Raw genomic sequence first — 57671 nt, 5'->3', positions numbered from 1 at the left:
AACTCTTTCATACTATTGGCGACTGCTTGTTTATCCACCTTGTCATCGTCTAGCAATTTTGATAAGTCTTTGCGTGATTTTGGTGAAAGACCTAACGAAATACCAATAGTGTTTAAATTTTTTTGCGCGTCACTGTAAATTTGTGTCATTGGATTACGTTTGAAACCTGTAAATTCTGCTTCAAGTGCTTCCCCAGTAACTGGATTAACAGGTGTATGATAAATCGCATTAACTTCGCCGTGTTTTTTGATATGTTCGTAGGCGTGTCGATAGATTTCATACTGCGTAACGTACTGTTCAACTAATTTTTCATCACTAACTAAAACGTCACCACGCTCATTTAAAACGCGCACTACTTTGCGCCAAGCAGCAGCCGCAATGCGTCCTAAATATTTAGGAGGAGTAGTCGGCAAACTACTGCTATGACTAGATTTGAACGGTTTAACCGCCAATTTAACCAACCCCTTATTTTTGCTGACCCCCCCCCTATAAAAAAATTTTAAAAAAACGACTTTTACATAAGAAGACGGCAATGTGTGCGCTTTTTTGGCTGATGACCATGGCGGGGGGCTTTTAGTTTTTCATGAAATAATTAATGGTATTAATATCTTTTATTTTTTTAACTGGTTTTAACTGGTTATTTTTACCAGTTCCATAATAAGATTGTTCCCATCTAGTTTTTAAAGCATGACAACTACGACATATAGTTGCCAGGTTATTTTCTTCTGCTTTTAGGAAGATATCTACTTCAACTGGAATGATGTGATCTACTGTTTTGCTATTAGGCGTCAACTGTCTACTAGCAAGACAGTACTGGCATAGGTACTTATCACGATCTAATATGCGTCGTCGCAAGGCAACCCACAATTTTGAACGATAAAATGCATACTGATTTCGCTTTACCTCATTACGATTGCGTTGTTCATGATTGTATTTATGATCGTATCCCTTACTCTTGTTATTCCATTTCTTTCTACTTTCGATGTAAGCAACTTCATATTCTTTGTGTCGCTCACAGTAATATGAATTGATTGGAATAACTGCATGGCAATTAGAATACCGACAGCGATGAACCTTAGGCATGGTCTATAATCCATCTAGTAGCAACAGTGGTGTTGTTGTCAGTCAGTAACCAGTTCCCAATCGCGTCTAAACTATTGCGGTCAATCACGCGATAGCCATTGATATCATCCATTAGCTTACCTAACAAGTTGAGGATACTGTAGTTAGGATTACCACTTACTAGCCTTTGCAGGTAGTTGCTTACTACTTGTGGAATGCTGTCTACATTGCTTAGTATGGTTACCATGATGCTTCATCTCCTTATCCAGCTTACAAATGATCTGATACTCTTGATAGCATGAGTAGATCACACCATCACGCTTATAACTAATGGTTCTCACTCCAATCAAAAAGGACAGCCGTTATGACTGTCCCTCGCTATTTCTTTGATGATACCAATATAACACCATGACTTACCGCTAAGTTACCGCTCTTTTTCCGCTTTTCTTCCGCTTTTTAATAATTAATCCATTTCATATTCGTTATTCTAGTTCTTCTCCTATGGTTATATTGATTATCAAGTTTCTCGGTATGAAGAGTTGTTGGAACAAAATAATCCATTATCCTATCTTTTCTAAACCCTAAAACAACAGATTCATTGGCTTTATTGTAAACAAAAACGATATCAAGCCTTAGCCTATTAGGCTTCATTTGAGACGTTTCAACCAGTACTTTAATATCCCTATCAAAAAATATTCTATGCAATAAATTATAATTCAAATTTCTTTTCCTGATATCTTCCCATAACGGACTTTTTTTAGCAGATTTCTTTGTAAATTTACCACAGTCAATATCTTTAATTATTCGAGTAGCACTTTTGTTTTTATTACGAACTTTTGACCATCCCATTAAATGTGGCAAGTTATTTACATCAAAATAAATCACTAGTTCACTCAATAAATTATAATTTGTTGTAATAACAACTTTTCTACCAGCAAATAAATGCCTATAATCATTAAGCATTTCTTTAAAATCAATTGAACTTTCGTCACTAATAATAATTCCTGATGGCAGTTGATCCATAATGGTCTACTTTCTTTAAATTATTTATGTAATAAGAAAAGCCGTTAGAAAATCCAACGGCTTTAATAGGTACGAGTCATATAAGTCTACAACCGGGACTAGTGATCAGATATAAGGCCTCTGTCAGGCAATATAGCGTACCCCAACTATATCCTACTTAAAAGCATTAGATAAGAAGATAAGAACAAGACGAATGACAAGCAATAATCAGTCCAGTTCTCAATTGCAATAATATCATTAATTATACAATAAATAAAGAAATTTACTATGATTTTGTTGTATTTTCACGCTCAGCAATTAACCGTTTAAGTTCTTCAAGGTCATCATAACTAGACAATTCTTTAATAAATACTCTGGCAGACGACCTATACCTAAGATACTTAGAACGTTCTTTATTCTTATTTTGCCATTTTTGATTGGCTTCAGTTCTTTTGGTTGCCATATAAATTTCCTCCTGATGCGATTAAAATCGAAGCCATTAAACAAACCAAAGTAATTGCGCTATCTTCTACTAACCATCCTACTAATAATATTGACAACGATAATATATATTTAAAAATATTCTTCATTGTGTTAATATCGACTGTACACGAAAGGTCGAGGTTTTCACCTCGTTGCCTTTCTATTTCTTGAAATCCTTGTAGATTCCCTTTATCAAAAGGTAGAACTGATAGGCTCCTGTTGATAAATATGCGAATCCTTCAAGGATTTTTATTATACAATCGATATTATTCACCTCCCTTCTATATATACTATATTACTACCGGTAGTAATATAAGTCAACCTTTTTTTACAATTAATTTATAATTATACGCTTGCATAATATAAGCGAACTCTAGCAGTGCTTGCGACTTAAGCTCGTTAAATCGCGTGTGTGAATAGCCTAGCTTGTCAGCTAGTTGCCAATTGCTAATGTTATCTACATAAATACCATATAAAATAACCTTGCTAGTATGCTTATATCCTCGCAGTGCTCGCATTACTTCACTTACTTTTTGTTGATTATCTATCATTCTAATAACTTTAGCTTCGTTTGCGTTACCATGCGTTGGATCGGTTGGCATATCGGTAATACTAGGTGACTTTAAACTAGCTGCATCCAAGCCTGCCGACATAACTAATTTCGGAAATGAAAAATTAAGCCACTTCTTCACATTGGTAATCGTTTTACGTTCATCAATCTCGTCAATTAGTTCCATAGTCCACCTCGCAAATGTGTTATAATAATTATACGAGAACACACATTCGCCTGCCATTCGGTGGGCTTTTTTTATACAATCATGTATAGCATAATTAATTACATTCACTGGAATTCTAAAAATAATACTGGAAGCAAATATCTTTCACCATTTAAATTGACCGTGCCCATTTTTTGAATGACTTTCAATATATCTCTCATCAGTCATCTTCAGCCACCACTCGCTTAGGGTGCNGCGTACACAATTCGTACACATTTAATTCAAACATATACAGCTTATTTCAGTAAAACATAGTATAAAATCAGCGATTAAGGAGAGTACACGAATTTAATTTCCTAATATACTAACCTTTACAGCATAAACGTGGCAAATAAATTTAATAATTACCAAATATTTACCAACAAAAATAATTAGTTTCTTCCATTACATATAGTTATTGAATCTTTTCCCAACTTACTGGCCAACGGATTCCGTTTTTGTATTTTCTATTTATTAAACTAGATTTGTTTATACATTACGTATATTAAAATATGAGGTTAAATAATGATAGTAAAATAATTTAAAACAGTTTATGTAATTATCAATAATGGTAAAGAATATATCGTTAAAAAGATCAATGTAAATTAGATTTAAGAACCGAATTAAGTACTGAACATTATTATTTTTAGAAAATTTTTTGATTTATATGTGCAAGATTGCTATTTGCAAAATTTTTTAATAAAATTAGAATTAAGCATAAATTAATTTAAGAGGAATATATTACGGAAGTTGAAAAGCCATTATTTTTTATTAGGGCGGATGATAAATGAAAAAATTTTAATGATTTTATAAATGGAAAATTTTATTTTTCAAATGCTAGAGTTTTTGAAGATGAAAGGAAATTACCAAAAGGTAAAGGAGACAAAATTGACGGTGCTGTTTTAGGTAATAATGGTGGAATTTACCTTCCTACATTTGCTGACAAATTTAAGATAATTAGTTTGACTAGGGTTTATGCTAAAGATATTAAATCATCCACAACTAATGAAGAAAAAATAAAAATAATATTTACTGATAAATTTAAAAATGATGTTTTTAATTCTGAACTCACTAGAGATAGAAATTTTTCTGTAATTAGCGATTCTAATATGGACAAATTAGTCTGTAAGATTAATAAGCACTTTAAAGATCAAGAAATTTATTTGCTTTTAAGGAATGTAACATATGATTCAGATAGGTTATACTTTCAAAGCCAAATGTTTATATCAGACAAAACTACAATTGACACAAATGAATACGTAGATTGGTTAACAACTAAAAGAGACGAATACAGCAGGCAACGTGAATCTCGCTTAATCTTATCAGGAGAAAATGTAATAAATAAAAACATAATAAATTATGGAGCATTTGTTCCAAGAGAATACTGGTTTAAACCGCTAGATTTTAATTAAATAATAAATTTTAGAAATTGTTAGTGGAATTATAAAGTAGAAAAGACCTAAGATACTACTCAAAAATATAATCGCTTTAAAGAGCTTAAATATGGTAAGAAAATTTGACGAGGTATTAATTTTTAAATAGACTAATAAGGATTAATTAATATGAAAAACAAAAAATATAACGGAAATACCCCACTTTTAATTGGTTCAATTATTGTTGGTGGTAGTGCAATTGCTTTAGGAGTTACATCAATTGTTGGAATAACCATGTGGTCAATCACTTATGGAAACCCAAAATTTAATAAAAATAATACAAAATAAAAAAAGCATGCGCTGCAAAGGATACTTTAAAGGTAAACAAGCAAGTAATCCAGTTTTTATTAACCGATATAAGACTATCCCCTACTTTTTCAGCTGTAAATAAGACGCTTAGAGAAACTTTAAATAAATTAAACATAATAGACGTGGTTTCCATTTTAATTCCTTGAGGCACACACATGTGGCTTATTTACTATCACAAGGCATTGATATTTACATTATTAGTAATAAGATTAGGACATTCTGACATTGGTATAACCACTCGAGTATATTCATATTTAATCGATGAATATACACAAAAATCAGATGATAAAATAGATCAGTCAATAAATAAATTAATACAAACAAAAAAGAACGATACTAAAATTAATTAGCACCGTTCTTTTTATATAATGTGCAAAATATGTGCAAAAACATTTGATGTATATTGACACTGTTTCCTATTATATCGGCATTTATATAATATATATAAATCCTATTTTAAGGAGAGTACAGGATTTGAACCTGCGCGCCGGTTATAAAGCCGGTTCGCCGGATTTCGAGTCCGGTGCATTACCACTCTGCCAACTCTCCATGAGACACTATTTAAATATACATTTAAATAGCTCTAAATGCAACTCTCATAATGAATTTCTCAATATTTCATCAAACTCAAAATATCGTATTGTTTTATGTTATCACGTCCGTGTAAATCGACTAATTCTACTAAAAATGCCATCCCAGCAACTACTCCACCAAGATCCTCGACAAGCCGGCTGGTTGCTGCAATCGTACCACCCGTTGCCAGCAAATCATCGGTTACTAGTACTCGTTGACCTGGCTTAATGGCATCCTCATGTAAATATAAGGACGACTGCCCATATTCTAATCCATAAGTGGCTGTAACCGTCTTCCCAGGTAATTTCCCCTTCTTCCGAGCAGGGGCAAACCCAATATTAAGGTCGTAAGCAACTGGACACCCAACGATAAATCCTCGAGCTTCTGGTCCGACCACTACGTCAACGTTTAACTTTTTAGCATAGTCTACAATTTGATTGGTCGCTTGATGGTAAGCTTCCCCATTTTCAAGGAGCGGTGAAATATCACGAAACAATACTCCAGGTTCCGGAAAATCAGGATAACTAGCAACGTAATCTTTTAAATTAAGTGACATGCAATGGTCCCCTTTCACGATTTGTATGCTTGCCGAATTAACTGCATTAACTGGCTTTGCTCCCTAATAATTAGTTCCTTTTCCAAGTCTATTTCCTGTAAGCGATGTTGATATGACGATGAAGTACTCAGAGTTTGATGCTTGGGTTGCGTAACCACTTGTAGATGCCCAGCTGAAATAGTGACAAAACCTAAGTCTGAAAAAACTTGGATCATGAAAATCAACAAATGACCATCAATTTTTAACCGCTGCGCTACCTGAGTCAAACTAGATCGTAATTCAATTTGTTGATGAGTTTCTAAGAACTTAAACAGTTTAGCATACTGCTGGCGAGTTGGCATCCCACCGTCAAGCAAATACCGTTTTTTATAAAAGTAAATGGTGATCTCATCGGCCTTCAGCTGCTGCAAAGCAGTTGTAAACGCGGCGCTGGTTGGCGGACAGTCAACGAAAAAAGCTTGATTCCATTTCGGAATTTCTGAAAGTTCAGTAGCTAATACCGCTTTCGACGTATCCGTAAAATATGGTTTTAATTGTTTTCTTAAATTTTCATCAAAAAAGATGTACAGTCCCGTCCTTGAAAACATTTCTGGAACTAGACGTTTAGTCCGTCGATCAAGGATGACGGGACCAACTGCATGAAAATCATCAACTAAAACTTGTAAGCGACGATGCCCGCGAAATTCATTTTCACCAAGCGTTCCAGCAATTTGACAACTCGTTGCCACTGTTGCTAATTCAACTGCCTGCGGTCCTCTGCCAAAGGAAATTGCATCAACTTGCCGATTTTTCCCAACTAACGTAAATTTCAAATGTTCCTGGTGTTGCCCCAACTGTTTTAATCCAGTTAAATTAATCGGATTAATTAAAAATCGTGGCTTAGGATTGTCAGTTCCAAATGGACTTAGTTGCTGTAATTCCTCTATCAGCTGGGGAGTTAAGTCATCCACCTTAACTGCATAATCTAAAGTTAAGGTTGGTTTACCAGCTAGTTTAGCTAATTGTTCTTTTCCAGCAGTTGCTAATGTATGCTGGAGGATTGGCAATTGACTTGGAGAGACTGTTAATCCTACTGCCATTGCATGCCCACCAAATGCCACTAACTGATCATGAATTGGTTCAATACTGCGGAAAAGATTGAAACCAGAAATGCTACGTCCCGAACCCTTGTAGTCAGCATCATCTGTTTTGGCTAGGACAATGGTTGGTTTATTGTATTTATCCTTCAGGCGACTCGCAACAATCCCCAATACTCCAGGCGCCCAATCTGATCCGGTAATTAGCAAAATTGCTTGATCTTGTTGACTTTGTGCCTGCTCATCGGCTTCACTAACAATGTCAGTCACCAGCTGTTTACGAGTTGCGTTCTTTTTCGTAGTCTCTTTTGCTAGTGCTTGTGCCACTGTTTCATCAGTCGTTGTCAACAAATCTACTCCGGGAGCAGCATCACCCATCCGACCAAGAGAATTTAAGGCTGGTGCCAGTTGAAACCCAATTGTTTCTTCATTAACCTGGTTTAATTTAACTTTGGCTTGCTGAACGAGTGCCTTTAAACCAGGTCGTTCGGTCAAATGAACAACATTTAAACCGAATTGCACTAAAGCTCGATTTTCACCAGTTAGTGATACTAAGTCAGCAATCGTCCCAATCGCTGCTAAATCTAATTTTTCCTGCGGAATTTCATCATTTAAGGCGGTCGCAACCTTAAAAGCAATGCCGGCTCCCGATAAGGATTTAAACTGATAGTCTGGACTTAGATCAGCATGAACGATTGCAAAAGCATCTGGAAGTTGCTCTGGCAACTCATGATGATCGGTAATAATGACATCACAACCACTTGCCTGGGCAGAAGCAACTTCTGCCTGTCCGCTCACTCCATTATCAACTGTTATTAAGAGCTTCGTGCCCCCAGCAATGAGCCGTTCGAAAACCGCTTGATTAGGTCCATAACCATCCTGCAGACGCTTGGGAATGTAATAATTAACTTGGGCGCCCATTTCCAACAGGGTTTCATATAAAATTGCAGTACTAGTTAGCCCATCCGCATCATAGTCTCCGTATACTGTAATCTGCTCGCCAGCTGCAATTGCCGTTTCAATCCGAGTAACCACTTTTTGCATATCATGTAAATCAAACGGATCCAATAAATCAGCAGTTGTCGGACTTAAATAATGCTTAACCTGATTAAGATTACGATATCCTCGCCGTATCAATAGTTGGGTAGCTAGTGAACTAAGCCCAGTTTCTTCCTTCAGTTGCTGGATCAGCAGATCATCACTTACTGAAGCAGCTAATTTCCATTCATACTTCTTATCCAGCACCAATCATTCCTCTTTCACCTATTTGTTTTTATTTTCTGATTCTTGGGGAGATTTTGCCCGAGCTTGCTTTTGGGTTTGGCTCAAGCTCTCAATTTGTTTTAACAGGTCAGCTTTCTCCTGCTTTAGTGCCTCAATCTCTTTTTGGGAACTTTTACTGTCACGGCTGGCTTTCCATGAGGTTACCGATGAGAATAAGAACACCAGCAGTGCCCCAATCAAAAGATTAGTTAAAACTACCAAAATCAGTGGCATTTTAACCGTAGCAAAGCCAAAGTTAATTGCCGTATCCTCCATGTTTAATAACACAAAAATTGCTAGTAGAAACACGATGATAATTCCACAAATTACAGCTACTTGTTTTTTCATGGTTGTTTCTCCTTTCGCTTTGGAAACGGAACATCAATTACATCAAAATCACGAACCACCTTGGTCTGAGAGAAACACTGACGGGCATCTTTTTGCAATTCCCGCGCCATCTTACTAGTATACCGCGCCGAAATATGTGTCAACAAGAGTTGATGAACCCCTGTCTGAGCAGCTGTTTGAGCTGCTTGGAGGTTGGTCGAATGATAATAATTTCTCGCCAGCTTGGATTCTCCCTTACCAAAGGTACTTTCATGAACTAGGATATCAGCGTTGGCTGCTAACGTAGCAATGGAAGCAGTCTTGCGTGTATCACCTAGGATAGTGACAATTCTACCCTTTTGTGGCGCACCAATAAAGTCCGCTCCATTAATTGTCCGTCCGTCTGCGAGCTTAACAGCTTTACCTTGTTTTAATTGTCCATACAATGGTCCTGAGGGAATCCCAGCTGCGTGAAGTTTATCAACCAACAGCTCGCCGGGATGATCATGTTCAATTACTCGATAACCCCAACATTCGATTTGATGATCCAAAAGATCTGCCATTACCGTAAATTTTTTCCCCTGATAGATCATCCCAGGCTGAGTTAGCTCTTTATAATTAATCTGATAGGCTAGTTTAGTTTGAGAGACCCGCAAAGAAGTTTGCACAAAGTCCTTAACCCCGACTGGTCCGTAGATAGTCACTGCATCGTGCCCACCTTGAAAAGAGCGACTAGACAGCAGGCCTGGCAAGCCAAAAATATGGTCGCCATGAAGGTGGGTGATAAAAATTTTATCAATCTTACGGGGCTTAATCGTTGACTCTAACATCTGCTGCTGGGTTCCCTCACCACAGTCAAACAACCAAATCTCATTAATTTCGTCGAGTAAGCGTAAGGCTACACTGGCAACATTGCGAAATTTACCAGGCATACCGGCTCCAGTACCAAAAAACTCTAATTGCATATTTTCTACCGTTCCTTTTAGGACGTTTTTTATTTCTAATCGTAAAGTTCCCTTATAATTGTAGCATAGTGAAGCAAATCCTGAACCAAAATCGGAGGAATCTCATGGAACTTGGTAATTTCAATTTAGCGACTGGTGATTTAAATCCTAACTTAAAATTATTTGTACATACCAAAACTGGGTTACAACCGGTTACAAACCTGTTGCTAATAAATCAACAACTTTGTCTAGCCAGCCATGCTTCTAACAAACCGCTTACGCTTGACCAATTCAATACTCGTACTAAAAAATTATCTCCAAAACTACCGTTAAAAACGGCCGCTCAACCACCCCAAATGCTGTTTGGTTTTCGTCGAGCAGCTAACCAAATAATTCTCGGATAAAAAAAGAACCCCCCGACGAGATTCTCCGTCCAAGGGTTCCATGAATTTGCTTTGATTGCTAATCGCTAATCAAGATCTAGTTTGATTCCCAGACCATCAGCGACACGTTGTCCATAAACTGGATCAGCTTTGTAAAATTGTTCCGTTTGTAATTTTTTGATGTTCTCATCATGAACAGAGCCCAAGTTAGTTACGATCGTCTTAATCAACCGGTCTTGCTCATCTGCACTCATCAAATTATATAAATCCCCTGCTTGGGAATAAAAATCTTGATCATATGCTTGATAATGATCTGCTTTACCAGCAACTTCGTAAGGTTGAATATGAGCAGCGTGATCCTCTTTAGGTCCATTCTTACTGTTTGGTTCATAGTTTACTGAACTGCCTTGACCACTGGACATAAAACCGTCACGTTCATAATTTTTAACTGGAACGACTGGACGATTTGAAGGCAATTTTTCAAAATTAGCTCCTAACCGATAGCGCTCAGCATCCTTATAACTGAATAATCGACCTTGTAACAATTTATCTGGAGATGCTTCGATTCCTGGAACAAAGTTTGCCGGTGAAAATGCGGCTTCTTCAATCTCATCAAAATAATTTTCAGGGTTTTCGTTTAAAGTAAACTCGCCAACCTCAATCAGTGGATAATCGTGATGTGAAACCACCTTAGTCACATCAAAAATATCTGATTTGTAGTGGAACCCTTCTTCGTAAGGAATAATTTGCACCATTACTTTCCAAGATGGATAATTTTCACTCTCAATGGCATCAAAAAGATCATTTTGCAAAAAGTCCGTATCTTCGCTGGCAATCTTTGCTGCCATCTCATCAGTCATGTTCTTAACACCCTGCTCACTAATGAAATGGTACTTAACCCAGCATGGTTCCCCATCAGCATTAACCCATTTAAAGGTATGACTACCATAACCGTTCATTTCGCGATAACTAGCAGGATTACCACGATCACCCATCAAGTAAGTTACTTGATGAACTGATTCTGGAGAATGGGACCAAAAATCAAATTGCATCTCATTGCTACGCCGATGAGTTTTGGGATCACGCTTTTGTGAATGAATGAAATCAGGAAATTTTAACGGGTCATTGACAAAGAAAATGGGCGTGTTATTGCCAACAATGTCATAGTTTCCTGCTTGCGTATAAAATTTAAGCGCAAAACCACGAACGTCTCGGATAGTATCAGGGTAACCTGCTTCACCAGCAACTTGTGAGAACCGCAATAACATCGGGGTTTCTTTGCCAACGCCGTTAAACAAGTCTGCTTTCGTGTACTTGCTCATATCATGGGTCAGTTTAAAGGTTCCCTTAGCTCCTGCTCCCTTAGCATGGACCACTCGTTCTGGAATACGTTCCCGATCGAAGTGGGCTAATTTTTCAAGTAATTCATAATCCTGCATCAAAACCGGACCGCGTTCCCCAGCAGTTAAGGAATGATTATTATCAGACCAAGGTTGGCCTTCTTGAGTACGTAATTTATCTGACATATTATGCCTCGCTTTCTGGTTGTTAGCCATCACAATAATTGTTAGAAATACCACTAACTATTTATCTACGATTAGTATACGAAACCACGAACTTAAAAACCAGTAAAAGACCGCGCTTTTTCGATAAATTAGATAATCTTTATTAATTAGTGTACGTAAACATAAAATCAAGAATTTTAACCTGATCTCCATCTTGCGCTCCAGCTTTTCGCAAGGCCTCGTCAACCCCCATACTTCTCAATTGACGCGCAAACCGCAGGGTACTTTGCGTGTGTTCAGTATTTGTCATTTGAACAAGCCGCTCAATTTTACGCCCAGATAGAATCCAATTGCCGTCTTCATCATGATTAATCACAAAGGATGGCTCTGTGTCAGCCGTAAACTGAGTTTCTGGTTCTGAAGTTTCTGGTTCCATTGCAAAAGTTGGGGCTGTTTTTAAGATTTCTGCCGTATCGCGAAGTAACTGTCGCACACCTGCATGGGTCACTGCCGAGATTGGATCAACTTTAACATCCCGATATTGCGAATCCGTTGCTAATTTCTGTTTAAATTCAGTCAGATGAGTAGTTGCATCAGGCAAATCCATCTTAGTAGGAACCACAATTTGAGGGCGTTGTAATAACGAACTATCAAAATCACTAAGTTCCTGGTTAATCTGTTGAAAATCAGCATAGGGATCACGTCCCTCGGTACCACTCATATCAACCAAATGTAAAATTACCCGCGTTCGTTGAATATGATGCAAAAATTCAAAACCGAGCCCGACTCCTTGAGAAGCTCCCGCAATTAATCCAGGCAGATCCGCAATCACAAAATCAGCACCATCATCAGTCCGCACGATTCCAAGATTAGGAACTAAGGTTGTAAAGTGATAACTGCCAATCTTAGGCTTTGCACTAGTAACAGCACTAAGGAGGGTTGACTTCCCTGCTGATGGGAAGCCCACCAAACCAACGTCTGCTAACAATCGAAGTTGTAATTTGACCGTTAATTCTTCGCCAGGTTCACCATTTTCAGCAATTTCTGGCGCCGAATTTTTAGCAGTCGCAAAATGAACATTCCCACGACCACCACGACCGCCTTTAACGATCACCTTAGTTTCTCCTGGTTGGGTTAAATCAGCTAGTGGTTGATCAGTAGAACTATCATAAATAGTTGTTCCTTCGGGGACTTTTACAACCAAATCCGGTGCACTAGCTCCCGTCATTTTTTTATTACCACCATTACCACCATTTTTGGCTTGAAACAATTTCTTATACTTAAAATCCATGAGCGTATTCATACCAGCGTCAACTTTAAAAACAACATTGCCACCTCGGCCGCCATCGCCGCCTGATGGGCCACCATTTGGAACGTATTTTTCTCGGCGAAAACCAACCATTCCATCGCCGCCCTTGCCGGCCTTTACATTAAATTTAACTTGATCTACAAACATGCTTTCTCCAATCTGCCTATGCTTTTCGCATTTTTGCCATCGGGGTTGTCTTAGCAAACGTATACTTAATGGTCTGCGCAACGGTCTTTGAAATTCCGAGTTGTTGTAACTCAACCACGCTGGCGTTCTCAATATTTTTCATGGAACCAAAATTCCTTAGAAGCTTATTTCGCGTCTTGGGACCGACGCCCTTGATGCTGTCTAACCTTGATGTCATTGAATTTTTACTATGAAGTTCATGATGAAATGAAATTGCAAAACGGTGTACCTCATCTTGCACCCGTTGAACCAGATAAAAGGCCTGGCTTTGCGGATTCAAGGCAACATGCTCATCTTGATCACCATACAGTAAGTCTGCCGTCCGGTGTTTGGAATTCTTTACCATTCCAGCCACAGGAATCTCCAAAGCCAACTCATTTTCTAAGACATCCTTAACCGCATTCATTTGAATCTCACCACCATCCATCAAAATCAGGTCTGGTAAGTCCGCATGTTCTTTTAACAATCTTGTATACCGTCTGCGAATGACTTCCTTCGTACTAGCGGTTTCATCAGCATGATCAACCGTGCGTAACTTATATTTGCGATACTTATTTTTATTCGGTTTTCCATTTTCAAACACCACCATGGCCGACACTAAATCAGCTCCATCAAGATGTGAATGATCAAACGCTTCAATCCGATTTAGTTGCGATAAATTCAAAGCCTGCTGTAACTCTGTCATCGCTCCAGTGGTCTTTTGTTGATTCAATTCTAATAACCGAAATTTTTCATCCAAAACATATTTAGCATTCTCCCGCGCCATCTGAAGCAGTGCCCGTTTTTGCCCCCGCTGCGGGACTCTTGTCGGAATCTTAGTTAACTGATAGATAATCTCAGGGTCAATTTCGCTTGGAACTAAAATTTCAACTGGTTTAAGCTGTTGTTTCTGATTGTAAAACTGAACAATGAAATTTGTAACCTCTTCTTCTGAAGTACTAACAATCGGAAAGAGTCGCTTAGTGCGTTTCATCAACCGCGCCTGCCGAATATAGAAAATTTGAATTGATAACCAGCCATGATCGGCATAAAAGTTAAAAATATCTCGTTGTGTATAATCATTTGAGATGATCTTTTGTTTTTCTACGGTTGCTTGAATATAACGCAATTGATCCCGAAGCTCAGCCGCCCGTTCATATTCTTGTTGCGCTGCTGCTGTCTCCATTCGTTGTTGCAAGAGTTGTTTTGCCTGAGTTACATTACCATTTAAAAATGATTTAATTTGCTTGATTTGCTGTTGATATGCTTGCTTAGGAACCGTTTTAAAACAACTACCAAGACATTGACCCATATGATAATACAGACAAGGACGTCCTTGATACCCATTGCAACGACGCAACGGATACATTTTTTGCAAAAATTTCAAAGTTTCATCTGCTGCATAGATATTAGGATAGGGTCCGTAATAGTAGGCCCCGTCATGGCGCTGAAAGCTAGTTACCAACATTTTAGGATTACGCTCATTAGTGATTTTAATATATGGATAGCCCCCGCTACCATTTTTCAGGCTCACATTATAATATGGTCGATACTTTTGGATGAGTGTAATTTCTAACAAAAAAGCTTCTTTGTCGTTTGCGGTAATGATAGTTTCATAATCAGCAATATTGTTAACTAATTTTTCTCGGCGACCAACTTGACGGCTTTTAAAATAGGATCGCACTCGATTTTTGAGATTTTTGGATTTACCAACGTAAATCACCTTCCCGTTTCGGTCTTTCATAATATAAACACCGGGTTTTTCCGGCAGCAATGTCAGTTTATCCTCAATGTACTTGGATGCCATCGACTTTCTCCTTTCACCCAGCCTATGTTTAAATTATAGTTAACCACAGCTGCTTTGTATATTAAATGACAGTCAAGTTGCTTTTTGGTATGATGAACGAAAGGAGTGATCTTATGGGACTGCATATTAATAAACAAAACGATCTCGACGAGATGCTAAACAAATTTGCCAAAATTAATCCTAAAAATAATCAGCGCACTGATTTTTTGAAACCCGCACCTAAATCATCAGAGATTGACGAACAAAAAAAGAAGCACCATTTATTTCATCACAAAAACAACCAATAAATTATAAAATCAGCTGCGTTGCAGCTGATTTTTTGTTTGGTCCGTAATCCAGTTCCAGATTTCCGGAGCCCCCTGTTTAGTTTTAGCTGAAAACATGACCAGCGACTGATCAGCGGTTAAGTGTAATTGCTGTTGCAAATCTTTTGCCTGAGCTTTGACCTTACTTTTAGCTAACTTGTCCATTTTAGTTGCCACGTACAAAGTCGGAATCTGATAGTAAGCTAACCAATCATGCATTTGCCGATCATAATCACTCAAAGCATGTCGACTGTCAATCAAGTTAACGACCCCCGCTAAGGTGGAACGTTGGGTTAGATAGGTTTCAATCATCTCTGCCCATTTTTCACGTGCTTGTTTTGAAACTTTGGCATAACCATAGCCGGGCACATCCACAAAGTATAATTTGTGATTTAATTCGTAAAAATTAAGGGTCTGGGTTTTACCCGGCTGCCCAGAAGTATGAGCGTAGTCTTTTCTTTCAATCAAGACATTCGTTAAAGATGATTTACCGACATTGGATCGACCTAAAAACCCGATTTCTGGGTAACCAGTCGTTGGATATTGAGCGGGCGAAACGGCACTCATCACTAGTTGTACATCGGTCACTTTCATAATTTACCTCCGCTAAAGCTAAGCATTATTTGGCAGGAGTTTTCAAGATGATCCGAGGTTCCTGCTGCTTGACGACAGTTGCTTTCGTAATGATAACTTCAGAAACATCATCTCGACTAGGAAGCGTGTACATAATGTCCCGCATCGCATTTTCAATAATCGAACGTAATCCCCGAGCTCCCGTTTGGCGGGCGATTGCCTCTTTAGCCATCGCTCGCAATGCATCTGGTTCGAAAGATAACTTAACCCCTTCCAGCGCAAACAGTTTTTGATACTGTTTGACCAGTGCATTTTTCGGTTCCGTTAAAATACGAACTAGATCAGCTTCCGTCAGAGTGTTCAGAATGGTCAAAATTGGTAGTCTTCCAATAAATTCAGGAATCAAGCCAAATTTCATCAAATCCTCTGGAATAACTGACTGCATTACGTTTTCATTCATTGCTTTAGTGACCGCATGTTTAGAATTAAACCCGATGGTTTGATCGCCTAAGCGGTGCTTCACAATCTCTTGAATCCCAGGAAACGCTCCTCCAACAATGAACAAAATATCTTTGGTATCAATTTTAATAAATTCTTGCTGTGGATTTTTCCGACCACCCTTTGGTGGAACATTGGCAACGGTCCCCTCCAAAATCTTAAGCAGCGACTGTTGCACTCCTTCACCGGATACGTCTCGGGTAATCGAAACATTTTCGCTCTTTTTGGCAATCTTATCAATTTCATCAATATAGATAATTCCATGTTCAGCGCGTTCCACATCGTAATCAGCATTCTGCAATAACTTAAGCAGAATATTTTCGACATCCTCCCCGACGTAGCCAGCTTCTGTCAATGTAGTTGCATCAGCAATTGCAAACGGGACATTGATAATTTTAGCTAGCGTTTGAGCGATGTAAGTTTTTCCTGATCCAGTTGAACCAATCATACAAATATTACTTTTTTGAATTTCAGTATCCGCTTCTAATTCCGGAAAATCAGGTGTAATGCGGTCCGTTGCATCCGATTCAGTCCGCAACAATTCTTTAATCCGCATATAGTGATTGTAGACAGCCACTGCAAGTGTTTTTTTCGCATCCGTCTGACCAATCACATAGTCATTAAGTTTCGTGACAATCTGTTGCGGGGTTAAAACATTGATTTCTTCCGATTGAGCTTGCGTTTTTTCGTCGTCAATGATCTGCTTACATAAATCAATGCATTCATTACAGATATAGACTCCTGGACCAGCAACAATTTTTTTAACCTGATCTTGCGTTTTCCCGCAAAACGAGCAGGCAATTTGTTTATCCGGATCACTATTGTCAAACATTTAAATTCTCCTTATCAGCTAATTTCATGCTACTGCTCCAACACGTTAGCATAAAAATTAGTTTTTTTCGCTAAAGAAGCCTTATTACAAAAAAGGGTCGCAACGATAAGCGTTGAGAGACCCTTTGATCCATATCTTAAAATTTATTTGCTGGCTTGGTCATTAGCCTCAGTTTTTTCTGGAGTAATTAGTTTAGCATTATCCACGATCAAATCAACTGCTTTTTGAATCGCCAAATCATGACTCAACATTTCATCAGAGAGTGCCCCACGAACTGCTGCTTCTTTCATGCCATATTGATCTGCCAAATTTTTAACTTCTTGATTAATTTCTTCATCAGAAGGTTTAATTGCTTCTGCTTTAACAATGGCTTCCAAAACCAAGCTGGTTTTAACTCGTTCGTCAGCATCTTTAGAAAACTGTTGCTTCAAATCATCACTACTTGTGTTAGTCATCTTGAAGTACATGTCAGCCGAAATGCCTTGTTGTTGTAAGCCGGCTAGATATTGATCCGTTTGACGTTGAATATCTTCATCTAACATCACTTGTGGAATATCCTTGACAGTTGCATTTTTAGTTGCTGCGGTCACGGCAGCGGCTTGGATTTCATCGTGTGCAGCTGATTCTTTTTGTTCCTTAAGCTCTTTTTTTAGTTTTTCTTTTAATTCGTCTAAAGTATCGACATCTTCGTCAACATCTTTGGCAAAATCATCGTCAAGCTGAGGAAGCTGTTTTTCTTTGACTTCATGTACTTTCGTTGCAAAGACAGCTGCTTTACCAGCTAAATCTTTTTGCTGGTAATCTTCAGGGAAAGTGACCTTAACATCGACGTCGTCACCAGCTTTTTTACCAATCAACTGATCTTCAAAACCAGGAATAAACGAACCAGAACCTAATTCAAGCGAATAGTTTGTGGCTTCACCGCCTTCAAAAGCCTTCCCATCAACAGTGCCTTTAAAATCAATGGTAACAGTATCACCCTTTTTAGCAGCTCCATCAATTAGAACTAACTCAGCTTGCGATTTGCGCATGCTATCAAGCTTTTCATCGATGTCCTTTTTGTATACCCGCGTATTTTGTTTTGGAACCTCGACTCCTTTATATTCTCCTAACTCAACCGCTGGTTTAACACTAACTACTGCTTTTAAAACCCAAGGTTTGCCCTTTTCCATTGATTCAACGTTGATTTCAGGTTGACCAACTGCTTCAATCCCAGCGTCAGCAACTGCTCCTGCGTATGAATCAGGCAAAAGAATGTTCAATGCATCTTGGTATAAGGTTTCTTCTCCGTATAACTGATTAAAAACTTGTCGAGAAACTTTCCCTTTACGGAAACCAGGAACCTTAATTGACTTTTTATTTTTATTAAAAGCTTTGTCAAGGCCTTCTTTAATCTTATCCAAATCAATTTTAAAAGTTAACTCACCTTTGTTGCCATCTTTTTTATTCCATTCTGCCATTTTAAATCCTCCAACATGAATGGGGAGTATTCCCATTCAAGTAATTAATATACATCCTTAATTCTACCGTACGGGCTCTTAAATGTAAACATTTTACCCATTTGCAACAAAAAAAGATTGAAGAGCAACCTCTTCAATCTTTTGAAAATTACTATTAGTCTTGGATTTCCGTAACTGTACCGGCACCAACGGTGTGACCACCTTCACGAATAGTAAACTTAGTACCTTTTTCGATGGCAACTGGTTTAGTTAATTCCACATGGAAAGTAACGTTATCACCAGGCATTACCATTTCAGTTCCTTTATCTAATTCAATTACACCAGTAACATCAGTGGTGTGGAAGTAGAATTGAGGACGGTAATTTGAGAAGAATGGAGTATGACGTCCACCTTCTTCTTTGGTCATGATATAAACTTCGGCACTGAATTTCTGGTGAGTCTGAACTGAACCAGGAGCAGCCAAAACTTGTCCACGAACAACTTGATCACGGTTAACACCACGAAGCAAAGCACCAATGTTGTCACCAGCTTCACCAACGTCAAGGGTCTTGCGGAACATTTCCAATCCAGTTACAGTCGTCTTCAATACATCAGGAACTAACCCAACAATTTCAACTTCATCGCCGACTTTTACAGTTCCACGATCGATTCGTCCAGAAGCAACCGTTCCCCGACCAGTAATCGTAAAGACATCTTCGATTGGCATCAAGAATGGCTTGTTTTCATCACGTTCTGGTGTTGGAATGTACTCATCAATGGTATCCATTAATTCCATGATCTGGTCTTCAGCTTCTTTGTCCCCTTGAAGAGCCTTCAAAGCTGATCCACGAATAACCGGAATATTGTCACCATCATAACCGTATTCGGATAAGAGGTCACGAACTTCCATTTCAACCAAGTCAATTAACTCTTCATCGTCAACCATGTCAGTTTTGTTTAAGAAGACCACGATGTAGTCAACTCCAACTTGCTTAGCTAGCAAAATGTGTTCACGGGTTTGAGGCATTGGACCATCAGTTGCAGCTACAACCAAAATGGCACCATCCATTTGGGCAGCACCGGTAATCATGTTTTTAACATAATCGGCATGTCCAGGAGCATCAATATGAGCATAGTGACGTTTTTCAGTCTCATACTCAACGTGAGCAGTATTGATTGTAATACCACGTTCTTTTTCTTCTGGTGCAGCATCAATATCAGCAAAATCTTCAGCTTTAGCCAAGCCCTTTTCTGATAAAACCTTCGTAATTGCTGCCGTTAAAGTAGTCTTCCCGTGGTCAATATGGCCAATCGTACCAATATTAACGTGGGGCTTAGTTCTTTCGTAATGTTCTTTTGCCATTATGAAACCCTCCTATTATTTTCGTAAGACTTTCTTTGGTTTGACGCCAAAGCATCCTTATAATTAATTATACTACATTATTATAAAAAATAAAGCCCGCCAAGTCCAAAGAATTCACTTGTTAATTATAGCTACTCGATAAATATTTGTAAACACAAAAGTCTTATTTTCCTAATTTACCAACGCTTGCAAAATTTGTTCGATTGGAAGTAACCAACGCCGAATTTCAGTAGCCACTGTCTGAATATCAAAATCTGGCTCCTGCATCTTCGTAAACACCGTGAACCATTGGGCGGGGTCATGGATGATTTGATCAACAAACGGAAACAAGAGTTGTAATACTGTTTGGATCATTTGTTGAAGTTGTTGAACTTCAATTGGATCTTTTTGACCAAACTGATCCTGTAGTTGTTGCTCAAGGATTTGTGCCACTACCGTTTCACTCACATCTTGCAGCTGGGCTGGAGTTGCCTGATAAAGTTTGTTATCCAAAAAGCGAAAGGAAACTGGATTGGTAACTTTTAACCGCATTAGATTATTTAACATTTGTGCACGCCAAACCGGGCTAACATCGGCATCTTGTAAATTAACCTCAACCCCCGCCCGATAAAGTTTTAGTGGCAAGCGTTCCGCCTGTTGTACAATTGCTTGTTGTTGTGGAATTTCTACAGCACCTAGATGTTTAAACTGGCGAGCCACCCGTTGGACGGTAGCATCTTTTGTCGCCCTTGTTTCAGCTGCGGCTAATTGTTCGTTTAATTTGATTTGCTCGGTATCTGTTACGTACTGCTTTAACAACTGCACGTCGAGCAACCGCTGAGCTTGTAGTAGCGTCTGAACCAACAAGCTCAATTGATGCTGACTAAAAAATGAAAAGTGATCATCCACAATTTGAGCAGCTTCATTAGGACGCTTAACCGCTAACAAACTTGATGTCAATCCGACTACGACCGGATCGGGCACCACTTCTAGCTCGTTATATAACTGCGAAAAGCCCACCACCGCTGCTGAATAGTTCTTTCGTCGATAATCAGTTTCTGCTTTTTTTAAAAGTTTAAGTTGAGAATCAGTCATTTGCTCCACCTTATTAAAAAAGAATCGGGTTAGAAACCCCATTCTTAATCATTCTTTTTCTTTTTATTGGCTTTACTGCGCCGATGATGTTGATTAACTTCCATGATCACGGGTAAAATTACCGGCCGCCGATCAGTTTTTTTGTAGAGAAAGGAACTTAATTTTTCTCGGACATCCTGTTTCAAATGAGACCAATCAAAATCCTGATTATCAAGGTTACTTTCTACCGTTTTAATTACTAAGTCGCTAGCATCCTTCAATAATTTATGATGGGCACGATTATAGATGAACCCGCGTGATGTGATTTTAGGCTTTTCAACAATCCGCCGCTTCTTACGATCAATAGTAACGACTGCAATAAAGACACCGTCTTGTGATAAAACATTTCGATCCCGCAAGACAATGTTTCCAATATCACCAACTCCAATCCCATCGATCATCGTATCGGCTGCTGGAACCGCCTCACCAAGAGTGAGTCCCTGATCATCAAACTGAAGCCGATCACCCTTTGCTGCTAAATAAATCTGATCATCCTGATATCCACTGACCAGCGCAGCCTCTTTTGCTGCTGCCAGTTGGCGATATTCACCTTGTACTGGCAAAAAGTAATCCGGCTTTACCATTCCCAACATTAACTGTAAATCGCTACGAGTAGCATCATCAGCAACCGTCAATGCTTCAGTAACACTAGTAACCGTTCCGCCAGCTTGATAAACCAAGTCACGTGTCTTAGCCCAGGCGTTATCCATCGAACGATAAGGAGCAGTGGTTAGCAGTACCAGGTCCCCCGTTTCAATCTGAACGTGTGGATCATGCTGATTCGCCATTCTTGCCAGGGAACGCATTGCTTCGCCCGGCTGACCCAAATGCAAAATAATGATCTGACCATCATCAAGTTTAGCTAATTCTTGGGCTGATTTGATAATAATCTTTGGATCAGGTAGCTTTAATTTGCCAGCTTGTTGCGCAATTTTAAAGATTGTCTGCCCGTGCTCAGTTGCAAAATAAATTTTTCGCTCACTCGCAGCCGCCGCATTAAAAATCTCTTGCAACCGCAACAAGTTTTCAGCAATACAGGTGAGCACCAGTCGACTATCTTGAAATTCAAAGGTATCACTTAGATAAGCCTGTACTGCTCGTTCTTCGGCCAGTTGCCCCTGTGCTTCAGCATTTCTAGCATCAGCAAGTAGTGCTAAAACTCGTTCTTTGCCAGTGCCGATAATTGCTGGAAAATCAGTTTGGTAATCAGCCGGAACTGTTTGGTCAAATTTGAAATCGCCGGTGTAGACAACCGTTCCCTGATCTGTTTTTAAAGCAATTCCCATCGCATCTGGGATCGAGTGCGTTACAGAGAAAAAGGTAATCGTCCCATCATCAAACACAATTTCACTTTTTTCATTAATTACCTGGAAATTATCAAAATTTCGACTATCATGATGTTGTTTGATCAGGTGACGGGCTAGTCTGATGGTTAAATCAGTACCAAAGACTGGCACATCAAACTCACTCAAAAGGTAAGGCAGTGCTCCAATGGAATCCAAGTGTCCGGACGTTAAAAAGATCCCCACAACCTTATCAGCATTCTCGCGAATGTAAGTAAAGTCTGGAATCACAAAATCAATTCCCAGCATTTCATCAAGGGGAAATTTAGAACCGCAATCTAAAATAAAGATACTTTGATCATTAACTTCAATCGCAAATAAGTCTTTACCTTCTTCGCGCACTCCTCCTAAAGGAATGATTTTAATATTTTTTTTCATAAATAATTACACCTCAAGATAATTTTTAATTGTATTTTATGAAGGAACCCTTCAATCAGCCTAATCTTTCTTATCTGTTAGTGTACCATACTTTCAATATAATCGGGGATAAAAAAAGATGTGCCAAGTGAACTTGGCACATCTTTTTTTATCTTGTTTAACGACGCAAACCTAAACTCTTAATTAGTTCACGATAACTTTGTACATCTTTTTTCCGCAGGTAACCTAATAAATTTCGTCGATGACCAATCTTTTTCATCAAGCCTCGCTGGGAATGAAAATCTTTCTTATGAGTCTTCATGTGATCATTAATCTCGTTAATGTCAGCAGTCAAAACTGCAATCTGCACTTCGGTTGAACCGGTATCACCTTCGTGCTGTGCATATTTATTAATAATTTCGGTTTTTTGTTCCTTAGTTAATGCCATGTTTAATTCCACCTTCCTAAATATAGTGACAACTGCTCAAGCTGGGTAATACGTCAGTGACTCGTAAAACTAAGTTTGAGTTATACAATTTAATATACACTATCTCAATTAATAACGCAAGATATTCCAAGTAATCATCTGCGTTGGTATTGCAATTATTCCCTTAATTTTGTATAATTAAGGACGTTGTAACCAAGAATTTTATGATTAATTCCGATATGGAGGTGAAAAAATGCCAGTCATTAAATCAGCCATCGAACGGATGAAAACCAATGAAATCGCACGCAAGCGCAATGCCTCTAAAAAAAATGAGATGCGGACCGCTGTAAAGAAATTCGAAAGTGCAATTGAGAATGGTTCCGAAGATGTAGAAACAGCTTACCGCAACGCAATTGCTGCAATCAACCACACGAAATCAAAGGGTTTGATTAAAACTAACAGCGCTAACCGTAAGAAGTCTCATTTAACTAAACTAAAAAACAAAACCAATTAAAAAGAACCCGTTATTGCGGGTTCTTTTTTTTGCTATGTTGAAGTGCAAAATTTTCAAAGAGCAGTTCTGGATTACTAGAGCTGCTTTTTAGTTGGCATTCAATCTCAATTAAATTTAAATATGCAGTCCGTAGTTCTTGCAAAGTGAACTGCTGCTCGTTTTTTAGTGCTAGTTTAACCCGATAAGGATGGACTTTCAGGATGGTTGCCATCTCGGTCTGACGACGCCCCTGACGGCTAAGAATTGACACTTGTAGAAGCAGCCGAAACTGACCTTCTAAAATGGCATTTAATTTAATAGCTTCCTGCCCCTCCTCAATTAATTCATGATAAAAAGAAATTGCTTGCGTCGTTTCACCACGCAATAAGTAATTAACTAAGGAAAAAACATTTTGATCTAAAGATTTAGAAACAACTTGATCAACTACCGCAACAGTAATATTTGGTTGCTGATAACAATATAAAAAAACTTTTTGCAGTTCGTTCATTGTCATGGTCAAATCTGCTTGCGTGCGGCTGATTAATTCTTCGAGTGCTGCCGGTTCAATTTGATAATGCTTGTTTTTGACATACTTTTTAATAAAATCACGAATTTCCCTCTCTGATAATTGATTAAAATCGATGATTTCAGCCTGTTTTTTTAATTCTTTGGTGATTTTTTTACGACTATCAAGCTTTTCATAGGGGGCAAAAATTACTAAAGTGGTTTCTGCCACTGGTTGTTGTAGATATTTCAATAAATCAGATATTTCTGCTGGACTGGCAGTGCTTTTCGCCTGACCGGTTAAAAAAGCAGCATTTTTAATCACCACTATTCGATGATTCCCAAAAAAAGGAAGTGAGCGCGCGTCGTTCAGTGCAGTTCCTAGTGAAGTTGCTTCTAGGTCGTAACTTGCAAAATTCATGGTTTGTTCTGTTATAGGAATCAACTGTTGCAAGCGTTCCAAAATTCTGCTTTCCCAAAATTCATTCTGACCAATTACCAAATAAATCGATTTTTGTTGGCTAGTAATTTTGGCTACTTGTTGACTGATGGTCATCTGATTTTCCTTTCCACTTTGTTTTAAATCTGCCGGCTTGCCCTGCTCGATATTCAAATGAAATCATCCCCTGTGTTTGCGTACTAAACGACCTAATTTTCAATCGCTGTAACGTATCCAGGGTCTGGTGATTAGGATGTCCATATCGATTGGCTCTTCCGGCTGAGATAATCCCAAATCGAGGTGCCAGTCTCCGCAAAAAACTGGGATCAGAAGCTGTTTTACTACCATGATGACCCAACTTGATAACATCTGCTTGGAGCTTGGGGTACTGTTGCAACAACTTGACCTCTTCTACTCGTGGCAAGTCACCCGTAAATATCCATTTAAGTCCCGCAATTTTACCCCACAAGACCAGTGAATCTTCATTGTGTCCAAATCCGGGATGATGCGGATGGAGCACCCGAAGGGATGTCTTTGCAATCTTCATTCCAGCTCGAGCAGGAATTAACTCCGTTCCTTGTTTTAAGTGGACTAGGCGGTGCATAAAACTACGATTCCGTTCCATTCCCCAGGGAAAATAAATTCTTTTAATTTGCATGGTTTTTAGATAAGCAGGCAAATCTCCAATATGGTCAGCATCCTGATGACTTAAACATAGATTATCGATCCGATGAATTCCAATACTGTGTAAATAATTAATTGACGTTTGTTCTGCTTGATAACGCTGTCCTTGTCTTCGATGATTGCCAAAATCAAGCCGACCACCAGTATCAATCAAAGTCACCGTCTGATTAAATGGTGCTCTGATCAATATGCTATCACCTTGACCCACGTCAAAGAAGGTGATTTCCCCAGTCGTTGGCAAATGAATTTGTCCAAATGACAGTAATAGTAATAAAAAAAACGTGATCCACCGTTGCCAAACTTGTTTAAAAAATGCTCCCAATCCGACCAACAATAACAAGACCACGAGAACCAGCTGGGGCTTTCCAAAAATAATTTCCCCTGGGAATTGACTAATTCCATTGATTACCACTGTGATCTGTTGCAACAGCCAATTACTAATTTGCAAACCAGGTAACCGAAAAACCCCCAGCAAATAACTAACTAAAATTAACGGAAACACTAATCTACCAAAAATTGGCACCATCCATAAACTGACCAAAAAAGAGAGGCAATGCCAGGTGTAACCATGATATAAAATCAGGGGAAGCCCAATTAGGTTCATCCAAAGCATTTGTTGCCAGTAACGAGATGTATTTGTAACTAACATTGTAAATGATAACAAATAAGCCAGCTGACCGCCAAATTGACAAAGAACCCATGGATTAATCAATAAATGGAGCATCAAGGTCACTGCCCAAAGATCCAGCCCCCTTAAGTTAACCTGTAGTAGCCGCGCTTGAATTCGTAATTCTGTCCCCAAACAGGCCCGCCATAGTCCAACGCCAAAGCCTGATATCACACAATACACTGGAAGCCAGCAGCAATTAAACCAATCGATCCATTTGCGACGAAGCCGTAATCGAGTCAATAAATAGGTTGCCAACTGTAAAAGAAAGTAGACGTGGCGTCCCGAAATCGTAAACAAGTGGATCAAACCTAATTGTTGCACTCCATTCAAATCGAGCCGGAAGTCTTCGGTTTGATAACCAAATAACAAACAAGCAGCGTATAACCGAACCAAGTGAGGAAACCGCCGTAACTGCCATAATCCCCAAAATCGCAACTCGTGTAATTTTTCAAAAAAAGTTGCTGGTGGTTGCTTAGCAATCAATCGGAGTTGCTGAACCTGTAGTTGTCCATTAATCCCGCGTTGGCGTTGAAAAGTGCCTCCATCAAATTGATTTTGATTCCCGATGGGCGCCAAAGGCTGTAGTCGACCAGTTACTAATAAACTTTTGGTAGTATGCAACGTAGCAAGCATTCGTGATGTTGCTTGTCCGCGCAAATAAAGCTGTTGATGGAGACTAGGAACGGTTACCAACCCACTATAACGACTGCCCGACCACCTCAGATTGTCTGGAGTAATCCGAACCTGCAGGGTAACATGATTACCGGTTGCTTGTTGAAATGTTTGTAATTGGCTAGCACGGAATTGTTGCCAACTAAAAAAACATCCTGCCGGAATTATTAGGAGACAACAATTTATAAGGAAAAACCACCTAACCTGCAAGCAGGCTAGACGAACTGCCCATATTATCATTCCAATCGCACCATAGATCGGCGAAACGAAGAAAAATACCGCTAAAAGCGCCCACCAGACGGCTGTAAAAATCCAAAAATTTTCTTTAATTATTCATCGATAGATAAGTAGTCTGCAAAGGGTAAGTTATCAAATTGTTGCTGGTCAATCATTACCTGCGTCGCCTGAACCTGTTTTTTTTGTAACAATTGCTCTGCATAGGGATCGTTATGATATTCTCTTACATATTTAATCGCAGTAATTCCTGCTTGTAACAACATTTTTGTGCACTGCAAACATGGAAAATCAGTTACATAAATGACCGCTCCATCCGTTGATTCACCAAACTTCGCACATTGCAAAATTGCATTCATTTCGGCATGAATTGTCCGTTCGCAATGATTATTTACTAAATAACAACCGACGTCCAAACAGTGATCATCACCGGCAACTGAACCATTATAGCCGCAGGCAATTACCCGCTTATTGCGCACTAAAACCGCTCCGACTGAGCGACGCTTACAAGTACTGCGACTAGCAATTAAAATTGCTTGTAGAATAAAGTATTGATCCCAGGGAATTCTTTCTCGCTTCATACAAGACCACCTCCTGTAGCTGATTTTCTCAAGTATAACAGCAATTCTTGGTGGTTCAAATTGTCAAATTATCTTTCAATTTTGCGACAGTTTTAACACCAAAACCCGCTACGTTTTTGAGATCATCCACAGACTTGAATTCGCCATGTGCTTGTCGATAAGCCACAATCTTTTCTGCTTTTTTTGCACCAACCCCATCGATTTGTTGCAATTTGGTGACATCCGCTTCATTTAAGTTGATCGGTTCCGACGGTTGTTCTGATCCACCCCCAGTCGGCATAGTAATTGACTTATTTTCTCCTTGAGCTGGAACATACAAGCTTTCTTGATCAAGAAGCTTTTTTGCCAAATTTACTTGTCGCTGGTCAGCCGTGGGTGTAAAACCTCCCGCCTGTTGTATCAACGTCTCGCAACGAGTTCCCGGTGGCAAATGATATACCCCTGGACGTTGAACTGCTCCCTTAACTTCCACTACAAAGGTCTTTTTCAGCATCCCTTTTTGGTGGATTGGTTGAGACTTAGGTGACACCGGCTGTGTCACCTGTTGCTGATTCTCACTACTAGCGACCGATTGCGGCCATAAAAAGTACCCGCTAATGACGACCATGATTCCAATTATCACAATCCATAATTTTGCACCATGATCTTGAACTAATTCAACCAACTTTTCTCGATACTTATCCATCTTATTCCCCTTTCTATAATTTTAAATACGAAAAAAGATGCCCATTACAGCATCTTTATTGTTTATTTAAATAATTAATAGCATCTTGGAAAGTGGTTACAGGGACAACTTTCATTCCTGGTGCATATTTAGCCGCCGTAGTTTTAGCCACCTGATAATTAGTCTGATGATTTTCTTCCATTGCCAAATTGGTCTTCGTTGGCTTTACGTACGGGCAGAAGAAAACTTTTGCACCGCTATCATGGGCTGCAATAATTTTTTTGTCAACCCCACCAATTTCACCAACTTGACCATTAGCAGCAATCGTTCCCGTTCCTGCAATTTTTTGTGGTTGATATGTTTTTTGTTCTAGTTGTGAATAAATCTGGAGTGCAAACATCAAACCTCCGGAAGGACCACCAATTTCACCTGGTTTGATACTAGCGGCCGGATTTGATTTCACAGAAACATCATCAGTCATTGTAATCCCGATTCCATTAAATCCCTTTGCAATTTCGCGTTTAAACCCAGTGGTAGTGTGGGGCTTTCCTTTTCTTTTGAAATCTATTTTTAACTTAGCGTTTTCTGGTAGCGACCGAATATATTTGACATAATCTGTGCTTTGCTTCAACTGCTTTCCATTAATCGATTCAATCAGGTCAGCCGGTTCTAATTTATCTCTAAAATCAGAATTAGGTAGTAGATTCAAAACATAGACTCCATGGAAACTTCGTTGTACCGGTCGATTTGCGTGCTGGTATGCAACATAAATCGCATTATTAATTGCGCTTTCCATATAAACATTTTGAACATCATTAAACTGACTGCCACTTTGTCCACCGGTAATGTTATTTGCATTTTCAATTGTCAAATGTGGATTAAACCATGATTGAACATAAGTTACCGGACGCGCTTGAGATAACGAAACAGCTGTGATCATAAATTGATTTTTTTTGAGCGGTGGCTGTCCCGAAATCTTGACCATTGGTTGCAAATTAACTGCTTCTCCCGGAGCTTCCACCACTGTATTAAGTGGCCAAAAGAAAAACCACAGTAAAAATGAAAGCGCAGCTAACAATAAAATTAGAATGCGATAGTGTTGTAGCTGCTTACTAATTTTTTTCATGATTCTTCTCCTTCAGTGCTTTGAAAACTTGATCAGGAACGAACTGTCGCACATCACCATCAAACCGATTGATTTCCTTAACCATCGATGAAGAAATTAACTCGTAATCACGATTAGCAAATAATAGCATTGTTTCAATATCCGCATCCAACAGATTATTAAGATTGGCAATCTCTTGTTCATATACAAAATCGCGGGAGTTTCTAGTGCCACGAATCACAATGTTAGTATGTTCTGAACGGACAAAATCAGCAGTCAGCCCCTGATAGGATTTGATAGTAACATTTTTCAATTCAGTTGTACAACATTGGAGTAGCTGAATCCGCTCGCTAACTGAAAACAAGGTCTTCTTTTCGGGATTTCTTCCGATTGCCACCGTCACTTCGTCAAAAATTGTGCTAGCTCGACGAATAATATTCAAATGACCATTAGTTAAGGGGTCAAAACTACCCGGATAAACTGCTTTTTTCATGATTTAATCCTTATACTGATAAATTGTAATCGTTGTCAACCCATAGTTTTTTTGACGCACCATTGAATAATCTACGACCTTAGGCAATTTTGTTGCTCGATCGGTTTCACAGATTACTAACGCTGCTGGTTTTAACAACCCCTGCTGGGCTAGTTTATCTAAATCTATTTGCATTTGTTGCTCTGCATATGGAGGATCCAAAAAAACATAGTCAAACTGAGTCTCAGAGCCAGCCATGATTTCTATCGCCCGCGCCGCCGTCATTTTTTTTATTTGAAATTTTGTTTTTGTGATTTTAAGGTTCGCCGCATTTTTTTCCATGGTTTTAACTGCCTGATACTGGCGATCAATCGCCACGGCTTGATCAACTCCACGTGACAGTGCTTCTAAGGCAACGGCTCCAGAACCAGCGTATAAATCTAAAAAATGCCCGCCACGAAAGCTGGGACCGATCATATTAAAAAGCGCTTCGCGAACCTTATCAGTTGTTGGACGAGTTTGGCGCCCCGCAACTGGTACTAGTCGCTGTCCTCGATGAGTCCCGCCAATAATTCTCATGATAACTGACTATCCTCACTTAGTTGCTGATTTAGTTCCGCAAAATCAGCTGCCAAAGTTGCCGTTGGTGCAACTGCAACCGATTTAATCCCACGTAACTGCTTGATCTTTTCAATTTGTTGCTGTTCATCGGCCTGGTTTACATACATAATCGCATAGTGCATTTTCAGTGAAGCGTAACGCATATCTCCAAACTTAGCTAGTTGCCTCAGTGACCGTTGGTTAAGGAACCCAATAACCAGCTCAGTCCGTGCTGGAATTTCGCTCACGATCAATCTCCTCCTTAACGACTATAGTAATCCTTGATGTTGTTCAATTCGGCTAATACTCATTACCATACCCAAACAGAGACTTAGAGTCACAATACTCGAACCCCCGTAGCTAACAAAGGGCAAAGCCACTCCGGTTAACGGAATATATCCAACAGACCCACCCGCATTTAAAAGTGTCTGGACAAATAAATAGGCAGCGGTTCCATAACAAATCGAACTGTAATAAATGTTATTACTGCGAAATCCAATATCAATGGATCTAACAATTAACATTAACAATAAGCCAAGCACAAAAATAACGGCAACTAATCCTAATTCTTCAGAAATGATCGGCAAAATAAAATCAGTGTTAGGTTCAGCTAAATATCCCATTTTTTGAATACTATTACCTAGACCCCGACCCCATAAACCACCATTACTAATTGCATAAAATGAATTAATAAGCTGTTGTCCTGATGATTGCGGATGAAGAAACGGATTATAAACGGCAACAAACCGCTGGAATTGATAATGATGACTATTTGCAAAAAAAAGCCCAATTGGTTTTTTGAAAATTCGATATAAGGCTAGCGGTCCAATCATGACTAGTAGCGAATACAGCGTCAACCATCGCTTACTAGTAATCGTTGTTCCAAACATCACCAAAATAATAAAAGTGTTGATCAGAGCGCCACCAGTGTCCGGTTGAATAAAAATCAGCCCAATCATTACCACTGGAAACATTAAAGGATAAAATTTTTTGGGCCAAAGAAAGGTTCTCAAAGCACCATTTTGAGCAATCAAAAAACGTCGCTTCCAAAAAAGGTGGGCAAAGTAGACGATGAACAAGAATTTACACAATTCCGCTGGTTGAATACTAAATGATCCTAGTGTAATCCAGCCAGAAGCTCCATTGATACTTTTTCCCCAAAAAAACAGTGCAATCAAAATAAAAAACATTGTTAAAATTGCTACCATCAAAAAAGTGATATTTTTCAAATAAACGAAGCGACAGCGAGACATGCCTAACACAATCATCAGACTAATAATTACAAATAAAATTTGTTTATGCAAATAGGACTGTGCCATTCCTTGATGTAACATCCCCATCCCTGCACTGGCTGAATAAACCATCACGATTCCAATTCCACACAGGATAATATAAGGAAAAAACAAATACCAATCAATTCCATTTAAAAATTTTTTCATGGAAACGCTCCTCAGACATCGTTGTTTGCTAGTAGTTTCATTGTACTAGTCTTTGAGAAGATTTTCATACCTTTACTAATCGCTCCAGCAAACCTTACGAAAAAACCACTCGTTAGGAGTGGTTTTTTTAAGCTTAGTGGTTATGTTTTTGTTTTTTTGCCGCTTTTTCTCGTTCATTCGTGTTCAAAATTCGTTTCCGCAGGCGAATATGTTCCGGCGTAACTTCGCATAGTTCATCACTATTCAAAAATTCAAGTGATTCTTCCAACGTTAAATGAACAGGAGCTTTAACTTTGGCGATATCTTCGGAACCAGCAGCCCGCACATTGGTCTGGTTGCGACCACGAGTGATGTTAACAGAAATATCATTATCACGCGAATTTTGACCAACAACCATCCCTTCATAAACCTCAGTTCCAGGATCGGTAAAGATCTGTCCCCGATCTTGAACCGCCATGATAGCATAAGTGGTAACTTTCCCAGTGTTAATCGAAACTAAGGTCCCATTACGACGACCGGGATCCCAATTTTTAACTACCGGAGCATACTTTTCAAAGCTATGATTCATAATTCCATATCCATGCGTAATGGACAAGAATTGAGTAGAGTAGCCAATTAAGCCTCGAGAAGGTACTAAGAAACTCAATCTCGTTTGACCATTCCCCACACTTTCCATGTTTTGCATTTCACCCTTTCGTTGGGACAGGGTGTCAATAATCGTACCAGAATATTCTTCTGGAGTATCAATTTGAACCATTTCATATGGTTCGCATTTGGCTCCGTCAACTTCCTTATAGATTACCTCGGGGCGAGAAACTTGGAGTTCAAACCCTTCACGACGTAGGGTTTCAATTAAAATCGAAAGATGCAGTTCTCCACGACCGGAAACCACCCATGAACCTGGATCATCGGTTTCATCAACTCGTAATGAAACATCAGTATGAAGTTCCCGACTTAATCGGTCAATTAATTGACGGGCGGTCACAAATTTACCTTCTTTTCCAACAAAGGGGGAAGTGTTGGTTCCAAAGGTCATTCGCATTGTGGGCTCATCAATACGTAGAATAGGTAATGCCTCAAGACAATCAGCAGCTGCGACCGTTTCTCCCACGTTGATATCTTCCATTCCGGAAACGGCAATCAGGTCTCCCGCACGGGCTTCCTTAATTTCAACCTTGTTCAAACCAACAAATCCCATAATCTTAGTAACACGGAATTTCTGCTGGGAACCATCGAGCTTCATCACCACGACGTTATCACCAATCTTGATGGTACCTCTAAAGACCCGACCAATTCCAATGCGACCCACAAAATCATCATAATCTAGCATGGCAACCTGAAATTGAAGTGGTTCATCAGAGTTGTCAATTGGAGCCGGAATGTTTGACAAAATGGCGTCAAAAATTGGTTTCATCGTATGTTCTTGTGAGTCCAGAGCTGGCTCTGTACTAGAAGTTCCGTTCATGGCCGAAGCATACACAACCGGAAACTCCAACTGACTCTCATCAGCACCAAGTTCGATGAAGAGATCCAACACTTCGTCAACCACTTCTTCTGGACGAGCTCCAGGTTTATCAATTTTGTTAATGACAACAATGGGAGTAAGGTGTTGATCCAAAGCTTTTTTAAGCACAAACCGAGTCTGAGGCATCGTTCCTTCGGCGGCATCAACCACTAATAAAACTCCATCAACCATCCGCATAATCCGTTCTACTTCCCCACCAAAATCGGCATGTCCGGGAGTATCTAGGATATTAATTTGTTTGTCATCGTATTTAACCGCTGTATTTTTTGAAAGAATCGTAATACCACGTTCTCTCTCAATTGGGTTAGAGTCCAAAGCTCGGTCTTGAATTTCATCATGACCATTCAGCGTATCAGACTGCTTTAAAAGTTCATTCACCAAGGTCGTCTTCCCATGGTCAACGTGGGCAATAATTGCAATGTTACGAATGTCATCTCTAGTTTTCAAAGTATTTCCTCCTTTTAGGGTGGGTAAAACGAACAACTCCAGCGGGAATAGCGTAAATTCAGATAAAAAGCTGTGACACGGTCACAGCCTTAGTTCAAACTAATATCTAATTTAAAATTCGTTTGCCTTCTGATTCGTCATAACTCTGTCTCTCATCCTACCACAACAAATCTGATTGTGTCAACGACCGAACCGCGCTACTTTGCTTTAATCCAGTTCAACTCCGGACAATCTCGTGCTCTCTTAATTAGATGGAAGCCATCTAATCCGGACCGAGCTTCAAATGAACGTTGTAATTGGTGCTGATCAGCCGGAGCCGGGTTGATTTTTTGAAAATTACGATAACTTTGCAAAAGTTGCTCACGTTGTACCCCGCGAGGATCTTGATAAGCACGCTCAATATTACGAAAAAATTCTAAAACTTCCATCAGTTCTGCGGTTGTCCAATCGTCAAATAATGGGTATTCATAATTATCACTTCGTCGTTCCATCAGCTGAATTTTCCTTTTTAATAGCCGTAATGACTTCATTTGCAAAATCCAAATCCGTTGCTAAGTCCTGGGCTTCTTGGTCTGAAAGTGGCAGCTGAAGTTCATGCTGCATCCCTTTGGTATTAATAATTCTGTTAACCAATGCTAATTGTAGCTGGTCTTTATTCTTTTTAAGACCTACCCCAGTGTACAAAATTGCGTGTTGGTAAAATAAGGCATCTAACAACTTTAAAATTGCTTTTTGCTGAATAATCTCATTGCCAACGATTGCTTGATCCGAAATAGTCGCCTGCAGTTCTTCTAACAAGTCCAAATCTAAGTTATTGTCCTCACTTTTTAAATATGATAAAAGGTTCATCGAACCTAAATAAATTCGACTCCAAGCCACAAAGCTATTGGTATTCAATCCTAAGGTGTTTACGTTTAAATCATCACTTGCTACTCCTAACCGGTTGCACAATTCATTGCGCAACAGCATTTCTTGTGGCAACGTTCCTACCCCAATAATCTGCTCCACCGCAAATCCCGAAAAGTAAGCTGCAAAATAAGTGAAAATTTCGTCGTGAGGGACGTCAAAAATCATTTTGCCAGCAAACCCAGCAGAAATTAGACGATTAACGGTACTCCGTAATTCGTCGATCATCGTTCGTAAGGAGAGCGCCACCTCAGTCGGCTCCACTACTTTAGCATCAAAAAAAGTCGTGTCTGGTAGCCAAATTACAACAGCCGTTTTCGTTAAGTCCGTTGACACCGATTGAAGTTGAAAGCGACGGCATCCACGCTGAGCCACCACTTCTGGCTCAAAAGCTGCTAAATCCGTTACAATAACTTTTAACGGCCAATCATGCATGATTAATGTTTGAATAAACTGGCGAATCCGCTGTTGATCTCCAACGATCATGATTTGTAATGGTTCAATAAGTCGCCAACTCCTTTTAGTTGAGATACTAATCTGGTAATAATTTAACATTCCACTGTAAAAAAACAAAGTTTTTCTTAAATTTTAGTTCGATTTCCCATTATTTTCAAATTGCCATATAATATTAAAGGTATTCTTATGTTAGCGAATGGAGGTTTCTCGTTTGTATTTAATGAAAGACATTACCCGCGATGGTAACCCAATTTTACGTCAACAGTCTGAAACCGTTCCTTACCCCCTGAGTGCTGAAGATCGCAAACTTGGTCAAAAGATGATGCAGTATTTAGAAATTAGTCAGGATCCGGAGCAATGTGAAAAATATCAGCTCCGTGCCGGCGTTGGTTTAGCTGCACCTCAAGTAGGGGTCGGCAAACTGATGGCAGCAGTTTTAACTCCTCCGGATGAAGATGATCCTGAACAGATTTCTCCCTTCAAAGCAATCATGGTCAATCCCGTGATCGTCTCTAGTTCGGTTCAGCAGGCGGCCCTGACCGTAGGTGAAGGATGCCTGTCGGTTGACAAAGAATTCCCGGGCTATGTTCCGCGATCTGATCGAATTACAGTTCATTATCAGGACCTTGATGGTGCTGAACATCAGGTTCGCTTAAAACACTATCCAGCTATTATTGTGCAACATGAAATCGATCATTTACACGGGACTTTATTCTATGATCATATCGATAAAAACCAGCCCTTCCGCAGGGATCGAAGCGAAATTTTTATCGATTAGAGCAATTAAGTCAGCCATTTCTAATAAAGACGTCATCCCCAATTGAATTAACTTTCAACTGGGGATGACGTCTTTTATTTTTTGAATGTATTGCAAGCTAAACAACTACTAACATTCAGTCAAAGCACTGACGTTAGATCTTATTGTCTAATCGTTTAAGGAAAGCTTTAGGTAGCTACATTCCCCCTTCTGACTAGTAAGACTACTTTGAAACCAAGCGCTATTTTTCATCAATTTTTTTGAGATCATGAATAAACTCGGTCGTTGCATTATTTTTAACGTCTGCTACATTAAAAACCAGTACGTCAGCTTGTTGCCAACAATCTGTAACTAACAATCGTGAGTCGTGCTTATGGTTGATCAAACCATTATCTTTAGCAACCTGCTCGATCTGATTTTTAATTGCTGGTTGGAGCACGTCTAAAGAATTCGTATCCTGTAATTGATAACGGTATTCAAACACCATCACCCCTCTCCCCCATACACTCGACAACACCCGTGACGACTGTGGCTTAGCTGCCACCGCCCCCTTTGTTTGTTGTGAGAGCCGGCGCAAACTAGTGTAGACGACTTGGTCAACAAAGGTTTTCGTCTGTTGTTGATGCCTCCGATTAGGGATCACTACTAAAAAATGATGCAAAATATTGTAAATGACAACTGCTACGACCGTACCCACAATCAATTCGCTGATTAAATGCAAAGTTGTTCACTCCCTACTAATATGCTTCTAAATTATGAACGCACTCAGTTGCTAAAACAAGCTTTCTATACTTATTTTCTCCGATATGCTAAAATTAGGTTAGCTGTTGTGCTATCACAACCTTTTGTTCGACATTAAAATTTATCAATTAACTTATATGAAGGAGCGATTATTTTGATTTTTAAAGTTTTATATCAACCTAAACCTCAACAAAACCCCAAACGCGAAACTACTAAGGCGCTTTATTTAGACGCAACTACTGAAGCAGAGGTTCGCGAACTAGTTGCTAAACACACTGATTATGAAATTGAATTTATTCAGCAAATTAGTGGTAAACACCTCGAATTTGAACAACAAGAACCGACTTTTAAAATAACGGAGTTTAAAAAATAATGAGCAAATTAAACGTCAAAAATAACGAAACTGCTATCTACGGCGTTGGTGGCTTGGGAGAAATCGGTAAAAATACCTACGGAGTTCAATTTCAGGATGAAATTGTCCTAATTGATGCCGGAATCAAGTTTCCAGAATCAGATCAATTGGGGATTAACTACGTAATTCCTGATTACCAATACCTAGTTGAAAACCAAGCTAAAATTAAATGTTTGGTAATTACTCACGGACACGAAGACCATATTGGGGGGATTCCATTTATCCTACAGGCGATTAACGTGCCCGTTTATGCTGGTCCGTTAGCCCTAGCGATGATAAAAAACAAGCTTGAGGAACATAATCTCCTGAAGCAAACGGAGTTACATGAAATCAACGAAAAATCAGTTCTCCGCTTTAAAAAAACTAGTGTTTCCTTTTTTCGTACGACCCATTCCATCCCAGATACTTTAGGAGTTGCGGTGCACACTCCCGATGGAGTGATCGTGGAAACAGGCGATTACAAATTTGACCTAACTCCCGTTACCAATACCCCACCGGACTTACAAGAAATGGCTCGTCTAGGCGAAGAAGGCGTGCTTTGTTTAATGGGCGACAGCACCAATGCAGAAAAACCGGTTTGGACTAAATCTGAAAACTATGTCAGTCAGTCTGTCCGTAACATCTTTGATAAAATTGATGGTCGGATTATTTTTGCCACCTTCGCCTCTAACCTTTCTCGTGTCATGACTGCAATTGATGCTGCTTATCAACGCGGTCGTAAGATTGCCGTATTTGGACGCAGTATGGAAGCAGCCGTCGTGAATGGTCGCGCCCTTGGTTACATCAAAGTTCCTGACAGTGCTTTCATTGATGCCAACCAGCTCCGATCACTGCCAGCAAATAAGGTAATGATTCTTTGTACTGGTTCTCAAGGAGAGCAGATGGCTGCTCTTTCACGGATTGCTAATGGGACTCATCGTCAGGTTTCAATCGAACCTGGTGACACAGTGGTTCTCTCAAGTAATCCGATTCCTGGAAACGTTCTCAGCGTTAATCGCATTTTAAACGAATTAGAGGCTGCTGGTGCCAAAGTCATCAAAGGATATGAAAATCATATCCATACTTCTGGTCATGGTGGCCAAGAAGAAGAGAAACTAATGATTCGTCTCATGAAGCCCAAGTTCTTTGTCCCCATTCACGGTGAGTATCGGATGCAAAAAATTCACATTGGTTTAGCAGAACAGTGTGGCGTTCCTGCTGACCATTGTTTCATCCTCAAAAATGGGCAAGTCTTAGCTTTAACCAAAGATCACGCTCGCATGGCTGGTAGCTTTGTAGCCGATGATGTTTACATTGACGGCAATGGCGTCGATAAAGTCAACGAAGCCGTTATCAAAGACCGTCAGTTATTGTCAGAGGAAGGTCTAGTTGTAGTAGTTGCTACCATTAACCTTAAACACCAAGAAATCCAGTCCGGTCCTGACCTACTGTCACGTGGTTTTGTTTACATGCGTGAATCAGGCGAATTGCTAGATCAAGGAAGAAAATTAGTCTTTCGCACGATTCGACGTGCCATGAGCAATAAAAAAGCAGACGAAAAATCAATTCAAAAAGCAATCGTCAATGATTTATCAAACTTTCTCTACGAAAAAACAGAACGTAGTCCCCTAGTTTTACCAATGCTAATTATGAACAATGGCAAAGAAAAAAATTAGTTTAGGAGCCTTGTTTGTAACCAAAATTGCTATGAACAAAAAAACATCACCAGAGATATTCTGGTGATGTTTTTTTGTTCTAATATTAGTTTTCCTTTACAATTTGATCAATTCGACGCAGTTCATCAGCTGTAAAGTCAAGATGATCTAATGCGGCGAGGTTATCATCTAAATGAGCGGTTTTTGACGCCCCCGTAACCACACTAGTAATGGTTGGGTTATTTAGCAGCCATGCCAACGACATCTGTGCCAACGTCTGATTTCGGTTTTGAGCTAGGTCATTCAATTGCTTTAACTTTTGCAGAGCCCGTTCCTGCCCATTTTTTAGTAAGAAATTATTAGTCCAGTGGAGATGCAGATTGCTAGGTTTACTGGTCAAATATTTGTTAGTTAATAAGCCCTCCGCCAATGGTCCATAAGCAACAAACCCTGCATCATGGTCAGCCAGCGTCTGAAGGGTGCCATCGGTTTCAGCTTGGCGGTTTAAGAGGTTATACGAACTTTGGTTAACTACAAATGGTGTGTGCAATTGCTGAAACAGCTCAATCATGCGAGCCGTCTGTGGACCATCATAATTGGAAATTCCTATATAAAGCGCCTTTCCTGCTCGCACTATACTATCCAAAGCTTCGGCTGTTTCTTCAAGCTTAGTTTCAGGATCAAATCGATGCGAATAATAAATATCAACGTACTCTAATCCCATGCGTTGCAAACTACGATCCAAGGCTGCAATCAGCGTTTTTCGCGAGGAAAAATTACCATAAACTCCAGGCCACATATGAAAACCAGCTTTAGTAGTAATCACTAGCTCATCTCGATATGGTTTTAAATCCTGGCGATAGACCTGCCCAAACATTCGCTCCGCTGCCCCTGAACCAGGTCCATAGTTATTAGCTAAATCAAAGCTAAAAATCCCACGGTCAAAAGCATCCAAAATAATTTTCTCACTATCTTGAAAATTTGCGTCATCGCCAAAACTATGCCACATTCCAAATGATAATGCCGGGAGCTGTAATCCACTCTGTCCGGCTCTACGAACCTTCATTGTATCGTATCGATGTTCACTTGCTCGATAAACCATCAACATTTCCCCCTAAAATAGTAAGTGTGTTGATTCATTATTTTGAATCAACTTTAATGCGGAGCCCAGCAACTTGCCAACCGAAATAATAGTTAACTTATCGCTATGTTGGTCTGCTGGAACTTGAACGGAATCAGTCACTAGTAACTGATCAATTGCTGGATTTTTCAAATTTTCCAAAACATTTTTTGAAAAAACTGGGTGGGTTACCACTCCAATCGTTTGCTGGGCTCCCGCTTTTTTCAACGCTTCCGCAGACACTAACAACTTGTGTCCCGTTACGATAATATCATCAATAATCAAAGTATTCTTGCCAGCTACGTCACCAATGACTGATTCTGGAATATGCCCAGAATCTTCTGGATCACGATTATCGACAATTGCAAGCGGCAACTGTAACAGCTTCGCAATTGAGCGAGCCCGTGCTACTCCATTATGATCAGGAGCAACTACTACGGCATTCTCATCCAAATGCTGTGCACGCAAATAATCAGCAAACAAACGCGCCGGTTGCAAATGATCAACCGGAATATCAAAAAAGCCTTGAATCTGCGCAGCATGTAAATCAAGCGCAATTACCCGATCAACGGCGCTACTCTGCAAGAATGACGCTACCAATTTTGCTGTAATCGGTTCCCTCGACTTAGCTTTGCGATCAGAACGAGAATAGCCGTAATAAGGGATCACGACATTGATCCGGTGGGCACTCGTGCGCCGAACCGCGTCAATCATAATCATCAGTTCCATGAAGTTATCATTGACTGGGTCAGAAAGTGATTGTACTAAATAAACATCGTCACCACGAATACTTTCATCAATTGAGATTTTAATCTCACCATCACTAAAGTGATTGATGGTTGCTTTCCCTACCGACATCCCACTTACGGCAGCAATTTTTTCCGTTAATGGCTCATTGGAACTTAAGGCAAAAATAATTGGTTGATGTGCAGTTGTTTTACCCATACGGTTTCCTCTCAAATTATGATTTGCTTTCACTTTTATTATATCGTAGTTTTCGTTGATTTAGTACGTAAAAAATCTGCCGGGACGATCCCATCCATTCCAATCATTGGATCAATTTCATTATTTTGAATGGCACTCAACGTTAAGAGCTTGTCCTGCGGTTCAGACTGCAACTCTCTTGCGGGAACTGTCGAATCGCCTTCAGATGTAAAAACCTGATGTAGCCAGTGCTCCAAAAAAGTTTTCCGATTGCTTGATTCGTGCTCCAAACAAGTCTGAAATGCTTGGGGATCACCAACCATAATTAATTTTTCGGCGGCGCGCGTTACCGCTGTATACAATAAATTTCGTTGTAACATCCGACCATATTGAGGGACTAATGGCAACACTACTAACTGAAACTCACTCCCCTGGGCCTTATGAATTGAAGTACAGTACGCCAGCGTAATTTGATTCCAATCATTTCGACTATAGGTTACTTCGGAATCATCAAAATCAATAATTAGTTTATCTAGATACGGCTTCTTTTGGTTGTTCACATCAATCCCAACAATCTTCCCAATGTCACCGTTAAAAACATTATGATCTGCATCATTAGTTAATTGCAACACCTTATCACCAATTCGATAGGTTGTATCTCGATAATTAACTTCCTTCGCAGCCTGACCAGCTGGTGGATTAAGTACCGGTTGCAGGGCTGTATTCAAATGATCAATTCCAGCAACTCCCCGATACATGGGAGCCAACACTTGAATTTCTGCCGTAGCAAACTCATGTTGATGAGCTTTTTTAACTACCTGCTCAATCACCTGAACGACTTGTTGACTGCCACACGGAATAAAACTTCGGTCTGCTGCCTTCTTAAGTAAGTCTGGTGGCAACATTCCCATTCTGATCTCATGAGCCAAGTCGACAATTGTTGAATCAGAACTTTGGCGGTGAATCTGGGTTAGTTCTTGGGTTGCAATCGTCTGCGAGTGGATTAAATCATAAAAGACTTGACCCGGACCCACTGACGGCAATTGATCTTGATCCCCCACTAAGATTAATTTCATTCCTGTTGGGATCGCTTGTACCAGTTTAGCAAAGAGCTCCGTGTCAACCATCGACATCTCATCAATAATTAACAACTGCCCATCAATTTCGCTAGTCCCTGGTTCTTCATTTCCATTTAATCCCAACAAGCGGTGAATGGTACTGGCCGGAATCCCAGTCGCCTCACTCATTTTCTTGGCAGCACGACCAGTTGGTGCCGCTAGTAAGACTGGAAATGGTTGGTCGTGATAATCCGATAATTCCAGGGAAAGCTCCTGCGCGACCGCAAATGTCTGCACGATTCCCTTAATAATTGTAGTCTTCCCAGTTCCTGGACCACCGGTAAGAATAAACAATTGCTGGTTTAAAGCGGCCAAAATTGCTTGGTGTTGGGACTGGTCATAGTTAATCTTCAGCTGATTGGCACACGTTGCTAACGCTGTTTCATAGTCAATCGTTTTAGTAGCAGTGGGCGCCTTTGCAATCCGCTGTAACTGATTCGCAATTTGGCGTTCTGCATCATAAAACCGTTTTAAATAAAATTTTTCTTCATCAACCACCATAATTTGTTGTGTGGTAACTAACTGTTGCAATGCCTGACCGAGCTGTTGCTCATCAATTGTCTGATTTGGATCCGTATTTAAGACGGAAAAACTAGCTCTTACAACTTCTTCACGATTAGCATAGGTACTACCGCTAGTATTAGCCAGCTCTTCTAAAGTGGTTATCAGTCCGGCTTGCAACCGGGTGGGATCGTTATAGCTAATTCCAAGCTGTTGCGCTAGTTGATCCGCCCGTTTAAAACTAATGTTTGGAATATCACCTACTAACCGATAAGGGTCCTCTTGGATAACTGTCAGTGCTTCTTCATGATATTTTTTAAAAATAGCTGCGGCCAATTTGCTCCCAAAGCCAAAACTATTTAACCCCACAATCACTTGTTCGGCGCCATTATTTTGTTGTAAAGTCGTCAAAACCGTTTTTTTCTGCTGTGCGGCTAATGGAACGCGGTCCAAAATTGCGGGGTTCTTTAAAACCTGTTCAATAAGATTAAGTCCAAGGGTCTGTACAATTTTAGTGGCAGACTTGGGTCCAACTCCGGGAAAATCACTTCCAGCTAGATATTTAATCAAACCTGAAGCAGAAGTCTGCTGATTTCGCTGGTAGTTAACTGCCTGAAATTGTTTTCCATACTTGGGATGATCAACCAGCTTTCCCACGAATCGATAACTAATATCATCACCAATTTCTGCAAAATCACCAGTCACCACAATCTCTGCCTCATCCCAGGCAAAGCTATGCTCTTCCACTTTGACCAGAAGCACTTTATAAAAACTATCCTTGCCAGCAAAAAAAGTGGTTACAACTCGCCCTACGACCACTTCTGAGGTCGTAGAATGATCGTCTTGTTCTGCTTGTGCAAATAAATCCACCGACCGTGCCACCTGTTCTCTCCTTACGAATCAGTTCTTTGTTGCTTAGCTTTAATTTGCTCCTTGATCGCTGTAATCCGCTGCTGCTGTTGCGAATAATATTGAGGATCAATCGTTTTAACCTTCTCAAAATACGGTTCGGCAGTTGCTCCTAAAACTAGGGCAATTAGTCCGCGATCAAAATTTGCTACTAAATCCTGTGGTTGCGCCTGCAACACCTGATCATAAAAACTAGCTGCCTGCTTAAAATCACCTAATGCTAATAATGACTGCCCTAATAGTCGATTAACGGTTGGATCTTGTCGACTGGTCTCTTGGGCTGTCAACAAAAATGCTACGGCATGTTGATAGTCATGTTCTCCCATGTAGCTTTGCGCTAACATTAGATACGCATCGTGTTGCAGTTGCTGATCATTTACCTGTTGAAATTCTGTAATGGCTTTTTGATATTGACCGGCAGAATAGTATACATTACCGAGCCCATAGGTCAAGAGATTTTTAGCGGTTCGACTACGATCTTGAAACAATCCCAGAGCCTTTACCAATAATTCCTCTGCCTGCGTGTAACTGTGCAATTCAATTAACAACACACTGAGATCATAGTAAGGACGATAATCATGCGGATGATTATCAATATCTTGTACTAACTGGTGTAGGGTTGCCTCCGCCTGCTGTTGTTTTGTATGTGCATCCGGTTTATCTATCATAATATTCTATCCTCAAATTAAGTCAGAAGTTTCCAAAGGCCGGTTCAAATAGTTCGTTTGGTTCCATGCAATTAACGAAAAGGTTTGCCCATGATCAAGGGTTTCCAAAATAGTTGTGCTGGTATTCCCCAGACCACCACGTTTGCGCCAATCTGCCATTGGAACCTGTAAGAGTGAATTAATCAGAGCAGTAAGAGCCGCGCCATGACTGACTAGCAGGATTTGTTGTGAATTTTCAAAATTAGCGGTGATTTCAAAAATCTTTTGGCGCATGCGAGCTACGACTTCAGCATAACTTTCGCCACCAATCTCGGTTGGATCATATTGATCAGGATGATTTCTAAAATTATCAAATACCTGCGGATATGCTGCCGCTGCATCTGTAAATTTCATTCCTTCTAGCTGACCAAGATGGAATTCTTCCAATCGGTTGTCAAGTGATAACGGTACCTTAACGTTCATTGCGGTTAATAATTTACTTGCTGTCACTCGGGCTCGCTTAATTGGACTTGCGTATACATGTGCAAATGATTGTTCCCGCAAGAAGAATCCGGCCTGCCGAATTTCAGAATAACTAGTCGCCAATAGTGGAGAATCCCCACCAGCGCCTTGATAACGGCTTTCTAAATTCCACGTCGTTTTCCCGTGCCTGATAAAATAGAGTCTCATACTTACCATCCTACGAATTTTTTAGATACCATTATTATTGCAGTTTCCGCTGTCAGACGCAAAAAAAGACCGACCTAAAAAGTCAGCCTTTTACACATATTGTAATTTTTTTGAATGTTGATAGGCGGCATCAATTGTTGCTTCACCAAGACATTCAGCTCCCTGATACAACACGAGTGCCTGTCCCGGTGTAACGGCCCGCGCTGGCTCATCAAAATCAACGCGTACCCGATCACCATCAGGATCAACATGCACAGTCACCCCAACATCACGCTGGCGATACCGAAATTTAGCTGTACAGTGAAAATCCTGTCCCATCGTATTACCAGCCACCCATGACATCCCGGAAGCTAGCAAATAATCAGCGTATAGATGTGGATTTTCATAGCCCTTCCCAACGTATAAAACGTTGTGTGCTAAATCTTTTCCAACGACAAACCACGGTTGGTTATCATGACCATCGCCACCGATGCCTAACCCGCGTCGTTGACCAATGGTATAGTACATCAAACCTTGGTGTTGTCCCTTTACTTCCCCATCAAATGTCATCATTTTTCCCGGTTGGGCCGGTAAATATTCACTCAAAAAATTGTCAAAATTATTTGGACCGATAAAACAAACTCCCATCGAATCCTTTTTATCAGCAACATAGAGTTGTGCTTCGTGTGCAATTTCTCGAACTTCTGGTTTCGTCATACCACCAACCGGAAATAAAATGCGATCTAACTGGTCAGTTGATAATTGACTTAAAAAATAAGTCTGATCTTTATTCAAGTCGGTCGAACGCAAGAGATGATTATGACCTTGTTCATCACGTTTTAACTGAGCATAATGCCCCATTGCAATGTAGTCGGCACCTAAATCAAGCGCATACTCTAAAAACGCTTTGTACTTAATCTCGGTGTTACATAATACATCTGGATTAGGTGTCCGCCCACGACGATATTCCGCAAGAAAATAATTAAATACCCGTTCGCGATATTCCTTTTCAAAATTAACCGAGTAGTAGGGAATCCCTAACTGATTTGCTACATGGGCCACGTCTTTATAATCTTCAGTTGCGGTACAAACCCCATTTTCATCAGTATCATCCCAGTTTTTCATAAAAACACCAATGACTTCATAACCTTGTTGTTTGAGTAAATAGGCTGCAACCGATGAGTCCACTCCGCCGCTCATCCCAACAACGACGCGCTGCTTGTCGCTCATTTATATCACCATCATTCTTATAGATTCAGAAATCCACGATTTGAAGGTCGTAATTCCAGTATCAGTATCATAAACTATTTAGAATTTAATGCGCAAGTAATCCGCTAGTCCGGCAGTTTAGTTACCGTTAAAACCTTTCGTAATACTAACTGACGAATTGTAAAATTAAACCGTTCTTGGACTTCTTGATCAGCCGGTTGCTTAAAAATATTAATCGTTTGTAGACCCGTGCTGTCGACCACTGCCATTTTAAAAGTTGTCAAATCATTTGAAATCGTTAATTTTAATTTGATTTCTTTGGCACTGCCCGGTGCGGTTCCCAGGGACTGCTGCAGTTCATAATTCCCCCGCTTACTCTTTGTAAAATTTAAATCCAATAGGGTAAACACCTTGATTTCAGGGTTCAAACGGTAACTCATCGGACTATTTGGCAACCTAACTTCTGTTTTAAATTGCATGATTAAGACCTCCGTGCGGCTAATCGCCGAATGATTTTTATCACTGCCGTCGTAAAGATTTCAATTTCACTGCTCGTGGTAGCTTGTCCAAAACTCAGGCGAATAGATTCTTCTAGCCGCGGACTTTGCTTACCAAACAGCGCTGTCAAGACGTGGGAAGGGGCTAAATTTCCAGCCGTACAAGCCGACCCACCAGACACCGCAATTCCCTCTAGATCTAAATTATTTTGTAAGACATAAGTAGAAATTCCCTGAAACCAGAGACTTAAAATATGAGGAGAAGTGTGCTGATCAAGCGTGCCGTTTACTTTAACCTCAATTTGATGTTTCTTGAACTGTTGCAAAATTTGGAGTTTAAATGCTTGAAAACGCTCGGCACGCTGGGTTCTTTCAGACGCATCAAGGGCCGCTACCGCCGTCGCAAATCCAGCAATCGCCGGGACATTTTCAGTGCCCGCCCGTCGTTTGTCTTCTTGATCGCCACCTAATAGATAACTCGAAAATTGGAGATCTTTTTGCCTATATAAAAAACCTAATAACTTAGGACCATTAATTTTATGAGCCGAGGTCGATAACATATCAATGTGATCCCTTTTAACATCAATATCTTCCAATCCGTAGGCCTGAACGGCATCCGTGTGAAACCAGGCTTGATGATTTTTTAACCGTTCCCCAATCTCATGAATCGGCATCCGCGTACCAACTTCATTATTTACACTCATGATTGAAACGAGGATCGTCTCATCATCTAGAGCATTTTCCAAGTCTGCTAACGAGAGCTGCCCCGTTTCATCAACTGGCAGGTACGTAACCCGAAAACCACGTTCTTCTAAGTACGCCATTGATTTTAAAACAGCCTCATGTTCAACAGCAGTTGTAATCAAATGATTTCCCAGCGCTTGGCGAGCTTCGGCAGTTTTGATAATTGCGGTATTGTCACTTTCAGTTCCACCACTAGTGAAAACAATCTCCTCGTCATCGGCATGAATACTAGTTGCCATGGTGTGCCGAGCCTGCTCTAGAACTTGATTAGCCGCTCGTCCTAATCCATAGAGGGTCGATGCATTGCCAAAAACATGCTGATATCGATCGGTTAATTCTGCCAAAACTGCCGAAGAAATCGGTGTTGTCGCTGCATTATCTAAATAGACTTCTTCCATAACGTCTTCCTTTAAATCTGAGGTTCCGCTGCTAGTAAATCTACCAACATTTGCGCAGCTTGTTGTCCCGCTTTTATGATAAATTCATTAAAACTGGTGTTAGCATTTTCATCACCAACATCGGACATCGCCCGCACCACTACGTAAGGTACTTTAAATTGATGCGCTACTTGTCCAACTGCGGCCCCTTCCATTTCAGCTGCTAGTGCATCTGGAAATGCAGTTAAAATCCGCTTTTTCATCGCTGCTCCAGCAATGAATTGATCTCCAGTTACAATTAATCCCTGATGCACGGTCAATTGGGCTGTTTGCGAGGCCTTAACAAGCCGTGCGCGCCACTCTGCATCTGCAGCAAACCGCGCCGGCTGGTTTGGCAATTGACCCAGTACTTCTCCATCAGCAGTACAATCAACATCATGATAAGCCGTTTCTGTCGACAAAACCACATCACCGACCTGAAGGTTTTCTCCAATTCCCGCTGCAGACCCCGAATGGATTAGCACATCAATTTTAAAATTAGTTAATAGTAAGGCCGCCGTAATTCCTGCTTCGACCTTCCCAATTCCTGACTTAACTAAAACTACGGGTTGGTGCTTAATTTTTCCTTGATAGAAGGTAATCGCCCCCACTTGTTGACAATGACCATCCGTCAATGCCTCCTGTAAAAGCTTAATTTCTTCATCCATAGCACAAATGATTCCAAAAGTTTTCATGCAAACCTGCTCCCTTCATTAATTAACCAACAAACCTCATTATTAGCAATACTAAAATAATTAACACCACTAAAATAAAAATTGCCCAATTTAAGCGACGACCGAGTCTATTTTGACGCTGTAAAGCTAAGTCACGTTTTGGTAATGGTTCTTGTTCCGATTGACCCGCTGACACCCGCTGGCCGGGCTGCTTTCCATAGCGTGAAGTTCTAGTTTCTGTTTCAGCCCCAGACATTTGAGCGTCATTTGTGGCCGAGCGAGTTTGATTTAATTGTGACGGTTCATTTTTCATGCCTTATCCTCCGGCTGCAGTTTCATCAATCTCCAAGCTTGGATGGCCATGATGGTTTTAGCATCCTTAATTTGATGATCAGCAACTAACTGCAACGCTTCAGGCAGTGAGACTTTCTGCAATTCTAAAAATTCACCTTGATCACGTGGCAAATCATGGGTAACCGGTTCCAATTCTGTAACTAGATACAGATACATAAATTCATCGGTAAAGCCACAAGAGGTATAAAACTCACTTAAAAGCTGCACGTGTTGCGCATGCAAACGAAGTTCTTCGTTTAATTCTCGCTCAACTGCTGACAATGGTTCCCCTTGATCACGATCATCAAGCTTCCCTGCCGGAATTTCTAACAGTGTTTGGTTAGCAGGCATGCGCCATTGCCGTTCAAGCACCATCTTATCGTCGTTGGTCACAACCAGCATTGCCACCGCTGGTGCATGATAAACCACGTCGCGATTTGCCAGTTCGCCATTAGCTAATCGAACTCGCAGTTGTTCTACGCGAACCACTTCGCCATCATATTTTAACGAACGACCTACTTCAGTTTCCTTTAAATCCATGTACTTACCTCCGCTAATGTCAGGATTATATCATCAAGCTTCCATGTCATTATGCACCCAACAATCTGATTTTTGCAGCTTGAAAGCCATGTTTACCCATGGCTTGAACGAACTCAACCGGCATGTTTACTCGAATTTGTTGAGGACTGCCGCTAATTATGCCAGTAATGTGAAAGAAAACATCATTTCCTTCAGGATCAAGCAAATATCCGTACCCCTGCTGTGCCTGGTAACTCTTAACAACTCCTTGCATCTAATTTCCCCCTAACAAAAAAGCGAGACTTGCATCTCGCTCTTTTCTATTCATCAAAACCCTGCTGTGCAGTTTCTGGATAACTCGAGCGAACAATCTTTGCACAACGAGCACAAAAATCAGGATAATCAGGGTCACTACCAACGTCGGTTTTAATTAAACGACATCGTTCGCAAGTTTCCCCGTCAGCATGCTGAACCTCAATTGCTAGCCGATCTCCAAATGAAGTTACATCTTCATTCGCACTAACAACTGGTTTAATAACTAACTGCGAAACCATCAGAATCTGAGCAACATCAATTTTCAGGTTAGATAACGCCTGTTGGTCTGCTTCGGTTAAATATAAAATCAACTTAGCTTCAGAAGGTTTTCCAATGACTTTGTCATTGCGCGCATTTTCCATCGCCTTTAAAACAGCTTTTCTTAGTTTTAAAAATTCATCAAATTGTGCGAGACACTCTTCTTCATTAGTAAAGTGTTCCGCCGTTGGCATTTCTGTCAATTGCACATAAGAGGCTGGCTCAGCTAAAAACTGCCAAATTTCTTCGGTTGTATGAGGAATAATTGGCGTCAGCAATTTTGTAAGCACCACTAGCGATTGATATAAAACTGTCTGCATTGAGCGACGCCGCTGACTATTTGCACTATCGATATACAGAATATCTTTAGCAAAATCCAAATAAAACGCAGAGAGGTCTCCTGTAATAAACTGAAACAACTTTTTATTAACCGTCATAAAATCATACTGATCATAGGCCGTTCGAACTTCTGTAATCAATTGATTTAATTTAATCATGATGAACTGATCAACTGGATTCAACTGTTCATAGGAGACAGCGTCTTCATCTGGTTCAAAATCACTGGTATTGGCTAACAGATACCGAATCGTATTTCTGATTTTTTTATAACCATCGCTAACTTTTTTAAAGTTTTCCATAGAAACTCGGACATCTGAATCTGTATCAACACTAGTTACCCACAAGCGAACAATGTCTGCTCCCATTTGCTTGATAACATCGGCTGGTGCCACCGTATTTCCAAGCGATTTACTCATCTTATGCCCTTGTCCATCCAACGTAAATCCTTCAGAAACAAGTTGGCGGTATGGTGCTTGTTTAGCAAAAGCGACGCTGGTAATCAAACTCGAGTTAAACCAGCCCCGGTATTGATCAGATCCTTCTAGATATAAATCAGCCGGGTAGCTTAGTTCTGGACGCTGAGCTAAAACCCCCTGGTGCGAAGAACCGGAGTCAAACCAAACATCCATGATATCAGTCTCTTTGGTAAAATGTCCATTTGGAGAATGCGGACTAGTAAAACCAGCCGGCAATAATTCTTGGGCCGATTTTTCAAACCAGATGTCAGAACCATGCTTAGCAATTAAGTCTGCCACGTGGTTAATGGTTTCTGGAGTCATGATCGGCGTCTTATCTTCTGCGTAAAAAATTGGAAGTGGCACACCCCAGACCCGTTGTCTAGAGATCACCCAATCACCACGATCCCTAATCATATTATAAAGGCGTTGTTTCCCCCAACTAGGACGAAAAGTAACCGTCTCAATGGCCGCTAAAATCTGATCACGAATCTGATCAACTGACGCAAACCACTGCGGAGTGGCTCGATAAATAACCGGTTTTTTGGTGCGCCAATCAAATGGATAACTATGCTTATAAGGCATGTAATGAATCAATTGACCTTGCTGTTTTAGCTTATCGAGTGCAACTTGATTCGCATCTTCATAGAAAACACCAGCAAAATCAGGACCAGCTGCTTTAGTCAGGTAACCTTTATTGTCGACCGGCGCAAAAATCGGTAATCCGTATTGTTTTCCGATTAGATAATCGTCTTCACCGTATCCAGGAGCGGTATGCACCATCCCTGTTCCAGCATCTGCCGTAACAAAATCACCAAGCATGGTCACCAATTGTTTGTTTTCATCAAAAGGATGTAAGGCCGTTATACGATCCAACGCTCTTCCTGGAACTGTCTTAATGGTTTGAACGTTTTTCCAACCAAATAATTCTGCATCCTTTTGCAATAACTCCGTTGCCAACACATATCGGTTGGGATCATCATCATGTTGAACCACCGAATATTCAAAGTCTGGTGCGATGGTTACCCCTTCTGAAGCTGGAATCGTCCACGGAGTAGTGGTCCACACAATCATGTAAGTATCTGGTTCATCCAAGACACCCTTTCCATCCAAAACCTTTTCTGCAAAAAAGGCTGATGGTGATTCAACATCATGATATTCAATCTCTGCTTCTGCTAGCGCCGATTCAGATGACCATGACCAAATTACAGGCTTTAATCCTTTATAGATCAAACCTTGAGCTGCCATCTTACCAAATACTCGGATTTCTGCAGCTTCATATTCTGGTTGTAAGGTCAGATATGGATGATCCCAGTCGCCAGTAACCCCCAACCGTTTGAACTCGGCACGTTGTCGATCAACCTGTTTTAAAGCATAGTCATGACACAATTTGCGAAAAGCGTTGGTATCCATCTTCTTTCGGTCATAACCAGCCTTTTTTAACTGCTGTTCGATCGGAAGTCCGTGCGTATCCCAACCAGGAACATAAGGAGCCCGATAACCACTCATTGACTTATATCGAACAATTAAATCTTTCGTAATCTTATTTAAAGCATGACCCATATGAATATCGCCATTAGCATAGGGGGGACCATCATGTAATACAAAAGTTGGTTTTCCTTCATTCAACTTTTGTCGCTGTTCGTACAACTGATTTGCATCCCATTCCTGCTGCCGTTCTAATTCTTTAACCGGCAAATTACCTCGCATTTTAAACTTGGTTTTTCCTAGATTTAGCGTATCTTTAACTCGCATATTAACCTCCGTTTGTAAACAAAAAAACTTCGTCAGCAAGGGACGAAGTCTTCGTGGTACCACCCAAATTCAGAATCCAAAGATTCTCTTCATTTGTTGTATTTAAATCGTTAATAAAGTGATTTGCCAACTGACTAATGCTATCGGGCTTTCACCATCCCCAACTCGCTAAAAGTTAGTCAGTTAGTTTGATATCTTTATTAAATGGGTCGCACCTCACCGTTTGGAAAAATCAAAACTGTCGGTTCTGAATATTCCGATCGTTGCTTTCGCTTAGGAAGCGACTGACTACCTTCAGATTCTACACTGTTTGAGCGCAAACTGTCAAGCTGTTTAACGGCATCATTAATCTCTTGGAATTGATGATAATCAGAACCTTCTAATAGCTCCGTCCAATCCGAACGGTTAGCAAACTCTAACTGAGTCTGAAGCATCGCAATCATCTTAGTCCGAAAAGTCTTAATACTATCCCGATAGTCATTAGTAGCAACTACAACGGCAGCCGCCTTCTTTGAGCTCTCAGCTAAGACCTGATTAGCTTGTTGAGTTGCAGCCGAAAGTAATTCATCCGCCTTGTTTTGCGCAGCCGCAATCGTTTGTTGCGCCTGATGATCAGCAGTCTGTTTGACATTATCAGCAGCTTCTTGTGCCACTAAAATCGACTGATTTAAAGAGCCCTTTAAATCATCATAATAAGACAACGCATCACTGCTTTGTTTTAATTTAGCTGTTAGTTGGTCATTCTCTTCTTTCAGGATTTGGTAATCCTTGATAATCTGATTCAAAAAGTCATTAACTTCATCAATATTATATCCGCGCATCTTGGTCGAGAATTTTTTATTATGAATATCTGCTGCTGATAATACCATGATCTGCCTCCATCATTTATGTTTGATTACCGCCAAAGTGGCTTTGATTTTCCCCTTTTTTGAAAAACCGTCTTCTGTTTGTAAAACAAACCGTCCCTGACCACGAACCGAAACCAAGTCTTGGACTGTCAACCACTCCGCTGGGCGCTCTTCTGTAAACCAGTTCAAGCGCACCTGACCGTGTCGCACCAAATCATTAGCCACCTGACGGGAAATATGAAAAGCAGCTGCAATTACATTATCGATTCGCAATGACTGCAAGGTTTGATGAACAAGAACGGAATCATCTTCCGGCAATAGTTGACTGCTCATTGAAACTGGTAATACTGAAACTGTTGTGGATCCAATTTTTGTAAGATTACTTTGTAAATATTTAACAAGGGTAGCTTCACAATAAAATTGCCAGTGTTTTTGATTTGTGATTACATCACCTAGCACTTCACGTTTAACTCCGGTACCTAAGAGAGCTCCCAAAATTTGATAGTGCTTGATCGTTGCAAACCGCATGGGATAGTCAATTGCCATCAACTGTAACTCAAAATCTGACAGCTGTGGTACAAAGTAATCTGGAAAAACCAGTCCCCGTTGCATCTCAGCATCAGCAAAACCCCCATTAGTGGCGAATTGCAGCGACGGTGTCTGATTAACAATGGTTTGCACTAGGTAGCGTTCCCGGCGATTCAAAAAATCAGTTAGCACGGGGCGATACTCGTGGTCTGCTTGACTCACCCAATCAGTTGCTTTTTGTAAAAAGAAGCGCTCACTCGGTCGAACGTGTTGCTGCAATCTTTCATTTGCTGTCATTAGAAGATCGTGATTAGAAAGTTAGCGATTCCATTAACTCCAATTTGTATAAAACCTAGTGCAATGACCGCTAAAATCGGTCCAAATCCGATAATTCCAATACGCGCAAACTCAAAATATTTTAAGAAAGGCGTTACCAGACGAGTAATCAACTGACCCAATTTTGAACTGGGAGCCCCCGGCAACCAGCTCATTAGTGCATCAATAATAATAAGAAATACATAAACATTAATCGCATCGTTCAAGAGTTTGGCAATCATTTCAATTATTGTGGATAGCATTAGTTTTTGTTCTCATTTCGATCATAAAATTGCTGTTTAACATCCCCATCAACGGCAAAATTTTTAGGGGCACAAAGATAAACTTTGTCATCAATTTGTTGCAAGTTGCCATCGATGGCATAGATAGTGCCGGTTAAAAAATCAACAATTCGGCGAACCGTAGCATTATCAACATTTTCCATCTTAATTAAGACGGCATTCCCTGTCATCAATTTGTTGGAAATGTTTTTCGCATCAGCAAAAATTCGTGGCTCAACAATGTTTATTTTACTGTCTGGAATACGCTTATCACTCATTGACAACACCTTCCGTGGATTCAGCTTAACTGAACTATCAGCTGGGTTAGGCTGATAATCTTCAGTTTCGTCATCTATACCACCAAAAAAACTGTTAAAAATTCCCTTGGCCATGATTGCTTACCTCCTTATTTGTTATTCCGATACTTGAAATTAAATGGGGGAATATCATCATTTTTGTCGTCCTGACTAGCATCTTGTTCCTCGGCTGAAGTAGCACTGAACGGTTCAAACTCATGCTTTTCCACATTTTGAAAACGTCGGTCAGGTTGTACGGGCTGTTGTTGCGTAGCATCAGCAGCTTGTGGATTTCTCGTTGGCGATACAATCTGATTAGCAGTTCGCTGGGGTTGGACCACTTGCCCGGACTGTTGTGATTTTGAAGCCGCATGATCAGGTTGATCAGCAAGTTCGGGATTTTCACTGTCAATTCCCGTTGCAATCACAGAAACGCGAATCTCGTCCCCCATATTTTCATCAATCGAAGTTCCAAAGATAATGTTAGTGTCTTCCGAAGTCGAATCACGAATAATGTTAGCTGCATCCTGAGCTTCAAAAATCCCTAAATCGGAACCACCAGTGATGTTTAAAAGTACCTGACGGGCACCATCAATAGAAACTTCTAATAGTGGCGAATTAATCGCTTTTTTAGTGGCTTCAGCTGCGCGATTCTCGCCACTCGCCGAACCTACCCCCATTAATGCCGTTCCTTTGTCTTTCATGATGGTAGTTACATCAGCAAAGTCCAGGTTGACATATCCTGGTCGGGTAATTAGATCAGAGATTCCCTGCACTCCTTGACGCAAGACATTGTCAGCATCGTGCAAGGCTCCTAAGAAGGAAGTCTTTTTGTCGGCCATTTCTAACACCTGATTATTCGAAATAACCACCATAGTATCAACATTTTGTTTCAATGCAGCTAAACCTTCGCTAGCATTATGGGAACGAGCCGGACCTTCAAAAGTAAATGGTCTCGTGACAACTGCCACTGTCAAAGCCCCTGACTGCTTCGCAATTTTGGCAATAATTGGTGCAGCCCCGTTTCCAGTTCCACCGCCCATTCCAGCGGTTACAAAGACCATGTCAGCACCATCAAGCGCATTGGTGATATCCTCCTGACTCTCCTCAGCAGCTTTGGCTCCGACCTCTGGATTAGAACCAGCCCCTAAACCTTTAGTCAGCTTTGGGCCAAGATTGATTTTGGTTTCCGCCTTTGAGGCATTTAGGGCCTGCACATCCGTGTTGACTGCGATGAACTCGACACCTTCAACCCCGTCTTCAATCATTCGATTAACAGCGTTGCCACCACCGCCACCGACACCAATAACTTTGATATTGGCGCCCTTGCCAGTAGTTTGATCCATTCCATAATCCATCTTGCTAACCTCCATTGTTATTCAAAGAAATTTTTCAAGGAGAAGCCTGACCCACTCTTTTTGGGCTTCTTCGGTTCCCCTTTGGATTGCCTTCGCGAGAACAGGGACGCACTTCGCTCAGGCTGTTTAATCTGCGCGGTACGAGTTGATGGCTCCATATAATCAAGCTTCGTCTTGTTGTTGCTAGGAGTTGCTTGATCGGTTACAAATGCTGTTCGCATCACCCGCTCAATTTCACTTAGCTGATTTGCATAGTTGACCAGAGCTAGCGAGGTTGCAAAGGAGGAATGTCGTAACCCCATTTGATCGGGGACAAAGATTCGAACATTAATTCCAAAGGTATTGGCCGCTAACTCGGCGATGCCTTGCATCGCTGCTACTCCACCAGTCAAAACCAGCCCGCCTGGCAATTCTAAAGCATTAGCACTCTGCAGTTTATCCTTCAGACGACCAAAAATCTGATCAAGCCGAGCCTGAATAATTTCTGCTAACAGTGACTCACTAACCTTAACAGGTTGGCTTTGTCCCACGACTTCCACCGGAATTTGATTTTCAGTTGAAGCTTGCTCAACATCTGCAAAACCATACTCGCGCTTAATGTTTTCAGCTTCTTTAAGAGAGGTGTTCAGCACAGACGAAATATCCTTCGTTATGTATTGTCCACCTTCATGATCAACATCAACATATTTTAATTCGTGATTATGAACCACTGACGCGGTCGATTGACCGCCCCCCAGATTAATGATAATCGTACCAAAATCTTGTTCGGTATCACTCAAAATGGTGCGACCCTCTGCCTCAGCACTAACCAACAACAAGTCAATCGCAAGTCCAGCCCGTTCAACCGCTTTTCGGACATTATGAATCAGGGTCTTTGGACCTGTAATGATGCGACCTTTCAACTCTAGATGTGATCCCACCATTCCACGAGGGTCAGGAATGCCATCAAACTGGTCAATTTTAAACTCTTCTGGAATCAAATCAATAACTTCACGTTCTGGAGGAATGTTACTAGCAATGGCAGCTTGGGTGACTTGAACGACCTCTGCATCACTGATTTCTTGTGAATTATCATCCAAACTGATCATTCCAGAACAGCGGTCAATACTAATCATATCGGCAGGTAAGCCAACAATCACTCGAGAAATTTCAACACTTGATTTCGTTTCAGCTTGAGCAATTGTTTTTTTGATCGCAGCCGCCGCCTTATCAATATCAACAATTATTCCGCGACTAACTCCGGCAGAAACTTCATTACCAACACCAATAATGTTAGTCTGACCATCAACTTGTTGAGCAACAATCACTTTTATCGAAGTGGTTCCAATGTCTAGACCGACACAGATATCAGATTCTTTCATAAGAATGGAACCTCCTAATCCCTCATTTAATAATGCTTCGTTACTATAATTAAGTATAATTTTACCATACAAACAAAAAATTTAAAAAGTAAGCAGATTAAATTGGTTGCGAATACGGATTAAACTCTAAATTAATCCTGCTTTTTTGTTTCAAATTTGTCTTCAGGTCTGGATAATACGGCATTTTTTCCTTGATTTGATTAATTCCAAGCACCACTTCATTACCGTCATCCATCAGCAGTTCAACTCGTTGCGGGTTATCACGAGTAGCTCGATTCTTCACAGCTACAATTTGCCGTTGCAATTTAGGATTGAGGTGCTGAATTGCACCAATCAACTCTGCAATCTGGCCGGGGTTTTGCAAACCATCCAAGCGTAGTTGGGGTTGCTGTGCTTGTTTGGAAATTGGAGCATCCCCAATCTTGCCATTACTATACACCGGAAAGGGTCGCTGATGATGATTAACCATGGCGACAATCGGGAATAAACTCACCTTAATCTGGATATGATTCCAATTTCTTCGGTCAACTTGTACGTGATCAACCTGGGGATCGGCACGCTGCAGCTTCTTGACCGTTTGCCCCTTACGTTGCATAAACACAACTAACGTATCTCCGGTTTGAAAGGGAACATGTTGACGGAGTT

The 57671-nt window shown here is 40.3% G+C and carries 61 protein-coding genes and 1 tRNA gene (2 of these 62 only partly in view); 8 read left to right on the top strand and 54 right to left on the bottom strand.

The window, feature by feature from the left end; genetic code table 11:
• From FC87_RS03425 to FC87_RS03405, 6 genes are all read right to left on the bottom strand, one after another.
• On the bottom strand, positions 1–452 hold the 5' portion of the coding sequence (locus tag FC87_RS03425; RefSeq protein WP_056961635.1) for a phage terminase small subunit P27 family. The gene continues 10 nt to the left of window position 1, outside the view; only the first 452 of its 462 coding nucleotides appear in the window; it begins with the start codon at positions 450–452; the stop codon falls past the left edge of the window.
• A 121-nt stretch (positions 453–573) separates the two neighbouring features.
• Positions 574–1083 (bottom strand): HNH endonuclease, encoded by a 510-nt coding sequence (locus tag FC87_RS03420; RefSeq protein ID WP_054690902.1) that lies wholly within the window; start codon positions 1081–1083, stop codon positions 574–576.
• Positions 1076–1309 carry a hypothetical protein gene (locus tag FC87_RS03415; RefSeq protein WP_054690900.1) on the bottom strand — a complete coding sequence of 78 codons (234 nt, stop codon included), beginning with the start codon at positions 1307–1309 and terminating at the stop codon, positions 1076–1078. The genes FC87_RS03420 and FC87_RS03415 overlap by 8 nt, the downstream gene beginning before the upstream one ends.
• A gap of 209 nt (positions 1310–1518) precedes the next feature.
• Positions 1519–2085, bottom strand: a complete 567-nt coding sequence (locus FC87_RS03410) for a PBECR4 domain-containing protein (RefSeq protein WP_056961633.1) — start codon at positions 2083–2085, stop codon at positions 1519–1521.
• A 265-nt stretch (positions 2086–2350) separates the two neighbouring features.
• A complete protein-coding gene (locus FC87_RS07085; protein ID WP_164476870.1) occupies positions 2351–2527 on the bottom strand; it encodes a hypothetical protein in 177 nt (58 codons plus the stop codon).
• 337 nt (positions 2528–2864) lie between these two features.
• A complete protein-coding gene (locus tag FC87_RS03405) occupies positions 2865–3284 on the bottom strand; it encodes an ArpU family phage packaging/lysis transcriptional regulator (RefSeq protein WP_054690895.1) in 420 nt (139 codons plus the stop codon).
• 980 nt (positions 3285–4264) lie between these two features.
• Between FC87_RS03405 and FC87_RS03400 the strand changes: the two genes are divergently transcribed.
• Together FC87_RS03400 and FC87_RS07080 are read left to right on the top strand one after the other, a co-directional pair.
• Positions 4265–4714 carry a hypothetical protein gene (locus FC87_RS03400; protein ID WP_009167120.1) on the top strand — a complete coding sequence of 150 codons (450 nt, stop codon included), beginning with the start codon at positions 4265–4267 and terminating at the stop codon, positions 4712–4714.
• Positions 4715–4864: 150 nt separating this feature from the next.
• Positions 4865–5023 carry a hypothetical protein gene (locus tag FC87_RS07080; protein ID WP_164476869.1) on the top strand — a complete coding sequence of 53 codons (159 nt, stop codon included), beginning with the start codon at positions 4865–4867 and terminating at the stop codon, positions 5021–5023.
• A 480-nt stretch (positions 5024–5503) separates the two neighbouring features.
• Here FC87_RS07080 and FC87_RS03390 read toward each other — a convergent pair.
• The 5 genes from FC87_RS03390 to rnz form a co-directional block, all read right to left on the bottom strand.
• Positions 5504–5593: transfer RNA gene (locus FC87_RS03390), tRNA-Ser, on the bottom strand.
• 61 nt (positions 5594–5654) lie between these two features.
• Complete coding sequence (locus tag FC87_RS03385) at positions 5655–6173, bottom strand: adenine phosphoribosyltransferase (protein ID WP_009167123.1); 519 nt, start codon at positions 6171–6173, stop codon at positions 5655–5657.
• Positions 6174–6187: 14 nt separating this feature from the next.
• Positions 6188–8494: a single-stranded-DNA-specific exonuclease RecJ gene (gene recJ, locus FC87_RS03380; RefSeq protein WP_235804432.1), complete on the bottom strand. Its 2307-nt coding sequence runs from the start codon at positions 8492–8494 to the stop codon at positions 6188–6190.
• 18 nt (positions 8495–8512) lie between these two features.
• Positions 8513–8860 (bottom strand): LapA family protein, encoded by a 348-nt coding sequence (locus FC87_RS03375; protein WP_056961628.1) that lies wholly within the window; start codon positions 8858–8860, stop codon positions 8513–8515.
• Complete coding sequence (gene rnz / locus FC87_RS03370; protein ID WP_056961626.1) at positions 8857–9804, bottom strand: ribonuclease Z; 948 nt, start codon at positions 9802–9804, stop codon at positions 8857–8859. Before rnz ends, FC87_RS03375 begins: the two co-directional genes overlap by 4 nt.
• A gap of 104 nt (positions 9805–9908) precedes the next feature.
• Between rnz and FC87_RS03365 the strand changes: the two genes are divergently transcribed.
• A complete protein-coding gene (locus FC87_RS03365) occupies positions 9909–10187 on the top strand; it encodes a hypothetical protein (protein WP_054690665.1) in 279 nt (92 codons plus the stop codon).
• Between the two features lie 65 nt (positions 10188–10252).
• Here FC87_RS03365 and FC87_RS03360 read toward each other — a convergent pair whose 3' ends face one another.
• The 3 genes from FC87_RS03360 to uvrC form a co-directional block, all read right to left on the bottom strand.
• Positions 10253–11692 (bottom strand): catalase, encoded by a 1440-nt coding sequence (locus tag FC87_RS03360; protein WP_054690663.1) that lies wholly within the window; start codon positions 11690–11692, stop codon positions 10253–10255.
• Between the two features lie 142 nt (positions 11693–11834).
• On the bottom strand, positions 11835–13127 hold the full coding sequence (obgE, locus tag FC87_RS03355) for a GTPase ObgE (RefSeq protein WP_009167129.1): 1293 nt from the start codon (positions 13125–13127) through the stop codon (positions 11835–11837).
• A 16-nt stretch (positions 13128–13143) separates the two neighbouring features.
• A complete protein-coding gene (gene uvrC, locus FC87_RS03350) occupies positions 13144–14952 on the bottom strand; it encodes an excinuclease ABC subunit UvrC (RefSeq protein WP_056961625.1) in 1809 nt (602 codons plus the stop codon).
• Between the two features lie 113 nt (positions 14953–15065).
• On the opposite strand from uvrC, the gene FC87_RS06930 reads away from it, so the two are divergent.
• Complete coding sequence (locus FC87_RS06930; protein ID WP_156656529.1) at positions 15066–15239, top strand: SPJ_0845 family protein; 174 nt, start codon at positions 15066–15068, stop codon at positions 15237–15239.
• Positions 15240–15248: 9 nt separating this feature from the next.
• Here FC87_RS06930 and yihA read toward each other — a convergent pair whose 3' ends face one another.
• The 7 genes from yihA to rpsO all read right to left on the bottom strand — a co-directional run bounded on the left by yihA (position 15249) and on the right by rpsO (position 23223).
• On the bottom strand, positions 15249–15851 hold the full coding sequence (yihA, locus tag FC87_RS03345) for a ribosome biogenesis GTP-binding protein YihA/YsxC (RefSeq protein ID WP_009167132.1): 603 nt from the start codon (positions 15849–15851) through the stop codon (positions 15249–15251).
• Positions 15852–15876: 25 nt separating this feature from the next.
• A complete protein-coding gene (gene clpX, locus FC87_RS03340; RefSeq protein ID WP_009167133.1) occupies positions 15877–17160 on the bottom strand; it encodes an ATP-dependent Clp protease ATP-binding subunit ClpX in 1284 nt (427 codons plus the stop codon).
• Positions 17161–17303: 143 nt separating this feature from the next.
• Complete coding sequence (gene tig / locus FC87_RS03335) at positions 17304–18620, bottom strand: trigger factor (protein WP_009167134.1); 1317 nt, start codon at positions 18618–18620, stop codon at positions 17304–17306.
• Positions 18621–18774: 154 nt separating this feature from the next.
• On the bottom strand, positions 18775–19962 hold the full coding sequence (gene tuf / locus FC87_RS03330; protein WP_009167135.1) for an elongation factor Tu: 1188 nt from the start codon (positions 19960–19962) through the stop codon (positions 18775–18777).
• A gap of 171 nt (positions 19963–20133) precedes the next feature.
• Entirely contained in the window at positions 20134–21036 is a 903-nt protein-coding gene (locus FC87_RS03325; protein ID WP_009167136.1) for a hypothetical protein, read from the bottom strand.
• A gap of 44 nt (positions 21037–21080) precedes the next feature.
• Positions 21081–22796 carry a ribonuclease J gene (locus FC87_RS03320; protein ID WP_009167137.1) on the bottom strand — a complete coding sequence of 572 codons (1716 nt, stop codon included), beginning with the start codon at positions 22794–22796 and terminating at the stop codon, positions 21081–21083.
• Between the two features lie 157 nt (positions 22797–22953).
• A complete protein-coding gene (rpsO, locus tag FC87_RS03315; protein WP_009167138.1) occupies positions 22954–23223 on the bottom strand; it encodes a 30S ribosomal protein S15 in 270 nt (89 codons plus the stop codon).
• Between the two features lie 232 nt (positions 23224–23455).
• Between rpsO and rpsT the strand changes: the two genes are divergently transcribed.
• The gene (gene rpsT / locus FC87_RS03310; protein ID WP_009167139.1) at positions 23456–23716 is read left to right on the top strand and encodes a 30S ribosomal protein S20; all 261 of its coding nucleotides are present in this window, start codon (positions 23456–23458) and stop codon (positions 23714–23716) included.
• Positions 23717–23726: 10 nt separating this feature from the next.
• Here rpsT and holA read toward each other — a convergent pair whose 3' ends face one another.
• From holA to FC87_RS03250, 12 genes are all read right to left on the bottom strand, one after another.
• Positions 23727–24812, bottom strand: a complete 1086-nt coding sequence (holA, locus tag FC87_RS03305; protein ID WP_235728273.1) for a DNA polymerase III subunit delta — start codon at positions 24810–24812, stop codon at positions 23727–23729.
• Positions 24721–26922 (bottom strand): DNA internalization-related competence protein ComEC/Rec2, encoded by a 2202-nt coding sequence (locus tag FC87_RS03300; protein WP_338083242.1) that lies wholly within the window; start codon positions 26920–26922, stop codon positions 24721–24723. Before FC87_RS03300 ends, holA begins: the two co-directional genes overlap by 92 nt.
• A gap of 71 nt (positions 26923–26993) precedes the next feature.
• Positions 26994–27479: a ComE operon protein 2 gene (locus tag FC87_RS03295; protein WP_009167142.1), complete on the bottom strand. Its 486-nt coding sequence runs from the start codon at positions 27477–27479 to the stop codon at positions 26994–26996.
• Positions 27480–27534: 55 nt separating this feature from the next.
• Entirely contained in the window at positions 27535–28164 is a 630-nt protein-coding gene (locus FC87_RS03290; RefSeq protein WP_056961623.1) for a helix-hairpin-helix domain-containing protein, read from the bottom strand.
• Between the two features lie 55 nt (positions 28165–28219).
• Positions 28220–29269, bottom strand: a complete 1050-nt coding sequence (locus tag FC87_RS03285; RefSeq protein WP_009167144.1) for a SepM family pheromone-processing serine protease — start codon at positions 29267–29269, stop codon at positions 28220–28222.
• Entirely contained in the window at positions 29256–29741 is a 486-nt protein-coding gene (gene coaD, locus FC87_RS03280; RefSeq protein ID WP_009167145.1) for a pantetheine-phosphate adenylyltransferase, read from the bottom strand. The genes FC87_RS03285 and coaD overlap by 14 nt, the downstream gene beginning before the upstream one ends.
• A gap of 3 nt (positions 29742–29744) precedes the next feature.
• Positions 29745–30299 (bottom strand): 16S rRNA (guanine(966)-N(2))-methyltransferase RsmD, encoded by a 555-nt coding sequence (gene rsmD / locus FC87_RS03275; protein ID WP_056961621.1) that lies wholly within the window; start codon positions 30297–30299, stop codon positions 29745–29747.
• Complete coding sequence (locus FC87_RS03270; protein WP_009167147.1) at positions 30296–30568, bottom strand: YlbG family protein; 273 nt, start codon at positions 30566–30568, stop codon at positions 30296–30298. The genes rsmD and FC87_RS03270 overlap by 4 nt, the downstream gene beginning before the upstream one ends.
• A 21-nt stretch (positions 30569–30589) precedes the next feature.
• Positions 30590–31759: an FtsW/RodA/SpoVE family cell cycle protein gene (locus FC87_RS03265; protein ID WP_009167148.1), complete on the bottom strand. Its 1170-nt coding sequence runs from the start codon at positions 31757–31759 to the stop codon at positions 30590–30592.
• 133 nt (positions 31760–31892) lie between these two features.
• On the bottom strand, positions 31893–33731 hold the full coding sequence (gene typA / locus FC87_RS03260; RefSeq protein ID WP_009167149.1) for a translational GTPase TypA: 1839 nt from the start codon (positions 33729–33731) through the stop codon (positions 31893–31895).
• Positions 33732–33928: 197 nt separating this feature from the next.
• Positions 33929–34222, bottom strand: coding sequence for a UPF0223 family protein (locus FC87_RS03255; RefSeq protein ID WP_056961619.1), 294 nt, complete (start codon positions 34220–34222; stop codon positions 33929–33931).
• Positions 34206–35192, bottom strand: coding sequence for a Rossmann-fold NAD(P)-binding domain-containing protein (locus FC87_RS03250; RefSeq protein ID WP_156656528.1), 987 nt, complete (start codon positions 35190–35192; stop codon positions 34206–34208). The genes FC87_RS03255 and FC87_RS03250 overlap by 17 nt, the downstream gene beginning before the upstream one ends.
• A gap of 112 nt (positions 35193–35304) precedes the next feature.
• Between FC87_RS03250 and def the strand changes: the two genes are divergently transcribed.
• Positions 35305–35871, top strand: coding sequence for a peptide deformylase (def, locus tag FC87_RS03245; protein WP_009167152.1), 567 nt, complete (start codon positions 35305–35307; stop codon positions 35869–35871).
• Between the two features lie 220 nt (positions 35872–36091).
• Here def and FC87_RS03240 read toward each other — a convergent pair whose 3' ends face one another.
• The gene (locus FC87_RS03240; RefSeq protein ID WP_054690628.1) at positions 36092–36571 is read right to left on the bottom strand and encodes a hypothetical protein; all 480 of its coding nucleotides are present in this window, start codon (positions 36569–36571) and stop codon (positions 36092–36094) included.
• A 174-nt stretch (positions 36572–36745) separates the two neighbouring features.
• On the opposite strand from FC87_RS03240, the gene FC87_RS03235 reads away from it, so the two are divergent.
• Positions 36746–36964: a DNA-directed RNA polymerase subunit epsilon gene (locus FC87_RS03235; protein WP_035422390.1), complete on the top strand. Its 219-nt coding sequence runs from the start codon at positions 36746–36748 to the stop codon at positions 36962–36964.
• A complete protein-coding gene (gene rnjA / locus FC87_RS03230) occupies positions 36964–38658 on the top strand; it encodes a ribonuclease J1 (protein WP_009167153.1) in 1695 nt (564 codons plus the stop codon). Before FC87_RS03235 ends, rnjA begins: the two co-directional genes overlap by 1 nt.
• Positions 38659–38743: 85 nt before the next feature.
• Here the strand turns inward: rnjA and FC87_RS03225 are convergent, their stop codons facing one another.
• From FC87_RS03225 to FC87_RS03130, 20 genes are all read right to left on the bottom strand, one after another.
• Positions 38744–39739 (bottom strand): aldo/keto reductase, encoded by a 996-nt coding sequence (locus FC87_RS03225; protein WP_009167154.1) that lies wholly within the window; start codon positions 39737–39739, stop codon positions 38744–38746.
• Positions 39740–39751: 12 nt separating this feature from the next.
• Entirely contained in the window at positions 39752–40702 is a 951-nt protein-coding gene (locus tag FC87_RS03220) for a ribose-phosphate diphosphokinase (RefSeq protein WP_056961616.1), read from the bottom strand.
• Positions 40703–40740: 38 nt separating this feature from the next.
• Complete coding sequence (gene recD2, locus FC87_RS03215; RefSeq protein ID WP_009167156.1) at positions 40741–43182, bottom strand: SF1B family DNA helicase RecD2; 2442 nt, start codon at positions 43180–43182, stop codon at positions 40741–40743.
• Between the two features lie 11 nt (positions 43183–43193).
• The gene (locus tag FC87_RS03210) at positions 43194–43877 is read right to left on the bottom strand and encodes a tetratricopeptide repeat protein (RefSeq protein ID WP_009167157.1); all 684 of its coding nucleotides are present in this window, start codon (positions 43875–43877) and stop codon (positions 43194–43196) included.
• Positions 43878–43889: 12 nt separating this feature from the next.
• On the bottom strand, positions 43890–44546 hold the full coding sequence (locus tag FC87_RS03205; protein WP_009167158.1) for a histidine phosphatase family protein: 657 nt from the start codon (positions 44544–44546) through the stop codon (positions 43890–43892).
• A gap of 90 nt (positions 44547–44636) precedes the next feature.
• Positions 44637–45755 (bottom strand): tRNA 2-thiouridine(34) synthase MnmA, encoded by a 1119-nt coding sequence (gene mnmA / locus FC87_RS03200; protein ID WP_009167159.1) that lies wholly within the window; start codon positions 45753–45755, stop codon positions 44637–44639.
• 104 nt (positions 45756–45859) lie between these two features.
• On the bottom strand, positions 45860–46213 hold the full coding sequence (locus FC87_RS03195; RefSeq protein ID WP_009167160.1) for a hypothetical protein: 354 nt from the start codon (positions 46211–46213) through the stop codon (positions 45860–45862).
• Positions 46214–46215: 2 nt separating this feature from the next.
• The gene (locus FC87_RS03190; protein ID WP_056961615.1) at positions 46216–47373 is read right to left on the bottom strand and encodes a cysteine desulfurase family protein; all 1158 of its coding nucleotides are present in this window, start codon (positions 47371–47373) and stop codon (positions 46216–46218) included.
• Between the two features lie 11 nt (positions 47374–47384).
• Positions 47385–48086 (bottom strand): 5'-methylthioadenosine/adenosylhomocysteine nucleosidase, encoded by a 702-nt coding sequence (locus tag FC87_RS03185; RefSeq protein WP_054690626.1) that lies wholly within the window; start codon positions 48084–48086, stop codon positions 47385–47387.
• Between the two features lie 22 nt (positions 48087–48108).
• The gene (locus FC87_RS03180) at positions 48109–48378 is read right to left on the bottom strand and encodes a hypothetical protein (RefSeq protein ID WP_054690624.1); all 270 of its coding nucleotides are present in this window, start codon (positions 48376–48378) and stop codon (positions 48109–48111) included.
• Positions 48375–48938, bottom strand: a complete 564-nt coding sequence (locus FC87_RS03175) for an NUDIX hydrolase (RefSeq protein WP_009167164.1) — start codon at positions 48936–48938, stop codon at positions 48375–48377. The genes FC87_RS03180 and FC87_RS03175 overlap by 4 nt, the downstream gene beginning before the upstream one ends.
• Positions 48939–48987: 49 nt before the next feature.
• Complete coding sequence (locus FC87_RS03170; protein ID WP_009167165.1) at positions 48988–49191, bottom strand: cold shock domain-containing protein; 204 nt, start codon at positions 49189–49191, stop codon at positions 48988–48990.
• Positions 49192–49237: 46 nt separating this feature from the next.
• On the bottom strand, positions 49238–52039 hold the full coding sequence (ileS, locus tag FC87_RS03165; RefSeq protein WP_056961613.1) for an isoleucine--tRNA ligase: 2802 nt from the start codon (positions 52037–52039) through the stop codon (positions 49238–49240).
• A gap of 200 nt (positions 52040–52239) precedes the next feature.
• Positions 52240–52908 carry a DivIVA domain-containing protein gene (locus FC87_RS03160; RefSeq protein WP_056961611.1) on the bottom strand — a complete coding sequence of 223 codons (669 nt, stop codon included), beginning with the start codon at positions 52906–52908 and terminating at the stop codon, positions 52240–52242.
• Positions 52909–52920: 12 nt separating this feature from the next.
• Positions 52921–53712: a YlmH family RNA-binding protein gene (locus FC87_RS03155; RefSeq protein ID WP_054690622.1), complete on the bottom strand. Its 792-nt coding sequence runs from the start codon at positions 53710–53712 to the stop codon at positions 52921–52923.
• Positions 53712–53993 (bottom strand): YggT family protein, encoded by a 282-nt coding sequence (locus FC87_RS03150; protein ID WP_009167170.1) that lies wholly within the window; start codon positions 53991–53993, stop codon positions 53712–53714. The genes FC87_RS03155 and FC87_RS03150 overlap by 1 nt, the downstream gene beginning before the upstream one ends.
• Positions 53993–54403 (bottom strand): cell division protein SepF, encoded by a 411-nt coding sequence (locus FC87_RS03145; RefSeq protein WP_009167171.1) that lies wholly within the window; start codon positions 54401–54403, stop codon positions 53993–53995. Before FC87_RS03145 ends, FC87_RS03150 begins: the two co-directional genes overlap by 1 nt.
• Positions 54404–54417: 14 nt before the next feature.
• Positions 54418–55665, bottom strand: a complete 1248-nt coding sequence (gene ftsZ, locus FC87_RS03140) for a cell division protein FtsZ (RefSeq protein ID WP_009167172.1) — start codon at positions 55663–55665, stop codon at positions 54418–54420.
• A gap of 17 nt (positions 55666–55682) precedes the next feature.
• On the bottom strand, positions 55683–57026 hold the full coding sequence (gene ftsA, locus FC87_RS03135) for a cell division protein FtsA (RefSeq protein ID WP_009167173.1): 1344 nt from the start codon (positions 57024–57026) through the stop codon (positions 55683–55685).
• 97 nt (positions 57027–57123) lie between these two features.
• Positions 57124–57671, bottom strand: partial view of a cell division protein FtsQ/DivIB gene (locus FC87_RS03130; protein WP_056961609.1) — the 3' portion only. It continues 265 nt past the right edge of the window; only the last 548 of its 813 coding nucleotides appear in the window; the start codon falls outside the window, past its right edge; it ends in the stop codon at positions 57124–57126.

Origin of the sequence: Fructilactobacillus florum DSM 22689 = JCM 16035, from assembly GCF_001436645.1 — a bacterium.
Lineage (GTDB): Bacteria > Bacillota > Bacilli > Lactobacillales > Lactobacillaceae > Fructilactobacillus > Fructilactobacillus florum.
This window is presented reverse-complemented; position numbering and strand designations above follow the sequence as displayed.

Coding starts and splice junctions, on each gene's coding strand:
- FC87_RS03420 (WP_054690902.1), bottom strand. CDS start 1,083: ATGCCTAAGGTTCATCGCTGTCGGTATTCTAATTGCCATGCAGTTATT.
- FC87_RS03415 (WP_054690900.1), bottom strand. CDS start 1,309: ATGGTAACCATACTAAGCAATGTAGACAGCATTCCACAAGTAGTAAGC.
- FC87_RS03410 (WP_056961633.1), bottom strand. CDS start 2,085: ATGGATCAACTGCCATCAGGAATTATTATTAGTGACGAAAGTTCAATT.
- FC87_RS07085 (WP_164476870.1), bottom strand. CDS start 2,527: ATGGCAACCAAAAGAACTGAAGCCAATCAAAAATGGCAAAATAAGAAT.
- FC87_RS03405 (WP_054690895.1), bottom strand. CDS start 3,284: ATGGAACTAATTGACGAGATTGATGAACGTAAAACGATTACCAATGTG.
- FC87_RS07080 (WP_164476869.1), top strand. CDS start 4,865: ATGAAAAACAAAAAATATAACGGAAATACCCCACTTTTAATTGGTTCA.
- FC87_RS03385 (WP_009167123.1), bottom strand. CDS start 6,173: ATGTCACTTAATTTAAAAGATTACGTTGCTAGTTATCCTGATTTTCCG.
- FC87_RS03375 (WP_056961628.1), bottom strand. CDS start 8,860: ATGAAAAAACAAGTAGCTGTAATTTGTGGAATTATCATCGTGTTTCTA.
- rnz (WP_056961626.1), bottom strand. CDS start 9,804: ATGCAATTAGAGTTTTTTGGTACTGGAGCCGGTATGCCTGGTAAATTT.
- FC87_RS03365 (WP_054690665.1), top strand. CDS start 9,909: ATGGAACTTGGTAATTTCAATTTAGCGACTGGTGATTTAAATCCTAAC.
- FC87_RS03360 (WP_054690663.1), bottom strand. CDS start 11,692: ATGTCAGATAAATTACGTACTCAAGAAGGCCAACCTTGGTCTGATAAT.
- obgE (WP_009167129.1), bottom strand. CDS start 13,127: ATGTTTGTAGATCAAGTTAAATTTAATGTAAAGGCCGGCAAGGGCGGC.
- uvrC (WP_056961625.1), bottom strand. CDS start 14,952: ATGGCATCCAAGTACATTGAGGATAAACTGACATTGCTGCCGGAAAAA.
- FC87_RS06930 (WP_156656529.1), top strand. CDS start 15,066: ATGGGACTGCATATTAATAAACAAAACGATCTCGACGAGATGCTAAAC.
- yihA (WP_009167132.1), bottom strand. CDS start 15,851: ATGAAAGTGACCGATGTACAACTAGTGATGAGTGCCGTTTCGCCCGCT.
- clpX (WP_009167133.1), bottom strand. CDS start 17,160: ATGTTTGACAATAGTGATCCGGATAAACAAATTGCCTGCTCGTTTTGC.
- tig (WP_009167134.1), bottom strand. CDS start 18,620: ATGGCAGAATGGAATAAAAAAGATGGCAACAAAGGTGAGTTAACTTTT.
- tuf (WP_009167135.1), bottom strand. CDS start 19,962: ATGGCAAAAGAACATTACGAAAGAACTAAGCCCCACGTTAATATTGGT.
- FC87_RS03325 (WP_009167136.1), bottom strand. CDS start 21,036: ATGACTGATTCTCAACTTAAACTTTTAAAAAAAGCAGAAACTGATTAT.
- FC87_RS03320 (WP_009167137.1), bottom strand. CDS start 22,796: ATGAAAAAAAATATTAAAATCATTCCTTTAGGAGGAGTGCGCGAAGAA.
- rpsO (WP_009167138.1), bottom strand. CDS start 23,223: ATGGCATTAACTAAGGAACAAAAAACCGAAATTATTAATAAATATGCA.
- rpsT (WP_009167139.1), top strand. CDS start 23,456: ATGCCAGTCATTAAATCAGCCATCGAACGGATGAAAACCAATGAAATC.
- FC87_RS03295 (WP_009167142.1), bottom strand. CDS start 27,479: ATGAAGCGAGAAAGAATTCCCTGGGATCAATACTTTATTCTACAAGCA.
- FC87_RS03290 (WP_056961623.1), bottom strand. CDS start 28,164: ATGGATAAGTATCGAGAAAAGTTGGTTGAATTAGTTCAAGATCATGGT.
- FC87_RS03285 (WP_009167144.1), bottom strand. CDS start 29,269: ATGAAAAAAATTAGTAAGCAGCTACAACACTATCGCATTCTAATTTTA.
- coaD (WP_009167145.1), bottom strand. CDS start 29,741: ATGAAAAAAGCAGTTTATCCGGGTAGTTTTGACCCCTTAACTAATGGT.
- rsmD (WP_056961621.1), bottom strand. CDS start 30,299: ATGAGAATTATTGGCGGGACTCATCGAGGACAGCGACTAGTACCAGTT.
- FC87_RS03265 (WP_009167148.1), bottom strand. CDS start 31,759: ATGAAAAAATTTTTAAATGGAATTGATTGGTATTTGTTTTTTCCTTAT.
- FC87_RS03255 (WP_056961619.1), bottom strand. CDS start 34,222: ATGGAACGACGAAGTGATAATTATGAATACCCATTATTTGACGATTGG.
- FC87_RS03250 (WP_156656528.1), bottom strand. CDS start 35,192: ATGTTAAATTATTACCAGATTAGTATCTCAACTAAAAGGAGTTGGCGA.
- rnjA (WP_009167153.1), top strand. CDS start 36,964: ATGAGCAAATTAAACGTCAAAAATAACGAAACTGCTATCTACGGCGTT.
- FC87_RS03225 (WP_009167154.1), bottom strand. CDS start 39,739: ATGGTTTATCGAGCAAGTGAACATCGATACGATACAATGAAGGTTCGT.
- FC87_RS03220 (WP_056961616.1), bottom strand. CDS start 40,702: ATGGGTAAAACAACTGCACATCAACCAATTATTTTTGCCTTAAGTTCC.
- FC87_RS03210 (WP_009167157.1), bottom strand. CDS start 43,877: ATGATAGATAAACCGGATGCACATACAAAACAACAGCAGGCGGAGGCA.
- FC87_RS03205 (WP_009167158.1), bottom strand. CDS start 44,546: ATGAGACTCTATTTTATCAGGCACGGGAAAACGACGTGGAATTTAGAA.
- mnmA (WP_009167159.1), bottom strand. CDS start 45,755: ATGAGCGACAAGCAGCGCGTCGTTGTTGGGATGAGCGGCGGAGTGGAC.
- FC87_RS03195 (WP_009167160.1), bottom strand. CDS start 46,213: ATGCAATTTAAAACAGAAGTTAGGTTGCCAAATAGTCCGATGAGTTAC.
- FC87_RS03190 (WP_056961615.1), bottom strand. CDS start 47,373: ATGGAAGAAGTCTATTTAGATAATGCAGCGACAACACCGATTTCTTCG.
- FC87_RS03185 (WP_054690626.1), bottom strand. CDS start 48,086: ATGAAAACTTTTGGAATCATTTGTGCTATGGATGAAGAAATTAAGCTT.
- FC87_RS03180 (WP_054690624.1), bottom strand. CDS start 48,378: ATGAAAAATGAACCGTCACAATTAAATCAAACTCGCTCGGCCACAAAT.
- FC87_RS03175 (WP_009167164.1), bottom strand. CDS start 48,938: ATGGATTTAAAGGAAACTGAAGTAGGTCGTTCGTTAAAATATGATGGC.
- FC87_RS03170 (WP_009167165.1), bottom strand. CDS start 49,191: ATGCAAGGAGTTGTTAAGAGTTACCAGGCACAGCAGGGGTACGGATAT.
- ileS (WP_056961613.1), bottom strand. CDS start 52,039: ATGCGAGTTAAAGATACGCTAAATCTAGGAAAAACCAAGTTTAAAATG.
- FC87_RS03160 (WP_056961611.1), bottom strand. CDS start 52,908: ATGGTATTATCAGCAGCAGATATTCATAATAAAAAATTCTCGACCAAG.
- FC87_RS03155 (WP_054690622.1), bottom strand. CDS start 53,712: ATGACAGCAAATGAAAGATTGCAGCAACACGTTCGACCGAGTGAGCGC.
- FC87_RS03150 (WP_009167170.1), bottom strand. CDS start 53,993: ATGCTATCCACAATAATTGAAATGATTGCCAAACTCTTGAACGATGCG.
- FC87_RS03145 (WP_009167171.1), bottom strand. CDS start 54,403: ATGGCCAAGGGAATTTTTAACAGTTTTTTTGGTGGTATAGATGACGAA.
- ftsZ (WP_009167172.1), bottom strand. CDS start 55,665: ATGGATTATGGAATGGATCAAACTACTGGCAAGGGCGCCAATATCAAA.
- ftsA (WP_009167173.1), bottom strand. CDS start 57,026: ATGAAAGAATCTGATATCTGTGTCGGTCTAGACATTGGAACCACTTCG.